This window comes from Microbacterium sp. Root1433D1 (assembly GCF_001426835.1).
GTDB lineage: Bacteria > Actinomycetota > Actinomycetes > Actinomycetales > Microbacteriaceae > Microbacterium > Microbacterium maritypicum.
The window spans coordinates 397600-454044 of the sequence record NZ_LMFN01000003.1 but is presented as its reverse complement, the minus strand read 5'-3'; the positions used below and the strand labels follow the sequence as shown (position 1 = coordinate 454044).

At 67.6% G+C, this 56445-nt stretch carries 55 protein-coding genes and 2 tRNA genes (2 of these 57 cut by a window edge); 23 read left to right on the top strand and 34 right to left on the bottom strand.

Annotation, left to right across the window (positions count from 1 at the left end; all coding sequences use genetic code 11):
* Nucleotides 1-76, top strand: the end of a protein-coding gene (locus tag ASD13_RS13135) for a hypothetical protein (RefSeq protein ID WP_235562588.1). Its footprint begins 203 nt before the window's first position; the window shows 76 of its 279 coding nt (coding positions 204-279); its start codon lies beyond the left edge, outside the window; it ends in the stop codon at nt 74-76.
* Nucleotides 76-903, top strand: coding sequence for an acyl-CoA thioester hydrolase/BAAT C-terminal domain-containing protein (locus tag ASD13_RS13130; RefSeq protein WP_082531511.1), 828 nt, complete (start codon nt 76-78; stop codon nt 901-903). The genes ASD13_RS13135 and ASD13_RS13130 overlap by 1 nt, the downstream gene beginning before the upstream one ends.
* A gap of 3 nt (nt 904-906) precedes the next feature.
* On the opposite strand, the gene ASD13_RS13125 is transcribed toward ASD13_RS13130, so the two are convergent.
* From ASD13_RS13125 to sigJ, 3 genes are read right to left on the bottom strand one after another with little or no spacing between them, the layout of a single operon-like run.
* On the bottom strand, nt 907-2367 hold the full coding sequence (locus ASD13_RS13125) for an MFS transporter (RefSeq protein WP_055869945.1): 1461 nt from the start codon (nt 2365-2367) through the stop codon (nt 907-909).
* Nucleotides 2368-2422: 55 nt separating this feature from the next.
* Nucleotides 2423-3772 (bottom strand): M20/M25/M40 family metallo-hydrolase, encoded by a 1350-nt coding sequence (locus ASD13_RS13120; protein WP_055869942.1) that lies wholly within the window; start codon nt 3770-3772, stop codon nt 2423-2425.
* Between the two features lie 15 nt (nt 3773-3787).
* Nucleotides 3788-4666 (bottom strand): RNA polymerase sigma factor SigJ, encoded by an 879-nt coding sequence (gene sigJ / locus ASD13_RS13115; protein WP_082524404.1) that lies wholly within the window; start codon nt 4664-4666, stop codon nt 3788-3790.
* Nucleotides 4667-4797: 131 nt separating this feature from the next.
* On the opposite strand from sigJ, the gene ASD13_RS13110 reads away from it, so the two are divergent.
* Both ASD13_RS13110 and ASD13_RS13105 read left to right on the top strand, forming a co-directional pair.
* On the top strand, nt 4798-5538 hold the full coding sequence (locus ASD13_RS13110) for an SDR family oxidoreductase (RefSeq protein WP_055869935.1): 741 nt from the start codon (nt 4798-4800) through the stop codon (nt 5536-5538).
* A gap of 93 nt (nt 5539-5631) precedes the next feature.
* Nucleotides 5632-5898: a thioredoxin family protein gene (locus ASD13_RS13105; RefSeq protein ID WP_055869933.1), complete on the top strand. Its 267-nt coding sequence runs from the start codon at nt 5632-5634 to the stop codon at nt 5896-5898.
* A gap of 188 nt (nt 5899-6086) precedes the next feature.
* Here ASD13_RS13105 and thrC read toward each other — a convergent pair whose 3' ends face one another.
* From thrC to ASD13_RS13080, 5 genes are all read right to left on the bottom strand, one after another.
* Nucleotides 6087-7490, bottom strand: a complete 1404-nt coding sequence (gene thrC, locus ASD13_RS13100; RefSeq protein WP_055869930.1) for a threonine synthase — start codon at nt 7488-7490, stop codon at nt 6087-6089.
* 88 nt (nt 7491-7578) lie between these two features.
* On the bottom strand, nt 7579-8085 hold the full coding sequence (locus ASD13_RS13095) for a methylated-DNA--[protein]-cysteine S-methyltransferase (protein WP_055869927.1): 507 nt from the start codon (nt 8083-8085) through the stop codon (nt 7579-7581).
* A 49-nt stretch (nt 8086-8134) separates the two neighbouring features.
* Nucleotides 8135-8899: a ribosomal RNA small subunit methyltransferase A gene (locus ASD13_RS13090; protein WP_055869925.1), complete on the bottom strand. Its 765-nt coding sequence runs from the start codon at nt 8897-8899 to the stop codon at nt 8135-8137.
* 223 nt (nt 8900-9122) lie between these two features.
* Entirely contained in the window at nt 9123-9725 is a 603-nt protein-coding gene (locus tag ASD13_RS13085) for a response regulator transcription factor (RefSeq protein ID WP_017828078.1), read from the bottom strand.
* Nucleotides 9722-10921, bottom strand: coding sequence for a sensor histidine kinase (locus ASD13_RS13080; RefSeq protein WP_055869922.1), 1200 nt, complete (start codon nt 10919-10921; stop codon nt 9722-9724). The genes ASD13_RS13085 and ASD13_RS13080 overlap by 4 nt, the downstream gene beginning before the upstream one ends.
* A gap of 155 nt (nt 10922-11076) precedes the next feature.
* Here ASD13_RS13080 and ASD13_RS13075 point away from each other — a divergent pair, with 155 nt between their 5' ends.
* From ASD13_RS13075 to ASD13_RS13060, 4 genes are all read left to right on the top strand, one after another.
* Nucleotides 11077-11625, top strand: coding sequence for a hypothetical protein (locus ASD13_RS13075; protein WP_055869919.1), 549 nt, complete (start codon nt 11077-11079; stop codon nt 11623-11625).
* Between the two features lie 63 nt (nt 11626-11688).
* Nucleotides 11689-12024 (top strand): ArsR/SmtB family transcription factor, encoded by a 336-nt coding sequence (locus ASD13_RS13070; protein WP_017828075.1) that lies wholly within the window; start codon nt 11689-11691, stop codon nt 12022-12024.
* Nucleotides 12024-12683 (top strand): cation diffusion facilitator family transporter, encoded by a 660-nt coding sequence (locus ASD13_RS13065; protein ID WP_055869913.1) that lies wholly within the window; start codon nt 12024-12026, stop codon nt 12681-12683. The genes ASD13_RS13070 and ASD13_RS13065 overlap by 1 nt, the downstream gene beginning before the upstream one ends.
* A 35-nt stretch (nt 12684-12718) precedes the next feature.
* Entirely contained in the window at nt 12719-13624 is a 906-nt protein-coding gene (locus ASD13_RS13060; protein WP_055869909.1) for an SDR family NAD(P)-dependent oxidoreductase, read from the top strand.
* Nucleotides 13625-13667: 43 nt separating this feature from the next.
* Here ASD13_RS13060 and ASD13_RS13055 read toward each other — a convergent pair whose 3' ends face one another.
* From ASD13_RS13055 to ASD13_RS13045, 3 genes are all read right to left on the bottom strand, one after another.
* Entirely contained in the window at nt 13668-14948 is a 1281-nt protein-coding gene (locus tag ASD13_RS13055; RefSeq protein ID WP_055869906.1) for a hemolysin family protein, read from the bottom strand.
* Nucleotides 14949-15042: 94 nt separating this feature from the next.
* Nucleotides 15043-16062 carry a TerC family protein gene (locus ASD13_RS13050; RefSeq protein ID WP_055869903.1) on the bottom strand — a complete coding sequence of 340 codons (1020 nt, stop codon included), beginning with the start codon at nt 16060-16062 and terminating at the stop codon, nt 15043-15045.
* Nucleotides 16063-16265: 203 nt separating this feature from the next.
* Entirely contained in the window at nt 16266-16919 is a 654-nt protein-coding gene (locus tag ASD13_RS13045; protein ID WP_055869898.1) for a GntR family transcriptional regulator, read from the bottom strand.
* Nucleotides 16920-17135: 216 nt separating this feature from the next.
* On the opposite strand from ASD13_RS13045, the gene ASD13_RS13040 reads away from it, so the two are divergent.
* Both ASD13_RS13040 and ASD13_RS13035 read left to right on the top strand, forming a co-directional pair.
* Complete coding sequence (locus tag ASD13_RS13040; protein ID WP_055869895.1) at nt 17136-17663, top strand: hypothetical protein; 528 nt, start codon at nt 17136-17138, stop codon at nt 17661-17663.
* Complete coding sequence (locus tag ASD13_RS13035) at nt 17660-18253, top strand: hypothetical protein (RefSeq protein WP_055869892.1); 594 nt, start codon at nt 17660-17662, stop codon at nt 18251-18253. The genes ASD13_RS13040 and ASD13_RS13035 overlap by 4 nt, the downstream gene beginning before the upstream one ends.
* Nucleotides 18254-18290: 37 nt before the next feature.
* Here ASD13_RS13035 and ASD13_RS13030 read toward each other — a convergent pair whose 3' ends face one another.
* Both ASD13_RS13030 and ASD13_RS13025 read right to left on the bottom strand, forming a co-directional pair.
* On the bottom strand, nt 18291-18836 hold the full coding sequence (locus ASD13_RS13030) for a DUF6611 family protein (RefSeq protein ID WP_327039545.1): 546 nt from the start codon (nt 18834-18836) through the stop codon (nt 18291-18293).
* 186 nt (nt 18837-19022) lie between these two features.
* Nucleotides 19023-24644: a DUF7927 domain-containing protein gene (locus ASD13_RS13025; protein WP_162246298.1), complete on the bottom strand. Its 5622-nt coding sequence runs from the start codon at nt 24642-24644 to the stop codon at nt 19023-19025.
* A gap of 209 nt (nt 24645-24853) precedes the next feature.
* Here ASD13_RS13025 and ASD13_RS17415 point away from each other — a divergent pair, with 209 nt between their 5' ends.
* Nucleotides 24854-25009 (top strand): hypothetical protein, encoded by a 156-nt coding sequence (locus ASD13_RS17415; protein ID WP_157535640.1) that lies wholly within the window; start codon nt 24854-24856, stop codon nt 25007-25009.
* Nucleotides 25006-25647, top strand: a complete 642-nt coding sequence (locus tag ASD13_RS13020) for a hypothetical protein (RefSeq protein ID WP_157535639.1) — start codon at nt 25006-25008, stop codon at nt 25645-25647. The genes ASD13_RS17415 and ASD13_RS13020 overlap by 4 nt, the downstream gene beginning before the upstream one ends.
* 202 nt (nt 25648-25849) lie before the next feature.
* Here the strand turns inward: ASD13_RS13020 and ASD13_RS13015 are convergent, their stop codons facing one another.
* The gene (locus ASD13_RS13015; protein WP_055869882.1) at nt 25850-26800 is read right to left on the bottom strand and encodes an alpha/beta fold hydrolase; all 951 of its coding nucleotides are present in this window, start codon (nt 26798-26800) and stop codon (nt 25850-25852) included.
* 109 nt (nt 26801-26909) lie between these two features.
* On the opposite strand from ASD13_RS13015, the gene ASD13_RS13010 reads away from it, so the two are divergent.
* From ASD13_RS13010 to hrpB, 4 genes are all read left to right on the top strand, one after another.
* A complete protein-coding gene (locus tag ASD13_RS13010) occupies nt 26910-27884 on the top strand; it encodes a helix-turn-helix transcriptional regulator (protein WP_055869879.1) in 975 nt (324 codons plus the stop codon).
* Nucleotides 27885-28139: 255 nt separating this feature from the next.
* Entirely contained in the window at nt 28140-28568 is a 429-nt protein-coding gene (locus ASD13_RS13005; RefSeq protein ID WP_055869877.1) for a MarR family winged helix-turn-helix transcriptional regulator, read from the top strand.
* A gap of 162 nt (nt 28569-28730) precedes the next feature.
* Nucleotides 28731-30335 (top strand): SPFH domain-containing protein, encoded by a 1605-nt coding sequence (locus tag ASD13_RS13000; RefSeq protein WP_055869874.1) that lies wholly within the window; start codon nt 28731-28733, stop codon nt 30333-30335.
* A gap of 201 nt (nt 30336-30536) precedes the next feature.
* Complete coding sequence (hrpB, locus tag ASD13_RS12995; protein ID WP_055869871.1) at nt 30537-33089, top strand: ATP-dependent helicase HrpB; 2553 nt, start codon at nt 30537-30539, stop codon at nt 33087-33089.
* 136 nt (nt 33090-33225) lie between these two features.
* Here hrpB and ASD13_RS12990 read toward each other — a convergent pair whose 3' ends face one another.
* On the bottom strand, nt 33226-33978 hold the full coding sequence (locus ASD13_RS12990; protein WP_055869868.1) for an AAA family ATPase: 753 nt from the start codon (nt 33976-33978) through the stop codon (nt 33226-33228).
* 66 nt (nt 33979-34044) lie between these two features.
* Nucleotides 34045-35547 (bottom strand): L-serine ammonia-lyase, iron-sulfur-dependent, subunit alpha, encoded by a 1503-nt coding sequence (locus ASD13_RS12985; protein WP_055869866.1) that lies wholly within the window; start codon nt 35545-35547, stop codon nt 34045-34047.
* Nucleotides 35548-35602: 55 nt separating this feature from the next.
* Here ASD13_RS12985 and ASD13_RS12980 point away from each other — a divergent pair, with 55 nt between their 5' ends.
* A complete protein-coding gene (locus ASD13_RS12980; RefSeq protein WP_055869863.1) occupies nt 35603-36235 on the top strand; it encodes a hypothetical protein in 633 nt (210 codons plus the stop codon).
* 75 nt (nt 36236-36310) lie between these two features.
* Nucleotides 36311-36619: a hypothetical protein gene (locus tag ASD13_RS12975; protein WP_055869859.1), complete on the top strand. Its 309-nt coding sequence runs from the start codon at nt 36311-36313 to the stop codon at nt 36617-36619.
* Between the two features lie 38 nt (nt 36620-36657).
* Here ASD13_RS12975 and ASD13_RS12970 read toward each other — a convergent pair whose 3' ends face one another.
* Nucleotides 36658-38388 carry an L-aspartate oxidase gene (locus ASD13_RS12970; RefSeq protein ID WP_055869857.1) on the bottom strand — a complete coding sequence of 577 codons (1731 nt, stop codon included), beginning with the start codon at nt 38386-38388 and terminating at the stop codon, nt 36658-36660.
* Nucleotides 38389-38459: 71 nt separating this feature from the next.
* On the opposite strand from ASD13_RS12970, the gene ASD13_RS12965 reads away from it, so the two are divergent.
* On the top strand, nt 38460-39395 hold the full coding sequence (locus ASD13_RS12965) for a LysR family transcriptional regulator (protein ID WP_017828050.1): 936 nt from the start codon (nt 38460-38462) through the stop codon (nt 39393-39395).
* Between the two features lie 57 nt (nt 39396-39452).
* Here the strand turns inward: ASD13_RS12965 and ASD13_RS12960 are convergent.
* A tRNA-Arg gene (locus ASD13_RS12960) sits at nt 39453-39525 on the bottom strand.
* A 64-nt stretch (nt 39526-39589) separates the two neighbouring features.
* Entirely contained in the window at nt 39590-40174 is a 585-nt protein-coding gene (locus tag ASD13_RS12955; RefSeq protein ID WP_017828049.1) for a hypothetical protein, read from the bottom strand.
* Between the two features lie 130 nt (nt 40175-40304).
* Between ASD13_RS12955 and ASD13_RS12950 the strand changes: the two genes are divergently transcribed.
* Nucleotides 40305-41144, top strand: coding sequence for an SDR family NAD(P)-dependent oxidoreductase (locus ASD13_RS12950; protein ID WP_055869854.1), 840 nt, complete (start codon nt 40305-40307; stop codon nt 41142-41144).
* 23 nt (nt 41145-41167) lie between these two features.
* Here ASD13_RS12950 and ASD13_RS12945 read toward each other — a convergent pair whose 3' ends face one another.
* The 8 genes from ASD13_RS12945 to ASD13_RS12910 all read right to left on the bottom strand — a co-directional run bounded on the left by ASD13_RS12945 (nt 41168) and on the right by ASD13_RS12910 (nt 46983).
* On the bottom strand, nt 41168-42031 hold the full coding sequence (locus ASD13_RS12945) for a hypothetical protein (RefSeq protein WP_055869851.1): 864 nt from the start codon (nt 42029-42031) through the stop codon (nt 41168-41170).
* On the bottom strand, nt 42028-42273 hold the full coding sequence (locus ASD13_RS12940; RefSeq protein ID WP_055869848.1) for a hypothetical protein: 246 nt from the start codon (nt 42271-42273) through the stop codon (nt 42028-42030). The genes ASD13_RS12945 and ASD13_RS12940 overlap by 4 nt, the downstream gene beginning before the upstream one ends.
* 110 nt (nt 42274-42383) lie before the next feature.
* Nucleotides 42384-43049: a GntR family transcriptional regulator gene (locus ASD13_RS12935; protein ID WP_127481790.1), complete on the bottom strand. Its 666-nt coding sequence runs from the start codon at nt 43047-43049 to the stop codon at nt 42384-42386.
* 112 nt (nt 43050-43161) lie between these two features.
* Nucleotides 43162-43803, bottom strand: coding sequence for an NADPH-dependent F420 reductase (locus ASD13_RS12930; RefSeq protein ID WP_055869845.1), 642 nt, complete (start codon nt 43801-43803; stop codon nt 43162-43164).
* A gap of 59 nt (nt 43804-43862) precedes the next feature.
* Nucleotides 43863-44804 carry a GNAT family N-acetyltransferase gene (locus ASD13_RS17665; RefSeq protein WP_082531509.1) on the bottom strand — a complete coding sequence of 314 codons (942 nt, stop codon included), beginning with the start codon at nt 44802-44804 and terminating at the stop codon, nt 43863-43865.
* A gap of 16 nt (nt 44805-44820) precedes the next feature.
* Nucleotides 44821-45255, bottom strand: coding sequence for a Fe-S cluster assembly sulfur transfer protein SufU (gene sufU / locus ASD13_RS12920; RefSeq protein WP_055869842.1), 435 nt, complete (start codon nt 45253-45255; stop codon nt 44821-44823).
* Nucleotides 45252-46559 carry an aminotransferase class V-fold PLP-dependent enzyme gene (locus ASD13_RS12915; RefSeq protein WP_055869838.1) on the bottom strand — a complete coding sequence of 436 codons (1308 nt, stop codon included), beginning with the start codon at nt 46557-46559 and terminating at the stop codon, nt 45252-45254. Before ASD13_RS12915 ends, sufU begins: the two co-directional genes overlap by 4 nt.
* Before the next feature lie 43 nt (nt 46560-46602).
* On the bottom strand, nt 46603-46983 hold the full coding sequence (locus ASD13_RS12910) for a winged helix-turn-helix transcriptional regulator (protein ID WP_055869835.1): 381 nt from the start codon (nt 46981-46983) through the stop codon (nt 46603-46605).
* A gap of 90 nt (nt 46984-47073) precedes the next feature.
* Between ASD13_RS12910 and ASD13_RS12905 the strand changes: the two genes are divergently transcribed.
* Together ASD13_RS12905 and ASD13_RS12900 are read left to right on the top strand one after the other, a co-directional pair.
* Entirely contained in the window at nt 47074-47466 is a 393-nt protein-coding gene (locus ASD13_RS12905) for a nuclear transport factor 2 family protein (RefSeq protein ID WP_055869832.1), read from the top strand.
* A 76-nt stretch (nt 47467-47542) separates the two neighbouring features.
* Entirely contained in the window at nt 47543-48190 is a 648-nt protein-coding gene (locus ASD13_RS12900; protein ID WP_017828038.1) for a LysE family translocator, read from the top strand.
* A gap of 19 nt (nt 48191-48209) precedes the next feature.
* On the opposite strand, the gene ASD13_RS12895 is transcribed toward ASD13_RS12900, so the two are convergent.
* From ASD13_RS12895 to ASD13_RS12870, 7 genes are all read right to left on the bottom strand, one after another.
* Nucleotides 48210-49010, bottom strand: a complete 801-nt coding sequence (locus ASD13_RS12895) for a DUF1206 domain-containing protein (RefSeq protein ID WP_055869829.1) — start codon at nt 49008-49010, stop codon at nt 48210-48212.
* A gap of 62 nt (nt 49011-49072) precedes the next feature.
* Nucleotides 49073-49708 (bottom strand): GyrI-like domain-containing protein, encoded by a 636-nt coding sequence (locus ASD13_RS12890; protein WP_055869826.1) that lies wholly within the window; start codon nt 49706-49708, stop codon nt 49073-49075.
* A gap of 90 nt (nt 49709-49798) precedes the next feature.
* Entirely contained in the window at nt 49799-49933 is a 135-nt protein-coding gene (locus ASD13_RS17240) for a methionine/alanine import family NSS transporter small subunit (protein WP_082524373.1), read from the bottom strand.
* Nucleotides 49930-51552, bottom strand: coding sequence for a sodium-dependent transporter (locus tag ASD13_RS12885; RefSeq protein ID WP_055869823.1), 1623 nt, complete (start codon nt 51550-51552; stop codon nt 49930-49932). Before ASD13_RS12885 ends, ASD13_RS17240 begins: the two co-directional genes overlap by 4 nt.
* A 307-nt stretch (nt 51553-51859) precedes the next feature.
* Nucleotides 51860-53902, bottom strand: a complete 2043-nt coding sequence (gene drt3b / locus ASD13_RS17410; RefSeq protein WP_157535638.1) for an antiviral reverse transcriptase Drt3b — start codon at nt 53900-53902, stop codon at nt 51860-51862.
* Nucleotides 53902-55401 (bottom strand): antiviral reverse transcriptase Drt3a, encoded by a 1500-nt coding sequence (gene drt3a / locus ASD13_RS17235; protein ID WP_162246296.1) that lies wholly within the window; start codon nt 55399-55401, stop codon nt 53902-53904. Before drt3a ends, drt3b begins: the two co-directional genes overlap by 1 nt.
* Before the next feature lie 349 nt (nt 55402-55750).
* Nucleotides 55751-55839 (bottom strand) — tRNA-Ser (locus tag ASD13_RS12870).
* Nucleotides 55840-56028: 189 nt separating this feature from the next.
* Here ASD13_RS12870 and ASD13_RS12865 point away from each other — a divergent pair.
* Nucleotides 56029-56445: the 5' portion of an ion channel gene (locus tag ASD13_RS12865; protein WP_055876881.1), read on the top strand. The gene runs 294 nt beyond the window's last position; only the first 417 of its 711 coding nucleotides appear in the window; its start codon is at nt 56029-56031; its stop codon lies off the right edge, out of view.

Genomic DNA, 56445 nt, shown 5'->3' with positions numbered 1-56445 from the left:
GAACACCCGCATCGACGGTCTCGACCGCGACGTGCAGGCCATCGTGAAGCGCACCTTCGGCCTCGACCGCGAGTGATGACGACGCCTCGCCGTCACGCCTCGGTACCGCATGCCGACCGGCACGATGCCTTTCCGGAAGTTCCCTGCGGCACGGCTGTGCTGCTCCTCGCCGGGTCCAGCGGTCGGGTCGAGTCCCAGCGGGCCGACCTGCTCGCACGGCACGGTGCACGGGTGCGCGCCATCCGCTGGTTCGGCGGCATGGGCCAGCGCCCCGCACCGCACGAGGTGCCGATCGAGCTGTTCATCGATCAGCTCGATCTCCTGCGCCGCGACGCCGATCGCGTCGCGATCTTCGGAACGTCGTTCGGAGCGGAGGCGGCCCTGGTGACCGCCTCCCTTCACCCGGTCGACGCGACGGTGGCCGTCGCTCCGTCATCCGTCGTCTGGGCCGGGCTCACCGACGGAGACTGGTCGTCGCACTGGACCAGCCGGGGCACGCCGCTGCCCGCCGTGTCGTTCGATCCGTCCTGGGTGTCGTCGACCGTGCCGCCCGAGTACCGATCCCTGTACGAGGCGAGCATCGATCGCGCTCCTGACGCGGCCGCGGCCGCAGCGATCCGCACGGAGTACATCACCGGTGTCGTCGTGCTGATCGCGGGAGGGGACGACCGCGTCTGGCCGAGTGACAGATTCGCCGCCGAGATCTCCGCGCGCCGGAGTGCGCACGGACGGGAGACGACGGTGGTCACTCACCCTGCTGCGGGGCACAGGATGGTCTTACCCGGTGAGACGGTCGCGGCCGGCGGAGTGACGATGGCGCGCGGCGGTTCTCCTTCCGCTGACGCGGAACTCGGCGCGCTCGCGTGGCCGCAGATCGTGCACGCCCTCGACCTGCGGGGCTGAGGATCAGAGCGCCGGAGCGACCTCTGCCTCCGCCGTCCGATCGGTGAACGCGGTCTTCGGGACGAAGACGAGGATCACGGCGGCGGCGAGCGCAGTCACTCCGCAGACGATCCACACCGTGAAGTAGCCGGCGAGCGAGCCGGCGGTCCCCTCGGTCGCCCCCGCGGTGCTCGCGACTCCGTGCAACAGCGCGATGCCGAACACACACGAGGCGATCGCACCACCCACGGTCTTGACCGAGTTGGTCAGCCCCGTCGCCACCCCCGTCTGCGTGGCCGGAGCCGCGGATGCCGCAGCGGCAGGGAGCGCCGCGACCAGCGCGCCGGAGCCCAGTCCCACGACGACCATGTTCGTGATCACCTGTGCGTAGGTGTCGTGGAACGGCAGGAACAACAGGAACCCGATACCCACCAGCACCGAGGCGCCCATCAGGGTCAGACGAGGCGTCGCCCACCGCGCGACCGTCGAGAACAGGAGAGCGCCCGTGATCATGGCGATCAGGTAGACGCCGATGATCAGCGAGGTCGCGAACCCGCTCGTACCCAGACCGTATCCGTAGACCGTCGGATCGGTGCGGGCGAACGTCGACAGCGGAGCCTGCGCGCCCAGCACACTGACCCCGAAGAGGCCTGCTGTGAGGAAGACGGGGCCGAGCGCAGGCGAGCGGAACATGCGCACGTCGATGAGCGGGTCGGCGCAGCGCAGCTCCCACAGCACGAACGGGATCACGAGCAGGACACCGAGGATCACGACTGCCCAGGACCAGGGGTTGGTCAGGCCGCCCTCGAGGCGGAGCAGGCTGAGACCGCCGGTGAAGCACAGGAGGGCGAGCGAGATGAGCACGAGACCGATCGTGTCGAAGATGCCGCCCGTGGGATCGGGAGACTCCTTGACCCCGAACAGGATCACGAAGAAGCACACCACGATCAGCACGGCCGGGATCAACAGCACGATGGTGAGGGGCAGCACGTCGATGAGCGCGCCACCGACGAGCGCACCGATGATCGCACCGCCTTCGAGCGCGGCGACGAGAAGGCCCGCCGCCTTGGCAGTGATGGAGGAGCGCCCCTCCATCCGGCGCGACCTCGACCAGATCAGGGCGATCTCGAGAGGAAGCCAGACGACGTAGAAGCCCATCAACGCCCACGCCGCGAGGAAGACAGGGAACGAATCGGTGAAGGGCAGGACGAGGGCCGCCGCCGCGGTGACCGCGGTCGAGATCAGCAGCATCCGTTTGTGCCCGACCATGTCGCCGAGCTTCGCGAAAGCCGGCACGACGAGCGCCGACAGCATGAGCTGCGCACCCTCGAGCCAGTTCACGTCGGCATCGTGGATGCCCAGATGACGGGCGATGTCGGTGAGCATCGGGGTGTAGTAGCCCTGCAGCACGCCACTGGTGAACTCGACGAAGGCGAGGAAGCCGACCACGACGGCGAGAGTGCCCAAGGTGCGGGTGCGCGTCATCGCGTCTCCTGCTTCTGCATCGGGTCCCCCGGCACGATCCGAGAGAAGGGTGAGATCACCTTAGCCGTTCGAGCAGCGCCCGATGGAATCGCTCTCCGCGCTCGAGAGAGGCGATCTCCACGCTCTCGTCGACGCCATGGATCGACGCACGTTGCGCGTTGGACATGTCCAGCGGCGCGAAGCGGTAGACGGCAGGTGAGAAGCGATGGAAATGCCGCGAATCGGTGGCCGCCATCATCACGTACGGCACGGCGGGGACGCCGGGGAACGCCGCGTCGAGGGCCCCGGCCAGCAGGGCGAACGGGGCGTTGTCGGTCGGCGACTCCGGCGAGGGCTCGCTCGCCTCGATCACCTCGACCTCGACCAGCGGATCGCGGATGCGCCTGCGCACCCGGAACACGGTCTGCTGCGTCGTCTCTCCGAGCGCGATGCGCAGATTCACGGTGGCAGAGGCTTGCGACGGCAGCACGTTCGCCGCCGTGCCACCGGACTGCATGGTCGGGGCGACGGTGGTGCGCACGAGGGCGGCCGGCTCGCCACCGAGCGCGGCGAAGACCTGCGCCGTCAGCAGCGGCGCCGAGCCGAGCAGTCGCAGCAGGTGACGGGCCGGGCCCGGAGTCTGCGCGGCCAGCTGCGACAGCATCCGCAGGATGGCCTTCGAGGCACGAGGGCGGAAGGCGGTGGGTCCGAGCCGGTCCACGGCCCTGGCGACGCGCCGGACCGCGGTGAGCGGCGGCGGTGCGGAGGCGTGTCCGCCGTCACCCCGCGCGGTCAGCCGGAGCGTCATCACGCCCTTCTCGCCGACACCGATCATCGCTGCGCGACCGGGGACGAAGGGCAGGGGCGCGTCGACGACGGCACCCCCCTCGTCGAGCACGAGCCAGGGGACGATGCCACGCCCGCGCAGCACGCGGGCGATCTCCTCGGCCGCGCGCCCATAGGTCTCCTCGTTGCCGCCGAAGGAGAGGTACACGTCCCGAGGAGGCACGAACCCGTCGGCGAGCAGATTCTCGACCGCCTCGAGCACCACGATCAGCGGGCCCTTGTCATCGAGGGCACCTCGTCCGTACACCGAGCCGTCGGCGATCACCCCCGCGAAGGGCGGGTGCGTCCACGCGTCGCTCTCATCCACCGGGACGACGTCGTAGTGCGCCATCAGCACGACCGGTCGATCCGGGGCCGCGCCGGTCCCCTGCCAGTGGAACAGCAGCCCGAAGTCGGTGTGCCGTTCGAGCGCCAGCTTCTCGTGCGTCAGCGGATAGAGCTCCGCGATGAGCGCGACGAACTCCTCGAACGGAGCCGAGCCGCGCTCGTCGAGCTCGGCCGAGACCGTCGGGATCCGGATCATCTGCGAAAGCCGCTCGGCGATGCCCGGGCGCACGGTCGGTGTGGTCACACCCGCCATCGTACTCAGCGGTTCTCAGGACCACTGCGTGAGCTTGTCGGGATTGCGCACGGCGAGCACCTCGGTGATCCGCTCGCCCTCGACGACGAAGGAGAACACCGCATCGGGGGAACCGTCGAGCGTGGCAAGCGCGGCCAGCCCGTCCGCGGTCGGGACGAGGATGACCTCCGCGCCGGGGTGGCGCCGAGCGATGCCCTGCAGGAAACGTGCCACGCGATCGGCCCCGAGGACCGGTCGCAGCGCCGCCGATTTCCTCCCGCCCGCGTCGGAGATGAGCACGACATCGGGATCGAGCACAGTGATCAGGCGATCGAGCCGTCCGGTCGCTGCGGCTTCGAGGAATGCGCGGGCGACGGCATCGTGCTGCTCCCGCGTCGCCAGGCGCGCACGCCGCTCTCGCACCCGTCGACGTCCCTGCGACGCGAGCTGTCTCACGGCGTCCGTGCTCCTTCCGACTGTCTCGGCGATCTCCGCGAACGGGACGCCGAACACGTCGTGCAGCACGAAGGCCACACGCTCGGGGGGAGTGAGCGATTCCAGGAGCACGAGCAGCGCCATCCCGACCGACTCGTCGAGGGACACGCTGTCGAGCGGGTCCGGAACTGGGGTGACGAACAGCGAGTCCTGCGGCACGGGCTCCGGAAGCCACTGACCGACATAGCTCTCCCTCCGCGCTCGCGCCGAGCCAAGGGCATCCAGACAGATGCGTCCGGCGACGCGCGTCAGCCACGCACCCGGATTGACGATCCGTGCGCGCTCCGCGTCGGTCAGCCGCACCCAGCGCACGTAGGTCTCCTGCACCGCGTCCTCGGCATCCGCGACCGTGCCGAGCAGGCGATACGCGAGAGCGAGCAGGGTACGGCGTTCGGCTTCGACCACAACGAGATCATCCATCGCCTCCATCTTGGTCCGTCTCGGCCTCCTGCCGACGCCATGTCGATGCCGCTCTCGACAGGCGCCTCACGTTTCGTTCGCCTGCGTCGTCGAACAAGGAGAAGGATGTACCGAGACGAAGGAGAACACATATGAGGATCGTCGTCGCAGGAGGAACCGGAACCGTCGGGCGGCACACCGTCGGGGCGGTGCGGGCCGCGGGGCACGACGCCGTCGTCCTGAGCCGGTCACGGGGAGTCGACCTGGTGACCGGAGAGGGCCTGGGCCACGCCCTGGCCGGCGTGGACGCGGTGATCGACGTCACGAGCATCGAGACGCGCAAAGCCAGCGAAGCGATCGAGTTCTTCACCGCGGCGACAGGGAACCTGGCCGCGGCAGCCGCCGACGCGGGGGTCGGACACTTCGTGCTGTTGTCGATCGTCGGGATCGACCGCATGCCCTACGACTATTACGCAGGCAAGATCGCCCAGGAGAAGGTCGTCGAGGCGTCGCGCGTTCCGTGGACGACCCTGCGAGCGACGCAGTTCCACGAGTTCGCGGCGCAGATGTTCAGACGGGCGAAGTTGGGCCCGCTCCACATCGCTCTCAAGGCCCGGACACAGCCCGTGGCCGCCCGCGAGGTGGGTTCACGCCTCGCCGCCCTCGCAGCAGCGCCACCCCAAGGCCGTGCACGGGACCTCGCCGGGCCTCGCGAGGAGCAGCTGGCGGACATGGTCCGCGCGTACGCCCGGCGCGAGGGATACCGTGGCTGGGTGCCGACGCTGAACGTGCCGGGGCCGCAGATGGCCGGCATGAGGGCAGGGCTCGGTCTCCCCGCTCCCGACGCCGAGCTCGGAAGTCAGAGCTTCGCGGAGTGGCTCGCTGCAGACTAGCGATCCCCCGCTCGGCTCTGTCCCTGGGGAACAGGGCGAGCAGGATGATGGTTGCATCTCTGCGTGGTGCGAGCCGCGTCCGAGGAGGTGTGCATGGAACTGACCCTGGTGTCGTCGTCGTTCTGCGGCGCCTGCGCACGCACGCGGACCGTGCTCGCCGAGGCCGCGCGGTTCCTCCCCGAAGCGACCGTCATCGAGATCGACGTGGCACAGAGCCCGGATGCGGCAGAGGAGCTCGACATCGCGTTCACGCCCACCGTGATCATCCGCGATGATGCCGGTGCGGAGGTGTTCCGCGCCACCGGTGTGCCGACGGTCCCGCAGGTGCTCACCGCCGCGGTCAAAGCCCTCCCGGCCTGACGCATCGAGATCCTGCTCGTCGACCGGTCGAGTGCATATCGCACGAGGATCGCCATCGGATGTGCAGGTCGCACATCCGCACCGCTTCCGCGATCGGGCGAGACCCACGTTCTACGACGAGACCCACTCGCGCCGACGCCGGCGGGAGTGGGTCTCGATTCGAAGCGTGGGTCTGGGCGACCGCGGAATCAGTGCAGCGCGTTCGCCTGGATGAAGGCGCGGAGCGCGTGCTCGTCATCGGCCATCTCGGTCACATGCTGCGGGGCATCGAGCATCTCCTGCAGCTCCGGCGCATAGCCGAGCTCGACGCCGATGGCCTCGTGGATGGTCTCGGCGAACTTCTCCGGCTTGGCGGTCTCGAGCACCAGCATCGGCACGCCGGGCTCGACGTACTCGCGCGCGACCTTGACGCCGTCGGCCGTGTGCGGGTCGATGACCTCACCGGTCGTCTCGTACACCGAGCGGATGGTCGCCAGTCGGTCCTCGTGGGTCGACGTGCCGCTGACGATGCCGAACTCCTCGAGGAAGCGCTCCTGCTCGGAGGAGAAGTCGAAGTGGCCCTGTGCCTCGAGGTCGTCCCAGGCGCCGACGACGCGGGCAGGATCACGGTCGACCAGCTCGAAGATGAAGCGCTCGAGGTTCGATGCCTTGGAGATGTCCATCGAGGGGCTGGAGGTCGCGAGCGTCTGGGCGGCGCTGCGCGGGCGGTAGACGCCGGTGCGGAAGAACTCGTCCAGCACGTTGTTCTCGTTCGCGGCGAGCACGAGGCGACGGATCGGCAGCCCCATCTGCTTGGCGAAGAACCCGGAGAGGATGTTGCCGAAGTTCCCGGAGGGCACGGTGAACGACAGTTCGGTCCAGCCGCCGGCATCCGTGGCGCGCAGCCAGGCCCAGAAGTAGTAGACGGTCTGCGCCGTGATGCGCGCCAGGTTGATGGAGTTCACCGCGCCGAGGTGCTGCGCCCGCTTGAAGTCGAGATCTCCCGCGAGCTTCTTGACCAGGTTCTGGCAGTCGTCGAAGACCCCCTCGACCGCGATGTTGTGCACGTTCGCGTCGTCGAGCGAGAACATCTGCGCACGCTGGAATGCGCTCATGCGCCCCTGCGGCGACAGCATGAACACGGCGACGCGCTCCTTGCCGCACAGGGCGTGCTCGGCCGCCGAGCCGGTGTCTCCCGAGGTGGCACCGAGGATGTTGAGCACGGAGTCGTTGCGCTCCAGCGTGTATTCGAGCACCTGGCCGAGGAACTGCATGGCCATGTCCTTGAACGCCAGGGTGGGGCCTTCGGAGAGCCCGACCAGAGTCAGGTCGTCATCGATCGCCCGCAGCGGCACCACGCCGTCGGGGAAGTCGGCGTAGGCCGCATCCGTCATCCGCGCCAGGTCCGCGCGCGGGATGTCGGTCGCGAACAGGCCGAGCACCTCGGTCGCGAGCTGCGGGTAGGTCAGCGCACGCCAGCGCTCGAGCGTCTCGCCGTCGACGGTCGGCATGACCTCGGGCACAGCCAGGCCGCCGTCGGGCGCGAGGCCCTCCAGCAGCGTCTCGCTGAACGACTGCGGCTGCATGCCGCCGCGGGTGGAGATGAACTGCACGTTGGCTCCTCGGCTCGGGACTCGGCCCGTCCATTCTCGCAGGGTGTTCGCTTCCGAGATGACGCGATGACGGATGCCCGGCGTCGGCTCAGAACAGAGAAGTCGGCAGAGCCCCTTCATGCTCGAGCAGCCAGCGCTTGGTCTCGAGTCCCCGCCCCTCGTCACCACCGGAGTATCCGCCGAGTCCGTCGCCCGCGACGACCCGATGGCAGGGCACGATCAGCGGAACGGGATTCGCGCCCATGATCGATCCGATGCCCCTGGCCGGCACCTCCGTGCCGCTGCGCGCCGCGAGTCCGCCGTAGGTGATCGTCTCCCCCTGCCCGACCGTCTCGTGGAGGGCCGTGAGCACCGCCCTCGTCGCCGCGGTCTGCTCGCCGAGGTCGATGGGAACGTCGAAGCGTCGCAGTGTGCCGTCGAAGTAGGCGGCGAGCTGAGCCAGCGCTTCGACGAGCAGGGGATCGGCGGCAGGGTCCGGCGGGACGACTACGCCCTCGGGCGGACTCGACCGCCACATGACGCGGGTGATCGCCGCACCGTCGCTGACCACGCCGATGACACCGACGGGAGTCGAGAGCGTTCCGAAGGCCGACATGCGTCGAGGCTACCTCCGACTCCCGACTCCCGACCCCCGGCCAGCTGTGTCACCCTCGAGCGACCTGATGCCAGAGCGCTGCCCAGTCCTGCGGACGCAGATCGCGAGGAAGGCGACGCTCCCCCGCGCCGGAGGCCGCCACCGCACGTCGCGCCCGCGGCATCGAGATGCGAGCGGCTGTCGCCACGATCGCGGGGAGACCGCCTCCGCGCCCTGTGAACATGGCCCGGACGAACGCGTCGTACGCCCGTCGGTCGACGTCCGGCACGAGGGGTGAACCACGACGGGTGATCGCGAGCAGACCGCCGTCCACGCTCGGCTGCGGCGAGAACCCCCACGCCGGCACCCGGCCCTCGAGGGAGAACTCGAACCACGGCGCCGATTGCGCGGTCATCATCGTGCCTCCGCCGACGCCTGCCCGCTTGCGCGCCACCTCCCATTGCGTCAGGAGTACCGCGTCATTCCAACGCCCGCTCGACAGCAGCCGCCGGAGGATCGGCGTCGTCAGGTGGAAGGGGATGTTGCCGACGACGACCTCGGCATCGAACGGGTGCCACGTGGCATCGGCGACCTCGACGCGCACTCCGGGCAGCGCCCTGCGCAGTCGGTGCACGCGGTGCTCGTCGATGTCGATCGCGGTGAGCGGCCTGCCCAGTTGCGCGAGTGCGCGGGTCAGCGCGCCGTCACCGCAGCCCAGTTCCAGGATCGAGCCGGAGGTGCAACCGACGAGGGTGGAGAGGTGGGCGAGGGTCGGACGGTGGGTGAGGAAGTTCTGGCCGAGTTCGTGACGGCCGCCATGGATTGAACGAGGCATGAGTGCGCTCCAGAAGAAGAATCGGAGCACCCCGAAGGAGGGAGGACGCGGAGAGCGTCAGTGAGGACTGCCCGTCCCGAGGTGCGATGACATCTCGGTGGACGGCGCGCAGATGCGTGCGAAGAGCGAGCGCGCCGTCAGGCGCGGCGGTCGCGTACGACGAAGGTGCGCCCCATCATGGGCGCAGCGCATATTGTTCCCATGTCCGTCAGCCTATCGGCAGTCAGATCCAGCCGCGTTCCTCGGCGATGAGCACGGCCTGCTGACGTGTGCCGACCGAGAGCTTCCCGAGGATGACGGAGATGTGGTTGCGCACGGTCCCGGGAGCGAGCGAGAGTGCCCGCGCGATCTGCCCGGTCGTCTCTCCACGACGGCCCGCCCGCAGCACGTCGAGCTCGCGATCCGTCAGCGGCGAGCGCTCATCGCTCAGAGCGTCCGCAGCGATCTCCGGATCGACGTAGCGGGCTCCGGCCGCGACGCGGCGGATGACCGCTGCGACCTCGTCCGCTCCGCGAGACTTCGGCAGGAAGCCTGCCACCCCGGAAGCCAGGGCACGGCGCAGCACCCCCGGACGCGCATGACGGGTGACGACCACGCAACGCGTCGCGATCGCCCTGTTCACCTTCTCGGCCACCTGCACGCCGTCGAGGCCCGGCATCTCCAGGTCGAGCAGACACACGTCGGGCCGTAGCCGCAGCGCCTCGGCGACCGCCTGCTCGCCGTCGGCGCACTCTGCGACGACGTCGATGTCGGGCTCCAGCCGCAGCAGGGCCGCGAGGGCCGAGCGGATCATCCCTTCGTCATCGGCGAGCAGCACCCGGATCATCGCGCCTCCTCCGAGGTCGAGGGCACGGTCACGGCCACGACGAACTCATCGGCATCGCGCCGCACGTCGAGGGAGCCGTGCGCCTCCTCGATCCGCCGCCGTACGCCCTCGAGACCCGAGCCGTCATGTTCGATCTCGGCACCGACCGCCACATCGTTCGCGATCTCGTAGCGCCATACATCGGCGGTCCGGGTCAGCACGAGGCGCGCATGCACCCCGCCGCCGTGCCGCAGGACGTTCGTGGTCGTCTCCCGGATGACGGGTCCGAGAGCCGACGCCGGCGCCGCATCGGCATCCGCATCGATCGCGGCATCCACCTGCAGTCCGGCCGCGGTCAGCAGATCACGGGCGTTGGCCAGTTCGTCTCCGAGCGGGACAGAGCGGAACCGCATCGCGAGGTCTCTGGTGCCCTGGCGCGCCTCGTCGACGCTGATCCGCGCCGCGTGCAGCTGCTGCATCCCCGCCTCCGGGTCGTCCGGCAGCAGACGCTCGGCGAGTTCCAGCTGCAACGCGACGACCTGGAGATGGTGCCCTTGCAGGTCGTGCACATCGGTCGCCACGCGCAGGCGCTCCTGGGTCGCGGCGAGCCGGGCCTCAGAGGCCCTGGCGCGGTCGAGGGTCACCAGCACATCCCACCACCACAGCGAGCTCACGCTCATTCCGGGCAGCATCGCCCCGTAGATGACCGGCATCCACCAGGGAAGCCCGACTCCCACACCGCTCGTCGCCGAATCGACCAGGGCGAGCGCGATCAGGACGAGGGTCGCCGCGGCGACGACCCGCACCCGCACGCCGCGAGGCCAGCTCAGCAAGACGAAGAACTGCACCACCGGCATGGCGGCGAGTTGCCAGCTGCCGACGAGGAGACCAGCCGTCACTCCGTAGCCCACCGCGACGACGAACGGCACGGCCAGCCGCCCCCAGGCGACGCCGGGTTCCGCATCGAGGCGGTGGCGATAGTCCAGGAGCAGCATCAGCGTCGACGCGCACCAGAGCAGACCACCGAGACCGATGAACAGCAGGATGCCTCCGCTCAGATCGACCGCGGCGGCGATGCCCGTCCAGGCTCCGACGAGCATCAGCTCGATGAACAGCACGGCCGTCACCGTGTACCACCAGGTCGCGGTGATGCCTCGCGCGAGCTGACGGGAGCCTGGCGCCGGTGCAGCGGCGAGGGCGGAGGGAACGCGGGTCACGCTCCCACGATAGAGCCGTGACAGTTGTCACGGTCTCGTCGTGCGATCCGCCCGGGAAGCGGTGACGGGTCGACACTGCCGCGGAAGGGCGTGCTCGGCTGGACTGGAGTCATCGCGGCGGAGACTCCGTTCGCACCGACGACCGGGAGCATCCCATGAACCTCATCGAGAACTTCCAGAACCTGGTGGCCCAGGTCCCCGACCTCGTGCAGCCGCTCATCGTCGCCCTCGCCGGCGCGGTCCCCTTCATCGAGGGCGAGGGCGCGGTGAGCATCGGCATCCTCGGCGGCATCTCCCCGGTGATCGCCGCGATCGCCGCGATCGTGGGCAACTTCCTCTGCGTCCTGGTGGTGGTGCTGGTGAGCTCGGGAGCGCGCCAGGCCGTCGTGAACCGTTCGCGCGCCAAGACCGCAGCGCTCGCGGGTGCCGGCGGGGGCACGGTCGAGGAGCCGGTCGCGGAGGTCTCGGACACGGGCCGCGGAAGCGCCCGACGTGAGAAGTTCCAGCGGGCGTTCGAACGCTACGGCGTGCCGGGGGTCAGCCTGCTCGGACCGCTCCTGCTGCCGACGCAGTTCACCGCGACGATGCTCGCCGCGTCCGGCATCGGCAGGGCGCGCATCCTGTTCTGGCAGGCGGTGGCGATCATCGGATGGACCACCGTCGTCGCCGTCATCGTCGGAAGCGCAGTGTACGCCATCCGCTGATCCGTCACGGAAGAGCTGAATTCAAGACTTCTTGAATTCAGCCTTTTCTGTACAATGGCGTGCGTGACCACCGCTCTCGCCTCGCTCACCCACACGGCCGCCGTCGCCCGACTCGGGCACGCGCTCTCGGATCCCACCCGCGCCGGAGTTCTGCTCGCACTGCGCGAAGCGCCCCGCTATCCCGCCGACCTCGCCGACGCCCTCGGCGTCTCACGCCAGGCGATGTCGAACCACCTCGCGTGCCTGCGCGGATGCGGACTCGTCGAGAGCGTCCCCGACGGTCGACGCAGCAGCTATCGGCTCGCGGACCGCCACCTCGCACCGGCCCTCGACATGCTCATGCGCGTCATGCTCATCGTCGAGCCGGACTGCTGCGCGGGCGACGGCTGCACCTGCTGATGACCACGTCCACCGCATCGCGACGCGACGTCCTGCACCGCCGCATCCGTCTGATCGTCGGCGTCACCATCGGCTACAACCTGATCGAGGCGGTCATCGCGATCGGTGCGGGATCCGTCGCGTCATCGGCAGCCCTCATCGGCTTCGGCCTCGACTCGACGATCGAGGTCCTCTCCGCGGCCGCCGTCGCCTGGCAGTTCACCCGCCGCGACCCCGAGCGCTGGGAGAAGCCGACGCTGCGTGTGATCGCCGTGGCATTCTTCGCCCTCGCGATCTACGTCACGACGACGTCCGTGACGGCTCTCGTCACCGCCGAACGCCCGGAGCACAGCACGATCGGCATCCTCCTGACTGCCGTCAGCGTCGTCGTCATGCCCTTCCTGTCGTTCGCCGAGCGCCGCGCGGGTCGCGAGCTCGGCTCGGCCACGGCGGTCGCCGACTCGAAGCAGACACTCCTCTGCGCGTATCTCTCCGCCGCGGCGCTGGTCGGCCTGGTCGCCAACTCCCTGCTCGGATGGTGGTGGGCCGATGCGGTCGCCGGGCTCGTGATCGCCGCGTTCGCGGTGCGCGAGGGCATCGAGGCGTGGAAGGGTGACGCCTGCGCGACCTCGGTCGGCATGCTCCTCGAAGACGACGACCAGCACGAGAGCGACCGCTGAGTCTGGGCAGCACAACCTGCGCCTAGGTTGGGGAGATGGATGCCACTCCCCCACCACCCGGAGATCTGCTCGGACGTACGGTGCTGGTCACCGGCGCGAACGCGGGCATCGGCTACTGGTGCGCGGAGCAGCTCGCCACCCGAGGGGCGCGCGTGCTGCTGGGGTGCCGCTCCCCCGAGCGCGCCCGGACCGCGGTCACCGCGATCCGGGGTCAGGTGCCCGGCGCCGACGTGCGCGTGCTGTCGCTCGACCTCGGCTCCCTCGACAGCGTGGCCAGGGCGGCCGCAGAGGTGGACGAGAAGCTCGACGCGGTCATCGGCAACGCCGGGGTGAAGGCTGCCGATCGGTCGGCGCGCACGAGCGACGGATTCGACCTCATGGTGGGCACCAACTTCCTCGGCCACTTCGCCCTCGTCGCACAGCTCGAGCCGCTCCTCTCACCGGATGCGCGTGTGGTCGCCGTCGGCTCGATCGCCCATCGCTTCGCGCACCTCGATCCCGACACCATCGACGACCCGTGGAGCGGCTCCTCACTCCGCCAGTACGGACGATCGAAGGCGTCCTTGATGGCCTTCGCGTTCGAGCTGGCGCGACGCTGGTCCGGTTCCTCGCGCTCGGCGGTGTGCGCGCACCCCGGCTACGCGGTCGATCCGCTCACCCCGCCGCGTGCGGGTCTCGCCCCGGTGTCCGGCTTCATCCGCGCCCTGGCCGCACCGACGCGCGTGCTCGTGCAGGGCAAGGACGGCGGCGCACTGCCGATCGTGCATGCAGCCACGGCGGCCGATGTGGCCGGCGGGGACTACTGGGGTCCTGGCGGACTGCTCGAGTTCCGCGGGGCGCCGGCACGGGTGGCAGCCTCCGACGAGGTGCGCTCCGCGGAAATCGGGTCGGCTCTGTGGTCGGCGGCGGAGAGCATCACCGGGGTGCGCTTCCCGGCCTGATCCCGGTCGGGACCGAGAGCGTCACCGCCGCCGACTTTCGAGCTCATGCCTCTAGTTCGACGACCGGTTCGGTCACGACTCGCACCCGGGCGATGCGTCGTCGATCGAGCTCCGCGACCTGGATCGTGGCGCCCGGCACCTCCACGACGTCGCCGACGACGGCGAGACGCCCCAGCTGCTCCGTCACGAATCCGGCGATCGTGTCGGACGAACCGCGCGGCATCGCCAACCCGGTGAGCTCCTCGAAGTCCTGCAGGTTGAGTCGTCCGTCGATACCGTCGTCAGCCGAGATGAACACCTCGGCGTCGTACTCGTCGAAGATCTCGCCGACGACCTCCTCCACGAGGTCTTCCAGAGTGACCAGGCCGTCAGTCCCGCCGTACTCGTCGACGACCACCGCGATGTGGTGCCCCTCTGCGCGCATGCGGGTCAGAGTCGGCAGCACACGTGCGGTCGAGGGGATGTAGGGGATGTCGCGCATGAGCGCGCTCAGCGGACGCGTCGGATCGTCGGACGCGGCCTCGAAGAGATCGCGCACGTGCACGAACCCGGTGATGTCGTCGATCGAGGTCTCCGAGACGGGGTAGCGCGAGAACGGAAGGTCGCGCACCTGCGCCATCACCTCGCCGACGCTCGCGGCCTCGTCGAGGGCGACGACCTCGGGCCGCGGTCGCATGACCTCGCTGACCTGGCGACCGCGGAGGGACAGCACGTCGTCGAGGATGCGCCGTTCGTCATCGGGCAGCCCCTGATGGCTGGCCACGATGTCGCGCACCTCCTCATCCGTCATCTCGTCGCTGGTCTTGTGCGGATCGCCGCCGAGCAGCCGGACGAGGGCGTTCGTGGACACCGACAGCAACCAGATCACCGGGCGCATGACCGTCGCGAACCCGTTGAGTGCGGGAGCGACCGCGTAGGCGAACTGCGCATTGCGCTGGATCGCGAGGCGCTTGGGCACGAGCTCGCCGAGCACCAGCGACAGATAGGCGATCACGAGGGTGAGCACGAGCGTGGCGACCGTGAGCGCGAGAGCAGGGGCGAGGCCCCAAGACTCCAGCACCGGTGCCAGCGACGGCGCGATCGATGTCGCACCGTACGCCGCCGAGGCGAACCCGGCGACGGTCACACCGATCTGCACCGCCGACAGGAAGGTGTTGGGATTGCGGGCGAGGGCGGCGACCTTCGCCCCGCGGCGCCCGCGCTGACCGATGGCGTTGATCTGACTCTCGCGCAGCGTGACCAGCGCCATCTCCGTCGCAGCGAAGACACCGCCGATCAGCACGAACGCGAAGACGAGGGCGATGTTCCAGAGCAGGTCGCCCATCAACGGGCCGCCTCGTCTGTGGTGGGGTGAGCGCCCGGGATGAACCGGGCGCTCGTACTGTCAGAGTCCGAAGAGTCAGAACAGCGCTGCGCGCTCAAGAGTGCTCCTTGTCGTTGCGGGTGGTGGTGTCGGCGCCGGCCGGAACGGAATCCGGTGCCCGACGCGTCTTGAGAAGGCTGGCCACGGTCGCGACCGTGATGGTGGCGGCGATGAACAGCAGCGAGAACCAGATCGGGATCTCGGGAGCCCACAGCATCGGCTCGCCGCCGTTGATGAACGGAAGCTCGTTGACGTGCATCGCGTGCAGCACGAGCTTGACGCCGATGAAGGCGAGGATGACAGCGAGCCCCTGAGCCAGGTAGACGAGGCGCTCGAGCAGTCCGCCGATGAGGAAGTACAGCTGGCGCAGACCCATCAGCGCGAAGGCGTTCGCCGTGAAGACGATGTAGGCCTGGTCGGTGAGACCGTAGATCGCAGGGATCGAGTCGACGGCGAACACCAGGTCGATGAACCCGATCGCGATGATCGTGAGGAGCATCGGCGTGACGAAGCGCTTGCCGTTCTTCACCACGGTGAGGCGGTCGCCGTTGTACTCGTCGCTGACGGGGAGGTGACGACGCACGAACGTCATGAATCGTCCGTTGGCCGGGTTGCTCTCGTGGTTGCTGAATGCCTGACGGTAGGCGAGCACGAGCAGGAGTGCACCGAACAGGTAGAAGATCCACGAGAAGTTCTCGATGAGCGTCGCGCCGACGGCGATGAAGATTCCGCGGAGGATCAGCGCGATGACGATGCCGATCATCAGCACCTTCTGCTGGTACTTCTTCGGCACGGCGAAGCCGGTCATGACGATGAGGAACACGAAGAGGTTGTCGATCGACAGCGCCTTCTCGGTCAGATACCCGGCGAAGTACTCCCCACCGAACGTCCATCCGGAGAAGACGCCGATGCCGACGCCGAACAACAGCGCGAGGCTGATGTAGAAGATCGACCAGCGCGCCGACTCCGCGATCGTCGGCTCATGCGGGGTGCGCACGTGGGCGAAGAACTCGTAGACGAAGAAGGCGATCGTGATCGCGATCGTGATGACCCAGATCAGCGGCGTGATATCCAAATGAGGACTCCAGACTCGGGGTACGACAGTACCGCCAAAGTCTTCTCCATTCCATGAGACATGGAACCGGTGGCCCGGGATGCGACATGCATCCGTAATGACGACCCCACCGTGTCGGAGTACTCCCCTTGGGATCTCTCAGATTAGAAGAAGTCCCTCTGCGATTCCTGTGGATCTGCCGAAAGCGCCATGAAGGCGGTCTGCTACTCCGGGGCGCCGGAGGGGGTGAGGTCCTGCTCCTCGGCGCGATCGATGATGGCGGGGAGCGCGTCGTCGAAGAAGGCGACCAGGACGGCACGGGTCTTGCTCGCATCGCGCTCGAGGATCGCCTCGCGGAGCGAGGCGACGAAGTCGCCGACGACATCCCAGTCGAACGCATCCTTCGCATGCTGGCTGAACCGACGGATCTGCGGCCCGAGGCGGTCGATGACGACGGCCCGCGAAGCGTTGCCCTCGATGCGCGCGAAACCCGTCGCGGTCGCACGAAGCGCGACCCCGAAACAGACGACGTCACGGTCCTTCACCGCTGTCGACATCTCCTCGGCGAGCTCGGCGAGGTAGGCGGTGTCGTCGTCCTGGATCCGAGGCATCACATGACGCACCGCGCCGATCCAGATGTCGCCGAAGAGGGCGACGGCATTGCGGACCTGATCCAGATCGATCGGCGCGACCCGGGTGTAGCGGTTGCGCTGCATCTCGACGAGGCCGTGGTCGGCCAGGCGGTCGAGGGCATGGCGGATCGGGGTCTTCGAGGTGCCGAGGCGTTCCGCGAGCTCGTAGTCGCGCAGCCGCTCTCCCGGACGCAGCTCGCCGCTGATGATCGCTTCCTGCAACCGGTTGTACGCTTCATCGCTCATCGACCTGCGTTCGAGGGGTCCACCTGAGAGTGCCACCGCTTAGTCCTCCACTCGAGCACGTCGACGCAGTAAAGCCTGAAATCTTACCTGCACTGCAATGTATCGCATCCGGCATGACGCGCGAGGGGTGCGGACTTCGTGAGCGAACGGGGCGGAGGCGCATGCGTTCCGTCAGGCTCCTTCATCGGCACGATCGCGGAAGCGTAGGACGGAGACATGACCCTCACCGAGATCCTTCCCACGCTGCGACGGAGCATCCCCACTCCCCTCGACCGCTGGAGGTGGCCGACCCATTCGGAGCCCACGACCACCGATGTCGTGGTGGGCGGCATCTCGCTGATGCGTCTGTTCGAGATCAGCGGCTCACCCGCCGTGCTCACCGGAGACCTGCCGATACCCGGCACGGGCACCGACGTGACCGTGCTGCTGTTCCGTATCACCCTGCGTGTCGACACCCAGGAGGACAAGCGCATCGCCCTGACGGACTGCTCCTTCGACGGCGTCGATGCGGCGTGGGAGGAATGCCGCCTCATCGGCAGGGCTTCTTCGGCGAAGACGACAAGTATCGAGCTGATCCCCGGAGAGGAGGGCGGCGTGGCATGGCCGCACCCGGTCGCCGTCCTTCCGTCCGACCTTCGAGAGGGCGATCTCTTGGTCGTCCCCTGCATCGGTGCCGTCACGCTGCGAAACGTGCGGCCGCGCGCTGTGGGCGCGGCGGCGCTCCGGGTGGAGGCGTCGCGATGACCGTGCTGCACACCGTCCTGCATTCGACGGCCTTCGTGTGGAACGACCCGCGACGCGACGTGCGGAAGCTGTGGCCGACCGATACGGAAGTCCGTGCACACGACATCGTGGTCGCCGGACGTTCACTGACCGATCTCGCACGAGAGCGGCGCACCCCCTGCGTGCTGATCGCACCGACGGGCCCGTCCGCCGTTCACCCCGAGGCCGATGCGCACGTGACGCTGGTGGTGGCACGGATCATCGCTCGCGAAGAGCCCCACGGCTGGCACCGCGAGGTCGTGGTGACGGTCGACTGCGCCCTGCATGCGCTCGCGCCTCTGGTCACCCACATCGACCTTCTGCACTCCCCACGTGCCCGAGATCTCGCGCCGACGACTCTGCAGACGGCGAGTGACGGCACCCGGCTGAAGGCACGACTTCCGCAGGCCTGTGCGCGCGGCGACCTCGTCGTCTTCACCTGCACGGGAACTCTCTCGCTCAGCCAGGTCGTCCCCCGCGAGAACCCTGGCGCAGAGAGAGACGACGCCGAGGAGACCGAGGCGACGGGCAGGGCGTGTCGCAAGTATCAGAGCGACGCAGGCGTCGACTGATCGGCCGCCGGCGGGCTCGTCCTCTGCCCGGTGAGCGTCACCGCGCGGAGGTGGCGGCGATGGCCGCGGCCTGCGCATATGCCGCCGCCCAGATGCGGTCGAAGCGGTCGCGGTCGATCACGCCCTGGCGGCACGCGAGTGCGGCATCGCCCAGCGCCTCGGCAAGGCTGTCCAGGCGAAGCTGCTGGGCGCGCTCTCCCTCGGTGTCTTCGCCGAGGCCCGCCCTGCACGCAGAGACGGTGACCGTGCGGAGGCGGATGTCGCGCGACCGCCGGGAGAGCACGATGCCGATCGGAAGCAGCGCGGCCAGCAGGAGCGCGGCCGCGAACAACGGAGAGATCCCCACCGCGCACAGCACCACCCACGCCACGACCCCGCCGCCGAGCGACAACGGCGTGTACCAGCGGTGGGCCTCCGCGAGGCGGAGTTCTTCGTCTGTGGAATCCGGCGGATAGACCGCGAGCACGCACGCGACGGTGCCGTAATGGCTCACAGACCTCGACAGGTATCCCCACCGCGGAGGGCGCGCTGCCCTCGACGCCGTTGAGTCTGAGGGGACGGGAGGACGGGAGATGACGGACATGCCTCCCACGTTGCTCCGGCCGCGCGCGCGAAGCACCCGTGCAGACGGAACCCATACGGCCGCGGCCGGCATCCATGCGGGATGACGACGGATGCCGGACGATGCCGGTCGGCATACCGGATCGACGCAGCCTGCGTGACGGGACGTGTGCTCGGGTAGTGGTGGGCCACTACCCGAGCACACGACTCACGCCTGGGTGGTTGTCTCCGCGTACTCACGTCGCCGACGGGCGACGAGCCAGAGGCCGAGGGTGAGCAGCACAGCGGCTCCGACGGTACCACCGACCCAAAGGGCGCCGCCGGTGATGGCGAGGGGCGGCACTACAGTGGTGAGCGTCTGACAGGCGGGGTCTTCCGACGCCGTCGGGCAGTTCGCACCGGAACCATCCGGGGTGACCACGACGTTCCGGATCTGTCCGACCTCCCGCACGGTGACCGAATACGTCACCGTGACGCTCGCGCCGACATCCACCGCTCCCTGCCAAGAGAGGACGGGAGCGTCATAGACCGCCCCGCTGCTCGCATCACCGTTGTAGGTGGCGATGCGCAAAGCCGACGTGAGGTCGTCGGTGAAGGACGCGGGCGCATCTTCGGTGTACGGCACCTGGCCCGTGTTCGTCACGGTGATCGTGTAGGTCAGTCGATCGCCGACCGTCGCGGTGGAGCTCGAGACGGTCTTCGCAACCTTGTACGTCGCGACCGGTGTCACCGTTTCGCAGCCGTTCTCGGTCTCACAACCGCCGCCGGGTCCGTCTGCGACGACCGCGTTGCGCAGCAACTTGTCACCGGTTGCCGGCTGGTTCACGGTCACGGAGTATGTGACTGTCGATGTGGCGCCGATCTCGAGAGGGCCCGCCCACGTCAACTCGGTTCCGGAGAGCGTCGCGCCCGCCGTCGCATCGTCGTTGTAAGTGGCGTCGTCGAGTACGCCGGACATGTCGTCCGCGAAGGTCGCGGGGAGCGCGTCGGTGTATGCGACGTTGCCCACGTTCGTGACGGTCACCGAGTACGTGACGACCCCACCGAGGACAATGCTCTCGGCATCGGAGGTCTTCCGGACCGTGTACCCAGCCACCGGGGTGACCGTGACGCACCCGTCTTCGACGCATTCCCCGCCGGGAGAGGTCGGGGTGACGACGTTCCGAAGCGAGAAGTCGCCCGTCACAGGGTCATCGACGGTGACCGAGTAGGTGACCTCCACGACCTCGCCGACCGCCAGCGAACCCGACCATGTCAGAGTCGTCCCCGCGACAGCACCGCCAGGAGACACGTCATCGTTGTACGACGAGTCGTCGAGCACGCGCGACAGGTCATCCGAGAACGAAGCAGGCTCGTCATCGGTGAACGCGATCTGCCCCGTGTTGGTCACCGTCACCGTGTAGGTGACGACATCACCCGGAAGCGCCGTTGCCGGGCTCACCGACTTCTCGATGCTGAAGGTCCCCGCAGGAACGTTCTCGACGCAGGCCGGGTCCGTGGACCCGGGTGCGCAGTTGCCGCCCGTGCCAGGTGGGGTGACGACGGCGTTGTCGAGCTGCCTGTCTCCCGTGGCGGGGTCGTTCACCGTCACCGAGTAGGTGACCGTGACCGTCTCACCGACGCCCAGTGCACCCGACCAAGCGAGGGTCGGGGCCGTGTACGTGACACCGCTTCCCGTGCTGCTCGCACCGTCCCCGTTGTATGTCGCGTCGTCGAGCACGGCCGAAAGGTCGTCCGTGAAGGAAGCCGGCGACACGTCGGTGTACGCGACCTGCCCTGTGTTGGTCACCGTGATCGAGTATTCGATCACGTCACCGGGGACGACGTCGGTCGTATCCGTCGACTTCACGACCCGGAACGACCCGATCGGCGTCTCCACCACGCAGGCCTCGATGCAGGTCCCGCCCGGGCCTGTCGGGGTGACGGCGTTCCGGAGAACGAAGTCTCCAGTCACGGGGTCATCCACGGTGACGGAGTAAGTGACCTCGATGCTCTGCCCTGCCGTGAGGGCTCCGGACCAGGTCAAGACGTTGCCCGTGACCGTTGCCCCGGACGAGGCGTCGTCGTTGTAGACGGCGTCATCGAGCACCCCCGCCAGGTTGTCCGTGAACGTTGCCGGTGCGGTGGCGGTGTAATCCACGTCGCTGTTGTTCGTGACCGTCACCGTGTAGGTGACGACGCCGCCGGGCAGTGCCGTCGCCTGGTCGGAGGTCTTGTTCACCGTGTACGACGCCACCGGGGTCGTCGTGGTGCATTCCTCGTCGGGGTCGCACTCGCCACCAGGAGCGGTGGGCGTGACCACGTTCAGGAGGCTCCGATCACCGGTGATCGGATCGTTGACCGTCACCGAGTACGTCACCTCGACGCTGGCACCCGCTGCAAGTGCGCCAGTCCAGGTCAGAGTGGAGCCGGTGATCGCACCGCCGGCGGAGACGTCGCCGTTGTAGGTGGCGTCATCCAACACCCCCGACAGGTCGTCCGAGAACGATGCCGGCGTGGCGTCCGTGTAATCGACTTCGCCGGTGTTCGTGACGGTGACGGTGTAGGAGACGACATCTCCAGGGATCGCCGTCGCGACGTCCGCGGTCTTGGAGACCGTGAACGACGAGATCGGCGTCTCTGTGACGCAGGCGCCCTCGGGGTCGCAGTCCCCGCCGGGAGCGGTGGGCACGACGGCGTTCGTCATCGTGCCGTCACCGGTTCGCGGATCATTCACAGTGACCGAGTACGTCACGGTCACCGTCGCCCCTACCGCGAGCGGACCAGCCCAGGAGAGATCGGATCCTGCGACGGTCCCGCCAGGAGACACATCGCCGTTGTAGGTGGCGTCATCGAGGACTTCGGAGAGGTCATCCGTGAACGTCGCCGGAGATCCGTCGGTGAACGCCACGGCACCTGTGTTCACCAGCGTGACAGTGTAGGTCACGACACCGCCGGGAGCGGCGGAGGTGACGTCGGACGTCTTGGTGACCGTGTAGCCCTGGATCGGCGTGCTGGTGCACTGCTCGGTCGCGGGGTCGCAGGCCTCCGGCGGAGTGGTCCCCGGGGGAACGAGGAAGTTGTTCGCCAGGCTGTTGCCTCGAGCATCCGACGCATTGACCGTCACCGTATAGGTCACGACAGCCGTGGCACCGGCCGCAAGAGTCCCCCGCAGCTCCAGCACGTCACCGATCGGACCCGCAACCGTCACCGACCCGGTGTCCGATTCCGGGGCGCCGGTGAGCGTGGCGTCGTCGAGAACGTCGCTGAGGTTGTCGTCACGGAGAATATCGACCGAAGTCGCACCGGTGTTCGTGATCGTGACGGAGTAGGTGAGCTCGGTGCCCTCACGAACCGGGGTCTCCGAGGTCACGACGGACTTCGCGTACGTGATGCCGGTGATCGGCGTCGACGTGCAGTCGGGGGCGTTCGGATCGGTCGGAACACATTCCCCATCCGTCGGCGGAGTGTCGCCCGGAGCGAGGAGGAAGTTGGTGGCGACGCTGTCCCCGCGCTCGTCGTCAGGAAGGACGGTCACCGTGTAGGTCACTGTGTACACCTGGCCGACGGGCACCGAACCGGTGATCGAGATCTGCGCACCGTTGCGTGCGACGGTGAGGCCGTTCGCAGAGGTCGGCTCGGTCGTCACCGTGGCGTCGTCGAGCACGAAGGTCAGGTCGTCGACGGCGTCGACCGTCGCAGCGGTCTGTCCGTCGTTGTCGAAGTACAGCGTGTAGGTGATCGTCGATCCGGCGACGACCGGGTTAGACGACGGCGTCGCGGCCTTCCACTGCTGCAGCGCAGCACCGGGAATGGTGACCGAATCGCACGCGAGAGCCCCGGGAGCAACCTGGCCCGAGGGGACGCAGGCGTTGTTCGTGAGTCGGTTGTCGCCCCCACCCGTGTAGGTGACTGTGTAGGTGATGGTCGCCGTCTGCCCCGCGGCCAGCGCGCCAGACCACGACAGCGTGTTCCCGTTGCGGGTCGCCGTTCCCACGTCGGCGCTCAGCGACGCGTCATCGAAGGTCGCCGCATCCAGAACCCCGGAGAGGTCATCGGTGGCGGTTGCAGGAGCTGCGGCAGTGTAGTCGCCGGGACCGGGGTTGGTCACGGTGACCGTGTAGGTCACGTCCCCTCCGACAGCAGGGAGATCCGTCTGATCCGCAGACTTGGAGATCGTCAGACGCGGAAGCTCATACTCGACCACTGCGCACGGCTCACCCGTCACTGGATCCTGCCCGTTCACAGGAGGATCGCATGCGGGCGTCACGGGGTTGCCCGGGTCATTCGGCTGCCACGCGACGTTGCGCACGACTCCGTTACCGGAGTTGTTCAGTGTCACCGTGTAGGTGATCTCGACCGTTGCTCCCACGGCGAGGGGGCCGGTCCAACTCAGCAACGGCGAGGAGTAGGAGGGGACGGACCCGAGAGAGGATGCGGCGTCGTCGTTGTAGGTGGCGTCGTCGAGGATGCCGGACAGGTCGTCGAACACGACGGCAGGGAGTTCGTTCGTGTAGTCGCTCTGGCCCGTGTTGGTCGCCGACACCGTGTAGGTGACCGTGTCTCCCGCACGCGTATCCGCAGTCGCGTCCGAGCTCTTCGTCACTTCCAGCGCTGGCGGTGCTGCCTCGTTGCTGAATGTGCACAGGACATCGGATCCCGCGAACCCGTTGTCCGGCATCGTGAACGATCCCGACGACGTCGTCCCAGACGCCAGGGTGGTCTGGCTCACGGAATCGAAACATGTCCAGACGGTGTCATAGGTGCTCAGCACCGTTCCGTTCGCCCCGACCTCGGAGATGTTGTAGGTCACGCCCGCCGTTCCGATGACCGGACCGGCGATCTCTGCAGGAGTGTCTTGCAGGCCGACGTCGGTCCCCGCCGTCGTGCCCACGTTTCCCTGAGAGATCTCGCCTCCGGTCACCGACACGGTGAACTGGTCTCCCGGCTGAACCCGCCCTGAAGGAAGGTCCTTGATCACGCGGATCACGTTCGGGGAGGCGCACGAAGCGAAGTCACCGACAGTGTTCGTGGTCGGTGTCATGGTGACGGTCGAGACCACCTGGCCCGATGACGGGTTCACCGCGTAGCGAACCCGTTCGGTGCCGCCGGCGGGGACCCCTGCCAGGTAGAGCAGGCCGTCGCTGCCGAAGGCCACTGAACCGAGCGATCCGCCGGGAGGACTTGCGATCGACGTCGTGGGGAGAAGCGGACCCGTCGCCGTCCCGGTAGTGGGAATCGGAGTGTCCACCGACAGCAGAAGACCGGCGCTCACGATGTAGAGGCGCCCGCTGGTGTCGAAGGCGAAGTCGCCGTTGTTACCTGCGCCGAGCGAGACTCGCGCGATGATCCCCGGGATCGCCGCGTTGGTGATGGTGTTCCACCCGTAGATGTAGAGCACGGACGACGAGACGACGCCGTAGTAGTAGATGTCTGCGGTGGGGCTGTAGGCACCCATCACGATGCCGCCGTTGGTTGCGGGAAGCCCGGTCAGAGTGAAGACGGAAGATGTGGTCGTCGCTCCCGTGCTCGCGTTCACCCGAGTGATCGAGGTCGTCGTCTGGTTGGTGGCCTGCTGGGCCATCCAGAAGAACCCCTTCTCCCCGTCGGCAGCCAAAGCGTTGAGGAGATTCGTGGTCGTGACCACGTTGTTCACCGTCAGGGCACCGCTGGCCGTGTTCAGCGAGTAGATGTTGTGCTGGTTGGCACCAGCACCGGCGGGACTCTGATCGAGCCCGTACACCGCTCCACAGGTAAGCGGGTCGAGCAGTGCGGCCTGGGCCGGCGCCGGATTGAGGGCTCCCGCACCGATAGAGAGCACCCCTCCGACCAGAGCAGCAGTGAGAGCCACCGCGATCGGTCGCGCCGGCGCGAGCAGGCGCCGCTCCTGGCGCGCGTCAGCATCGCGTGTTCGTCGATCCCGACGCTTCGAAATCCCTCGAAACAACCCTGCACCAAACATCGGTGATCCCTCTCCCCTTGTTTCCCACGCACTCCCCGTGGTCGACCCAGTAAAGACTGCGTCTCAACGCATAGTGTCGTGAAACCTGGGAAATCTCAATGAACTGTTTCGTCACGACGCTGGATCGTGACCTGACGGGGACAAGCCCGGTGCTCTCCCTCAGACTGGCTCTTGCCGAGGACATCAAGCGCTGCGCCGCCCAGGTGGAGCAAGAACCTCTTGGTTCAGATCTGATGACTAAAATGCGCGGATGACCCGCACACATGGCTCAGATGACGCCGATCCGACGGTCATCGACAACGCCCGCGATGCCGCCGTTGCACCGTCGGATCCCAGGGCATCAGCCCGTGCCCTTCTGATCGTGGCAGTCAGCGGGGGGCTATACGGGTGGTCTCTGGGATGGGATTATGGTGCGTTCGGTATCGAGATCGGCTACCGCCGCATGTTCGAGGTCGTCGTGATCTCCCTCATCGTCCTCGTGCTCTCGCTGACGCATCGGCGTGTCCTCCGCGCGCGTATCGGCACTCGGGTGCTGTTGCTTCTTCCGGTTCTCTATGTGGGAACGGCTCTGCTCCTCTCGGACACGAGTATCGCCGGGGAGATCGCGGTCTTGGCATCTTCTCTGCTGCTCTTGGTTTCGCTCCCGTTCATCCTGATCGTTCTCGCAAGAATGCTCGATCTCGATTTCTTTCGACTGTCCAAGCGTGACCAATGGCTCGCGGGTGCTCTCATCGTCGTCGTCACAGTTCTCGGTGCGGTCGCCGGAACGCACCACAACAGGCTCGTCACGTGCGATGAATTCGAGAGGGCCGGGGACTATGTCCCTCCGGGATGCCTTCAGATAGCCATAGAACAGCCCGTAGACCTATCAGTGAGCCTGATCGCTGAGTAGCGAACGCCGGTCGCCTGGCGCTGGCTGCTGGGCGCCCGACCGCCTGTGACGATGCCTCCGGGAGCCGATCGTGGCTTACTTCATCGAGGAGGAACCCGGGCACCGCAACGCTCGCCATCACGGGAGCCTCATCCATGACCGCCGGACATCTCGCGGCCTTGGGCGCGTTGCTGACGCGACCGTCAGAGGCTCCGCGGACGGATCACTGATCGCGCGTCGCGTCCTGTCGTCGCAGCCAACTCACGATCGCCTCGTTGAGTTCGGTGGGCTTTTCCTGCTGGATCCAGTGCCCGCAGTCGAGACTGACGACGTCGACGTTCGGCACGAAGTCCGCAAGCGTTTCGGATTTCTGCACCATGTCTCTGTCGCCGTAGATCATAAGTGCGGGGTGGAGGATGATCGGGTCCACATCGGCGAGCAGGTGCCAATTGCGGTCGAGGTTCCTGTACCAGTTCACGCCGCCCGTGAATCCTGAGGTTTCGAAAGCCGAGACGAGAACGTCGAGTTCCTCGTCGCTCATGACGGGCTCACCGAGTGGTGCCTCCGCTCGGGCGAGATCGATGAAGGCCATCCCCGGCTGAGGCTGCCGAGGGGGTTCGTTCTTCCGGTACAGGTTGCGAAGGAACGAGAACGTGTTCTCCTCGAAGACGGCGTCCGCGACGCCGGGCTGTCGATTGAAGTGGACGAAGTAGAAGTCACCACCGAGCACGGCTTCCATGAGTTCGATCCACGGAACCTCTCCACGCTCCTGATAGGGCAGGCTCAGATTGATCACCTTGTCCACACGGTCGGGATGCAGCAGCGCCAGCCCCCAGACGACGCTTGCGCCCCAGTCGTGACCGACGAAGATCGCCTTGTCGTATCCGAAGTGATCGAGAAGTGCGACGAGGTCGCCCGAGAGGTGTCCGATGTCGTAGGCCGTCACGTCAGCCGGCCGCGAGGAGTTGCCGTAGCCGCGCTGGTTCGGGACGATGACGTGGTACCCCGCAGCGACGAGCGCTGGCACCTGATGCCGCCAGACGGAGGCTTGCCCGGGCCATCCGTGGCAGAGCACGACGGGGTTCCCGGCATTCTCTCGCCCGGCCTCGAAGACTTCGAGTTCAACGCCGTTGACCGGGATAAGGGTGGGGTCGGGGAAGTCGGACAGCTTCATGGATGCTCCTCTGAGTTCGGCACCGATCGCGGGTCTGGATCGGCGGCTACTCGGACCGTACGGAGCATTCTGGACACCGGATGTCCTAGATCCTCGGCAGGCTGAGATCATGAGAACCAATCCCACGGGCAGAGCCCTGCAGTTGTTGTCGCTTCTGCAGACCAACCGCTTCTGGCCCTGTGCGGAACTGGCGGCTCGGCTCGGGGTGACCGAACGAACGGTGCGGCGAGACCTCGACCGCCTTCGCGAGCTCGGCTACCCGGTCGATTCCACCTCGGGGAGGTACGGCGGCTACCGGCTCGCGACGGGAGCGCATGTGCCGCCGCTGATCCTCGACGACGAGGAGGCCGTCGCGGTGGCGATCGGCTTGCGCTATGCCGCGGAAGCCGCCATCAGCGGGATCGAGGAGACATCACTGCGCGCTCTGGCGAAGATCGAAGCGCTTCTGCCTCACCGGCTTCGTCGACGGGTGTCGGCGCTGCACTCGAGCGTCGCCTCCCTGAGGCGGGCGGTAGACGACGACGTCATCCATCCGGAGTCGCTGAGCGTATTCGCCGCAGCATGTCGCGACCACGAGCATGTGCGGTTCGACTATCGGCGAACCCGGGAAGAGCGCAGCAGACGGCACGTCGAGCCGCATCAGCTCGTCACAGCCGGGCGTCGCTGGTATCTCGTCGCGTGGGACCGAGATCGTGGCGACTGGAGAACGTTCCGACTCGACCGCATCCAGGCGCCGCGACCCGTCGGCACTCGTTTCCCGCCCCGAACGGTTCCCGGAGGAGACGCCGCCGAGTTCGTCGCGAGATCGATCGGCCGCACGGCCCGCGATCACGCTGCGACCCTCGTCATCCACATGCCGTACGCCGAGATCGAGGGCGTCCTCCGGTGGGCCGACCACACTCTGCGGGAGGATCACGCAGAGCACTGCGTCATCGGAATCCGCAGCGAAGATCTCGGAAGGCTCGCGATGACGATCGCCGAGATAGCGCTCACTGCTCCGGTATCTGTCATCGAGCCGGCCGAGCTCGCGAGCGCCGTCGAGCGGCTCGCCACCCACCTCGTCGACCGCGAGCGACTCACGTGACGGCTTCGTAAGCCGCCGCGTCGTCTCGGAGCGCCTGCGAAGCGGAACTCCGGGTTGGTGCCGTGCGATCACCCACCCGAACTTTCCGTGACCAAACCGTTGCATTCGTTATCTCGCCGTTATACAGTGATCACACGGTGAATGTTTGCTGTGGCACTCACCGCATGTGATTGCAGGACACTCTTGGTGCAAGGGACAAGGGCCGGTCGGGAGCCTCTCCGACCGGCCCTTTACTGTTCGCACTATCCTGTGATGATGACCGATCGCAAGCTCGCCCTGGAGGCCTGGGAGAGCCTGTTCCGTGCGCAGCACCAGTTGTTCACCGAGATGTTGAGCGACTTCGAGCACAGCGATATCGCACAGGCCGAGTACGACGTGCTGCTCACGGTGACCCGCTCCCCCGACATGACCGCGCGGCTGCGCGACATCACCTCGAACATGCTGATCAGTCAGCCCAGCGTCTCGCGCCTGGTCGACCGCATGGTCACGCGAGGACTCGTGGCGAAATGCGCGGACCCCGACGACGGACGCGGTGCCCTGATCCGCGCGACCGACGAGGGTGCGAAGGCCTTCCGTGCGCTCGCCACCGTGCACGGACGCTCGATCGCCGACCGCATGTCGCGCCTGGACGACGACGAGCTGCGCGCGCTGCGCGACCTCGCGGAGAAGCTCCGCGCCCGCTGACCTCCCCTGCACAGCGCAGAGCGCGGTGCGAGGTTCTCCTGTTCCGCTCACAACTGTCGTCCCCTCAACGCGGGCGGGCACTATCTGGCAGGGTGGGGGACGAAGGCGCGCACCACGGCGCGCTCGAGACCGCCCCCTCGGGGGGAACCAGGGAGGTCATCCATGGAGATCGCCGGAATCGTCGGCATCCTCGTCATCGTCGGAATCGCCGTCGTCGTCGTCGTCGTCCTACTGCTCATCCTGCTGCTGTTCGCACGCAGCTGGATCAAGGTCGCTCGCGCCGACGAGGCACTCGTGATCTCCGGTCGCAAGCAGAAGGTGCAGACCGCAGTCCTCGCGGCAGACGGCTCGAGCCGGTCCGAGATGTCGGAGTCGCCGGTCACGGTCATCGTGAACGGCAAGTCGCTCGTCAACCCGATCACGCAGCGCCATGAGATCATCTCGCTGCGCTCACGCCAGGTCTCCCTCAACGCCGAGGCCCAGTCGCTCGACAGCGTGACTCTGAACGTCGACGGCGTCGCGATCGTGAAGATCGGCTCCGACCCGATCCTGGTGCGCCGTGCCGCCGAGCGCTTCGCCTCGCAGGACAAGGCGATCGAGCAGTTCACCACAGAGCAGCTCGAAGGTGCCCTCCGCGGCATCGTGGCCACCCTCTCGGTCGTCGAGCTGATGCGCGAGCGCAAGAAGTTCTCCGACCAGATCGCCGCCGACGTCTCTCAGGAGCTCGCCGAGCAGGGTCTGATCCTCGACTCGTTCCAGATCAAGGGCATCACCGACAAGGTCGGCTACATCCAGTCCCTCGGCGCCCCCGAGATCCAGGCGAAGCGCCAGTCCGCGGAGATCTCGCAGACCAACGCCGACCGCGCGATCAACCAGAAGAACATCGCGAACCAGGAAGCCAACCTGGTCGAGCAGACCGCACTCGACACCAACACGGCCAACGCCAACGCCGGCATCGGCCGCGCGCGGGCCGAGGCGGAGCAGGCCGAGAACCTCGCACGCGAGCAGGCGCAGCAGGCCGTTCTGCAGCAGCAGGCCGAGAACAAGCAGGCTCAGCTCGACGCCGACGTCAAGCGCGTCGCCGACGCGCAGCGGTATGAGGCGGAGACCCGCGCACAGGCCGAGCTGTACACCCGCGAGCGCGCAGCCGAGGCTGCCGCGATCGAGCAGGTCAAGCAGGCCGAGGCCCGTACTCGCATCGCCGAGCAGCAGGCCCAAGCTGACAGGGCACGCGCCGACGGTGAAGCAGCTGCCGCTGTCGCGAAGGCGCAGGGTGAGGCAGACGCGCTGCGGTCCCAGGCAGAGGCCGAGTCCGAAGCCCGCCGCCTGCGCGCCAGCGCCGAGGCCGACGCGATCCGTGCCGAGGGTGACGCGCGAGCGGCCGCCCTCGAGGCGGAGGCGAAGGCGATCGCGTCGAACCAGGACGCGTTCCTCTCGCAGCGGGTGCTCGAAGTGCTGCCGTCGATCATGGCGGAGTTCTCGAAGGGCTACGCCGCGATCGGCAACGTGTCGATCATCGGAGGCTCGGGCGAAGACGGCGCCTCGAACGTCGTCGGAGCCGACAGCGCAATCGCGATGCGGTCGGTGTTCGACAGCGTCCACTCGGCCACGGGGCTCGACCTCGCCGGCATCATCCAGGGTCAGGCCGTCGGTCGCGGCATCGGCGAGGGTGTGGCTGCGGCCGCCGCTCCTGCGCCTGCGCAGACGCGGGTTCCGAACCCGACCACTCCGCCGCCGCCTGCAGCGCCGGCGACAGACACGGAGTAGTCCCCGCCACACGAAGACAGCGGATGCCGCGGCCCTTCCAGTCGCGGCATCCGCTGTCTTCGTGCGGGCTCCCCTTTCCCATCGCTGACTCAGGAGATTCGTCGCCGGCGGCCGGCCAGAATGCCGGATCTGACCGCATCGGACGCAACCGTCCTGAGTTGTGGACGACGCCGGACGACGCCGACCGGGCAGACTGAGACGATGACGTCAGTTGCCTTCGACCTCGCCACCATCGGCGCAGGACTCTCGTTCGCGGCTGCCCTCGACGAGCTCGCCCAGACGCTCGACACGAACACGTCAGCGGTGGTGAGCGCGCCGCCAGGCACCGGCAAGACCACGCTCGTGCCGCCGCTGCTCGCCTCTCGTTCGACCGGCCGCGTCATCGTCACACAGCCGCGTCGCGTCGCCGCCAGGGCCGCCGCGCGCCGGCTCGCACAGCTCGACGGTTCCCCGCTCGGCACTCGTGTGGGGTTCACCGTCCGAGGCGAGCGCGCGGTCGCAAAGGAGACGCGGGTCGAATTCGTCACGGCCGGCGTCCTGCTGCGGCGGCTGCTGAACGATCCCGGCCTCCAGGGCGTCGATGCGGTGATCATCGACGAGGTGCACGAGCGCGCGCTCGAGACCGACCTCCTGATCGGCCTGCTCTCGGAGGTACGCGAGCTGCGGGACGACCTCGTCCTCATCGCCATGTCGGCCACCCTCGACGCCGCGCGCATCGCCTCCGTCCTCGGCGTCGACGAGCAACCAGCCCCGATCGTCGACCACGATGTTCCCGCCTTCCCCCTCACCGAGCGCTGGGCTCCGAGCCCTGCACCGCGCCTCGACGAGCGCGGTGTCACCTGGGCGTTCCTGGATCACGTCTCGCGGACCACCGCATCCGCCGCTCGGGAGCTGCGCCACGACGACCCCACGGCCGATGTGCTGGTCTTCGCGCCGGGCGCCCGCGAGGTGTCGGAGATCGCCCGCCGCGTCCGCGACACGACCGAATCCTTCGACGTGCGGGAGCTGCATGGTCGCATGCCCGCGTCCGAGCAGGATGCCGTGATCCGCGGGCGCCGCCCGGACGAGCAGACCCGCATCATCGTCACGACCTCGCTCGCAGAGTCCTCGCTCACCGTGCCCGGTGTGCGGCTGGTGGTCGACACCTGCCTGGCGCGCACCCCTCAGCGCGACGCGGCGCGTGGGATGACGGGGCTCGTGACCGCCGCGGCTTCCCGTTCGTCGAGCGTGCAGCGCGCCGGCCGCGGCACTCGCCAGGGACCGGGGACCGTCGTCCGCTGCATTGACGAACGCACCTACGCCGCCGCCCCCGCCCGCCCGACACCGGAGATCGCGTCGAGCGACCTGGCTGATGCGGCCCTGCTACTCGCGTGCTGGGGTGCGCCGGGCGGTGCCGGTCTGCGGCTGATCGACCCCCTGCCCGCTGACAGCCTGGCCGACGCCATCACGGTGCTGCACGGACTCGGCGCGATCGACGATGAGGGCCGCGCCACCGACGAGGGCCGCGCCCTGGCCCGCATCCCCACCGATCCGCGGCTCGCACGCGCGCTGCGTGATGGCGGTCCAGCGGTGGGCGCTCGACTCGCCGCCGAGGTCGTCGCGCTGGTGGGCGGCGACCTGCGCTCCGCGGACTCCGATGTCGCGCAGGCACTCATCGCACTGCGAGGCGGACGCACGGCGGATGCCCGCCGCTGGCGCACCGACGCGGATCGTCTCGAGCGTCTGAGCACGGCGACACCGGGGTTGCGCTCCGACCTCGACGGCGTCGGCCTCGTGATCGCGCTGGCTTTCCCTGAGCGCGTCGCGCGTCGCGTGGACCGCTCGGCCGACGGGGCGACTTTCCTGCTGGCATCCGGCACCCGCGCGGGAGTGACCGGCCCGCTCGCGGCGGTCGAGTGGCTGGCCATCGCCGACGTCGCGCGCGCGTCCGGGCGCGGGTCCGCCGGATCCGGGGCGATCGTCCGGTCGGCGGCGATGCTCACCGAGGAGCAGATGGAGCACGCGGCCAGCCACCTGCTCACCGACCGCGTCGAGGCAGAGTTCGTCGCAGGTCGCCTGCAGGCACGACGCGAGCGGCGCGTGGGAGCGATCCTGCGTTCCTCGGCACCGGTGCGCGCATCGGTCGAAGAGGGCCGCGACGCCGTACGCCGCACGCTACAGCGCGAGGGGCTGGGCATGTTCACGTGGTCCACCCCGGCCGCCGAGCTGCGGCGTCGTCTGGCGCTGCTGCATCGTGAACTGGGGTCGCCGTGGCCGGATGTCTCGGACGCCGGGCTGCTCGCCGCCCTCGACGCCTGGCTTGCGCCGGAGCTCGACGCACTGGCATCCGGCACTCCTGCCGCGCGACTGGAGCTGACGTCGGCGCTGCGCCGACTGCTGCCGTGGCCCGAGGCCGCGCGTTTCGACGAGCTCGTGCCCGAGCGTCTGGAAGTTCCCACCGGCTCCCGCATCCGCATCGCCTACCCGGCGCCCGACGACCCCGACGCCCGGCCCGTGGTCGCGGTGAAGCTGCAGGAGTGCTTCGGGTGGGCCGAGACTCCCCGGCTGGTCGACGGGCGTGTGCCGGTGCTCTTCCATCTGCTGTCCCCCGCCAGACACCCGCTCGCGGTCACCGATGACCTGAACTCGTTCTGGTCGGGCCCGTATGCCCAGGTGCGCGCCGAGATGCGCGGCCGGTATCCGAAGCACCCGTGGCCCGAGGATCCCTGGGCCACCGCACCGACCAGGCACACCAAGAACCGCTCCGCCCGCTGACGCTCCACTCACTGAGAGGGGCCTCGGCCGGCGTCTCAATGCGTGCGCGGCCGCAGCGGGAGTGCTGCCGCGCGGTGCCGCAGCTGGCGTGAAACGACTCGCCAGCCTGCGACGTGCGCCGCGGATCGAGCCGAGGTCAGTCGAGCAGATGACGCAGGTAGCGCGGAGGCGAGTCGAGGAACGACCGCCAGTGATTCACGAGTTCGAGGTCGTTCCACTCGGCGGAGCGGATGCCCCAGTCACCGACCTCGAGGATGCGCGCCCCGGGCAACGCGGCGAGCACGGGAGAGTGCGTGGCGCACAGCACCTGGCCGCCCTCGTCGACGATGCGCTGCAGCACGGCGATGAGCGCGAGCGTCGAGGAGAACGACAGTGCGGCCTCGGGCTCATCGAGGCAGTAGAACCCCGGCTCATCGAACCGGCTCTCCAGCAGCGCGAGGAACGACTCGCCATGGCTCATCTCGTGAAAGGCGACGTCGCCGCGGGGCGAGGGGTTCTCTTCCAGGTACGTGTAGAACGAGTGCATCGTCTCGGCGCGCAGGAAGAAACCCCACCGGTTCGCACCCACGCCACGCTGGAGCCGCAACCACTCCGACAACGGCGACTCCGTCGGGCGCGTGCTGTGCTTCGCCTGGCGCGACCCGCCCTCGGGCGACAATCCGTAGGCGATCGCGACCCCTTCGACGATGGTCGACTTGCCGCTGCCGTTCTCGCCGACGAGGAATGTCACTCCGGGGTCGAGATCGATACCCTCCCGCAGCACCTGGGCGACGGCCGGGATGCTCGTGGGCCACTGCGCGCCGGGCGTGGGCGCGTCATCGGTCGGATGCACGGCGACGACCGGCTGCTGGCGCCGGCGCTTGCTGCGCGGGTCCCAGAACGGATCCATCACACTCTCCTCGGTCGGTCTCCGAGGAGGCTATCCGCGACTACCGACACGGCGCGCCAGTGGCGCTCAGCACTCGATGACGTTGACCGCGAGTCCGCCCTCGCTGGTCTCCTTGTACTTGGTCGACATGTCGGCGCCGGTCTGGCGCATCGTCTCGACCACGGCATCCAGCGACACGTAGTGGCTGCCGTCTCCGCGCAGCGCGAGACGCGCGGCGGTCACGGCGGTCGAAGCGGCGATCGCGTTGCGCTCGATGCACGGGATCTGCACGAGCCCGCCGATCGGGTCGCAGGTGAGACCGAGGTGGTGCTCCATCGCGATCTCGGCCGCGTTCTCGATCTGACGGTTCGTGCCGCCCATCACCGCGGTGAGGCCGCCCGCGGCCATCGCGCAGGCGGATCCCACTTCGGCCTGACACCCGCCCTCCGCCCCCGAGATCGAGGCGTTCGCTTTGAACAGCGAGCCGAGAGCGGTCGCCGTCAGCAGGAAACGACGGATGCCACGGCGGCCGTTGGCCTCGGCCGTCTGCTCGGGATCGAGGTCGGCATCCACCTGCGCGGCGAGGCTGCGACCGTCAGGGCCGAAGCCCAGCAGCGCACTTCCGACCAGCTCGCCGTAGGGCGTCACGGCATTGCCGGCACCGAGCCCGGAGTCGGCAAGGAACCGCCACCAGTACATCGCTACGGCGGGCAGAATGCCGGCCGCACCGTTCGTGGGTGCAGTGACGACGCGCCCGCCCGCCGCGTTCTCCTCGTTGACCGCGAGCGCGAAAGCCCCGAGCCATTCGCCGGGGAGTTCACGGTGCCCGTCGGCCTCGACCTCATCGAGCTGCGCACGGATCGTGCTCGCCCGCCGCTTCACCTTGAGCATGCCGGGCAGCACACCGTCGGAGTGCAGGCCGGCATCGACGCACGCCGACATGGCATTCCAGATCGCGTCCAGCCCGGCAGCGACCTCTTCCTCGCTGCGCACCGCAGTCTCGTTCAGTCGCGCGACCTCGGCGATCGACAGTCCGTTCTCGTCACAGAGGGCGAGCAGCGACGCGGCATCCGCGTAGGAATAGGGGAAGCCGGCAGAGGTGATCGACGTTTCTTCCCCCTCACGCCGGATGAAGCCTCCGCCGATCGAGTAGTAGGTCTCCTCGGCGATCGTCGCGCCGGCGGCGTCCCACGCGGTGATCGTCATGGCGTTCGGATGACCGGGCAGCCTGGTGCGTGGCGCGAAGACGATGTCGGTCTTCGCGAACGGGATCTGCTGCTGGCCATCGAGAGTGAGCGGCTCACCCGCCGGGTACTCGGTCCAGGCCGAACGCACCTCCGCAGGGTCGCAGCTCTCCGGCGACAATCCCCGCAGCCCCGCCACGACGGCATCCGGCGTTCCGTGTCCGATACCGGTCGCTCCCAGCGAACCGAACAGCGTGCACTCGATCCGCGACACCGCGCTGAGCGTCTGGCTCGCGCCGAGCCGGTGGACGAAGTCCAGGGCCGCGCGCATCGGGCCCACCGTATGGGAGCTCGAGGGCCCCACTCCGATGGAGAACAGGTCGAAGGCCGAGACGTACGCAGTCACTCGTCCAGGGTACGCCGCCTTCCCCTCTTCAGTTCACCCCCATTAACCTGATCGCATGAGTGATGACACCGGGATCCTGCTGTTCCTCGCGGCGGGCGCGCTCGTGCTCGTGCTGATCGTCGTGTTCGGCGTTCTCAGCTCGCGCAAGAAGAGCAAGGCGACGACCCGCACCTGGAGCGTGCGCACCGGGTGGATCGGCGAGCAGCCGTTCCTGGAGAGCAGCGACCTGGCACCGGATGACAAGCGCCAGGAGGAGCTGTTCCGGCAGACCTACCCGATCGGCGGGACCGTCACGGTCGCGATCACCGATGATCAGGGAGAACGCGCCGAGCATGAGGTGCACGTCTCGCGGATCGGACGCAGCCTGCGTGCCGGTTTCCCGCAGGCGAAGATCGGCCTGAGCGCCTACTTCCGCGAATGGGAGGGAAGCGAGTTCCCCGCCGTCTTCCCGGTGAAGGGGTCCGACAAGATCGTCGAGATCGCGCTGGATGCCGACGGCGTCTCAACCAGGGATGCCGCAGGGGCGACCGTGTTCACCTCGCCCTGGTCGACGCTGCTGTTCTCGAACGGACCCGACATCGTGCTCGCGGGCGGCACCGGCAAGACCGTGCGCGTGGAGTACAAAGACGGCGACGCTCTCGAGGAGTTGCTGATCAAGTACGGCACGCTGAAGCAGATGCACTTCTGAGGCCGCGTCAAGCCCCTTCATCCGGTGCGGTTCCGACGGCATCCTGATGGCGACGACATCGCGAAAGGGACGATCATGACGAACAGCACACCCGAGCAGGAACCGGCTCCCGAGACGCAGGCTCCCACACCCACCCCCTCATCGGGCGCCGATGCGGGAGAAGTGACGGCGGAGTCGCCCGCGCCGGATGCCTCCCCCGCACAGGCCGAGTCCGCTGAGCAGGCAGACCCCGATGAGGTGCCGAGCACCGAGCAGTTGCAGGAGCCGAGCACCGAGAAGGCTCCGGGCGAGGAACCCAAAGCACCCCAGCGCGACGAGGCCGAGCCCGATCATGAGGCCGTCGGCATCGGCGTGATCGACACCGAGGAGCCGCAGGCCGACTGAGCGTCGCCCCGGCGACCCGGAGCGAGTCGGGTCCGCGACTACTCGACGAGCTTGCCCGTGGTGTCGACCTCGCGCATGAGCTCGGCGATCTCGGGCGAGATCTCAGGGATCGCCTCCCGGGTCACGCCGTCCTTCGGCGACCACACCAGGTTCACCTGCAGCGTGGGATCACTGTCGGGGAAGTCGCTGCGGTTGTGGCATCCGCGCGTCTCGCGACGCTCCAGTGCGGCCTCGAGCGTGGCGCGGGCGGCGAGCGCTGAGGCCTTGAGGTCGAACGCGTGCGCGAGGTCCTGGAAGCCCGCGATGTCGGGGTGGATGCCGATGTCCTCCATGCGTCCCTCGATCATGTCGAGGTCGGCGAGGCCTGCCAGCAGCCCCTCCTCCGAGCGCACCACACCGGCGTACCGGGTCATGAGGTTGCGGATCGCACGCTGCAGGGCGCGCACGTTCTCGCGTCCTTCCGCGGCGAGCAGGTCATCGATCTCGGCGCGGGCCTCGGCGACCGCCGACGCCGAGCGACGCTGGGCGTCGAGACCGGCCGCATGCTCCATGGCCGCCTGTCCGACGATGCGCCCGTAGACGAGAAGCTCGATGAGCGAGTTCCCGCCCAGGCGGTTCGCGCCGTGCAATCCGCTGGAGGCCTCACCGATCGCGTAGAGCCCGTCGACGTCGGTCTGGTGGTCCTCCGATCGCACCCAGACGCCGCCCATCGAATAGTGCGCGGTCGGGGCGATCTCGATCGGATCTGTCGTGATGTCGAGCATCTGCAGCTCCATCATCGTCTGGTAGACGCGGGGCAGACGGGTCATGATCGTCTCTCGGGGCAGGTGCGACACGTCGAGCCAGACGCCGCCGTTCTCGGTTCCGCGTCCTTCCTGGATCTCGGTGTACGCGGCGAGTGCGACGCGGTCCCTGGTCGACAGCTCCATCCGCTCGGGGTCGTACTTCGCCATGAACCGCTCGCCGAGAGCGTTGCGCAGGATGCCGCCTTCCCCGCGAGCCGCTTCGGAGATCAGGGTGCCCGCTGCACTCTCCGGCTCGATGATGCCGGACGGGTGGAACTGCACGAGCTCGGGGTCGCGGAGCCTGGCGCCCGCGTCGACGGCGAGACGGAAGGAGTCACCCGTGTTCTCGTCGCGGCGGGAGGAGGTGCGCCGCCAGATGCGATTGTGTCCGCCGGCGGCGAGGATGACGGCGTCGGCGTGGATGAGGTAGCGGGTGCCGTCGGCCTGGTCGAAGCCGTAGGCCCCGAAAACCACGTTGTCGCGCACGAGCAGGCGCGTGATGTAGACGTGGTCGAGGATCGGGACCTCGAGCTGCTCGGCCTTGCGCACCAGAGTGCGCTGGATCTCCAGTCCCGTGTAATCGCCGGCGAAGGCCGTGCGGCGGAAGGTGTGCGCACCGAAGAAGCGCTGGGAGATGCGACCGTCGTCTTCGCGGGCGAAGTCCATGCCCCAGCGCTCGAGGTCGCGGATGCCGCGTTCGGCGCCCTGCGTGACGATCTCGACCGTGTGCGGGTTGGCGAGCAGGTAGCTCTCCTTGATGGTGTCGGCAGCGTGCTGCTGCCAGCTGTCACCCGCGTCCATGGTGCCGAGCGCCGCGTTGATGCCGCCGGCGGCGAGCGAGGTGTGCGCATCCTGCCTCGGGCGTTTGCCGACGGCGAGCACGTCGACACCGTGTTCGGCGATCTCGATCGCCGCCCGCAGCCCGGAGCCGCCGGTGCCGATGACGAGGACCGTGGTGGATATCTGTCGTTCGCGCGTAGCCATGCGATCCACGCTAGTTAGGCGATCCTAATAACTCCAATGCATAGTTCGACTGGAAACGATGCGGGTAGGCTATGGCCATGAACCTCGAGCAGCTCCGCGGGTTCGTCGAGGTCGCGCGTCTCGGACACTTCACCCGCGCCTCCGAGCACCTGCACCTGGCACAGCCGTCGCTGAGCCGGCAGATCTCGACGCTCGAACGCGAGCTCGGCGCCGAGCTGTTCCACCGCGCACGCGGCCACATCGCCCTCACGGCTGCGGGCGAGACGCTGCTCCCCCGCGCACAGCGCATGCTCGCCGAGGCCGATGCCATCCGCGACGAGATGGGCGAGCTGGCAGGACTCCGCCGCGGACGCGTACGCCTGGGTGCGCCGCCCACGCTCTGCATCAGCCTGGTCGCCGAGGCGATCCGCTCCTTCCACGCGAGTCATCCGGGCGTCGATCTGCATCTGACCGAGAGCGGTTCCCGCCGGCTCGTCGAACAGCTCGCCGTAGGCGCCGTCGACATCGCCCTCATCACCGAATCCGACGGCCCACCGCCCTCGGGCTTCAGCCTCACGCGCACCCCGCTGCTCGCCGAAGAGCTCGTCGTGATCTCCGCCGCCGCCGAGCCGCCGGTCTCGACCATGCCCGCGATGAGCCTCGCCCACCTCGCCACGCTCCCGCTGATCGCTCTCGACGAGACCTACGAGCTCCGCGCGACGACCGATGCCGCTTTCCGCTCGGAGGGGCTCCGGCCCACCCACGTGCTCGAGGGCGCCGAGATGGATGCGGTGCTGCGCTTCGTCGAGCGCGGTGTCGGTGTCGCGGTGGTCCCGGCGATGGTGCTGCTCGATCGGCCCGCCCTGCGGTCGGTTCGACTGACGCATCCGATGATGACCCGCACCGTGAGCCTCGCCCACCGTGCGGATGTGACCCCTGCCGTCGCCGTCGCCGCGATCCGCGAGGTCATCGTCGCCACGGCCGCTGAGGTCGCGCACCGCGACCCGGCCATCACGAGCCTGCTCTGAACGCAGAAACGGCCCCCACCGAAGTGGAAGCCGTTCCTTTACTGTCTCAACACAGTGTGCGCCCGAAGGGACTCGAACCCCTAACCTTCTGATCCGTAGTCAGATGCTCTATCCATTGAGCTACGGGCGCCCAGCCCGCTCAGCGGGCCGTAGAACAGCCTACAACAGTCGCGACGGGAAAGCGAAACGAGGCCTCACTCGTCGGCCGAGGCCGCCTTCTGCTGCTTCTTCCGCCGCTTGGCCTTGGCTCTCTGCTCCGACGAGAGCGCCTGCAGATCGACGAGCCGAAGCGCCTGCATACGCGCTTCGCGCATGCGGTTGTAGTCGGGATCCTGATCGGGACGCATGCCTTCGACGCGCAGGCGACGATCGAGGTTGTGGCGCACATCGGCCCAGGCGGCGTCTCTCGCCTCCTCGACGATCTCGGCGAGCCGCTCGCGGTCCTGCATGATCTCGCGCAGACGCACGGCCACACCGGTGGACTGCTTGGCCCGACGGCGGAGGTTGCGCACATCGCGGTCGCGATAGTCGTGGGTTCCCACCGGATCGGAGTGCCGACCTCTCGCGCGTTTGCGGAGGGCGGTGACGGTGGCCGCAGCCTCTTCCGATTCCTCGGCCATGGCGCGAAGCGCCTCACGCGCATCGTCGATGTACTTGTCCATGTCGAAGACACCGTCTTCGGCGATGGTGCCGATGAGGATGTGATTCTTCACCGCGAGGCGCGCAGCAGCGGTCGCGATCGCAACGCCTTCGGCGATGGCATCCGCTGTCCGTCCCACCGGTACCTCCTCTCCTTGAGCGTACCGGTATCACTGCGGCCCGGTGTCGGCCAGAATGGTTCGGAATCAGCTTGCCCCACCCATCCGACATCCGCGGGTTCGCACCCGGATCGCGCGCCGCAGGAGCCACATGAAGCACCTCGACCTCACCGGCAGCACCACCGTGATCACCGGAGCCGCCAACGGGATGGGCGCCGACATCGCGCGTCTGCTCGCCGGTCGAGGAACGCACCTCGCGCTCATCGATCACGACGCTGTGGCGCTCGCGACCATCGCCGCGGAACTCACCGACGCCCACGTGACGACGCACGTCGTCGACCTGCGCGATGACGACGCCGTGTTCGCCGCCGCCGCAAGCATCGCCGAGGGGCACCCACGCATCAACGCCCTGATCACGTGCGCCGGATCATCGATGCTCGGCGACATCGACCAGCTCACGATGGAGGAGATGCGCTGGCTCACCGATGTGAACCTGTGGGGCACGGTCTCGATCACCAAGGCACTCCTCCCCGCGCTCCGCGCGGCTCCGGCCGCGCATATCACGCACCTGGCCAGCGTCTACGCACTCGCCGCCCCCGCCGGACGCATCCCCTACGCCGTGAGCAAGTTCGCGGTGCGCGCCTTCTCCGAGGCACTGCGGCATGAGCTGGAGGGCACCTCGGTCAGCGTCGGCGCCGTCTACCCCGCGGGCGTGCGCACCGGCATCATCCTGCACGGGCGGTACGCCGCCGCGATCGATCCGGCCGTGGCCGCCCGCGCCGCCGCCGCGCAGGCCCGGATGTACCACACCGAGCCCGCGGACGCGGCGGCGCGCATCGTCCGGGCGACCGAACGACGCTCCGCGCGCACCATGGTCGGACGCGAGGCCCGCCTGATCGATGTGCTCACCCGCGTCGCGCCGTCGTCGTACTGGCGGGTGATGCGGCGGCCGCTGCGTGCCGCCATCGACACGACGACACCGGCGGACTGATCCGGGCCTGTGAGCGACTCCGCTCAGCGGACGGCGCCCACCCAGATGCCCGAGGCCCAGGCCTGCTGCTCGCCGTCGCAGCTGACCGATCCGGGGTACCCCCGCACCACGGCCATGCAGTTGGCGAGGAACTCGGGGTCGCTGCCGAACAGCGCCCCGTAGGCTCCGGACGACGTGAGCGAGCCCCACACGCGGAACTGGTAGATGTGCGCGAGCTCGTGCGCCATGGCCCAGTTCAGCCGACCATCGCTCCAGTTCACGATGTCGGCGCGGTACTTGATGTATCCGTTGCTGTTGGCGCACGCCGGGGCGTTGCCGCCCGCACACGACGAGGACTCGTAGAGTCCGACGCCCCCGCCCCCGACGAGGTCGAGGGCTGCCCGCACCCGCGCATACCCGTCCGGGCCGCTCGACGACCATGCCGGCCCACCGGGGCCCGAGCTCTGAGCCGCTTGCCACGAGGCGACCTCGGTGCCCACCTTCTCGGCGAGCGCGTGGACGGTGGCCGTGGCCGCGGCGACCGTGTCGGGGTTCTCCTTCTCTGCGACGACAGTCTGCTGCGCCGAGAGTGCGGCGGCGCGATGCGTGGCCGTGTCCACCCGCCCCTCCGCCCCCTGGAGCGCGGTGGTCAGCGCCTGCAGTTCGGCGAGGAAGGCCGGGCGCAGGGCGAGGACCGCGGCACGTTCTGCGGTGTCCTGCTCCGCGCGGCCGACGGCGGCGTCGAGGTAGTCGGTGCGCTGACTGGCGTCGTGATATCGGTCGTTCAGGGCCTCGAGCTGCGCGATGGCTGCCGATCTCTCGTTCTCGAGAGCGTCGGCTCTGCCGACCATCCCCCCGACGAGCAGCACGGAGGCCGCGACCGTGACAGCCAGCACGCGCCGGATCACGGCAGGAATCCCGTCGTGTCGGCGATGTCCGCGTCCTGATCGGCGAGCTGCGAGCGAAGGGCTGTGAGCTTCTCTGCGAGCTCCAGGTTCTCGCCGCGAGATTCATCCAGCGCGCGCTCGATCCTCACGATCTCCGCTTTGACCGCGGCGATCGACTCCAGACGCTCCTGGTCGGCGATCACGACGAGCGAGATCCCACCGACCAGCAGGAGGCATCCGACAGCGACAGCAAGATTCCGCATCTCGCTCCCCAGGACAGCGCAACAGTTCCGGACCGACTCCGATCGCCCCAATATACAACCGGAGCCGTCTCTGCAGTCCCCCGACCGCGAGAGACGGTGGGCCCGACGGGTCAGGCGCTCAGATCGCCGCGCTCGGCGAGACGTCGCTCGGCTGCGGACTGTCCGCTGGCCAAGTGCGCCGGCACGATCCGACGCAGCGCTTCGGTGTCGCGCGCCGTCATCGCCTCGAGGATGATGCGGTGCTCGTCCGCCATCGCGAGCAGGTCGTCGTGCTGTCCGAACAACCAGCGCAGACGCGTGAGGAAGACGGCGATGAGCTCGCCGAGCATCTCGTTCGCCGCGAGCTCGACGGCGATCTCGTGGAACTCCGCCGCGGCGACCCTGGCCGCCTCGGAGTCCTCGGCGCGGGCGGCCTCGAGTTCGCGTTCGTAGGCTCCACGGATGCGGGCGATCCCGGCCTCATCGTGCCGCTCGGCCGCGAAGACGAAGATCAGCGTCTCGATGGCCTCGCGCACCTCGGCGAAGTCCTGGATGTCGCGGTGGGTGAACTCCCGCACGACCGCCCAGGTACGGGGGCGTGCGACGACGATCCCCTCGGCCACGAGCGTGCGGATGGCTTCGCGAACCGGGAGCCGGGAGACGTTCAGCTCCGCCGCGATATCGCGCTCGACGAGCCGTGCTCCCGGTCTGCGCCGCCCGAGGATGATGTCGTCGCGAAGGACGCGCGTGACTCTCACCGACTCGAGTTCGCCGCCTGCTGCCATAGCCCCCGCCATCTGGGCATTCTCGCACTCCGGGCGGTGTTCCTCAACTTTTGGTATCCCAAGGGTCGCGTGGGTGCGGGCCCTGCGGCGAGGGAGCTCTCCGCCTCCCCCGCCGCACCGGTGCTCAGGGCAGGCGGTTCGCGATCGCGAGGTTCGCGGTGAGCTCCTCGGCGTTCTGCCGGACCACGTAGGCGGGACGGTCTCGCTCGACTCGCCAGGACTCGCTCAGCGGCCCCACATTGACCGTGTCGAATCCGGCCTCGTCGTAGAAGCGGGTCACGAAGGCGACGGCCTCCGCGTCATCACCGGCCGTGGCCAGTGCGCGACGATCGGGGGTGCCGGCAGGTGTGCCGTCGGACGTGATCTCCGAAGCGAAGATGTGGTTGAACGCCTTCGCGATCTTCGAGTCGGGGAGGGCGCGCTGCACCAGCTCCGACGTCGTCGTCTCGCCCTTGTCGAGGGCCTCGATGCGGCCGTCCCGCTCGAAGTAGTAGTTGTTCGTGTCGAGGACGATCTTGCCGGCGAGCTGCTCGGCGGGGAGGTCGTCGATGGCGCGGAGCGGCACCGTGACGACCGCGACGTCGGCAGCGGCAGCGGCCTCCTGCGCGGTGGCCGCCCGAGCCTTGGGGCCGAGTTCGGCGACCAGATCGGCGAGCGTCTCCGGCCCGCGGGAGTTGGCGATCACCACGTCGTAGCCGTTCGCGATCGCCACGCGCGCGACCTGGCTGCCGATGTGTCCTGCACCGATGATTCCGAGAGTTGTCATGTGGGGACCAACGTCAGGCGCGCGCGGCTATTCCCGTCGAGTCGTCTCGTGACCGCGGATCAGAGGTCGCGCAGCAGGCTCTCCTCGGTGCGCCGGTAGCCGAGCTGTTCGTAGAGCTCGACCGCTCCCTCGTTGAAGCCGAAGACGTGCAGCCCGATCGACTCCGCGCCGAGCCGGCGGGCCTCGCGCTCGGCGGCGTGCATCAGCTCGCGCCCGTACCCCTTGCGGCGCTGATCCGCCGCCACCTCGATGTCGAGGATGAACGCCTGCGGTCGGCCGTCGCGCCGACGCATGGCGAACCAGAGGATGCCGACCTCGGTGCCGGCGACGGTGGCGGTGAAGAGCTCCTGCCCCTCGGTGTCGAGTCCGTCCGGAAGCTCCGCCCGCATCTGACGATGCGACTCGGCGGCGGCCTCCTCCGGCGTGTACCGGCCGGACTCGACGAGGTCGTGCGCGAAACCCTCCTCAGACGCGGCGACGAAACGGGGGAAGCGCTCCGCGGTCATCGGCCGCACATCGACGTGCCCGGCGACCTCGCGCACCGGAAGCGGCTCCAGCACCATCTGGATCGAGGCGACCTCGAACCCGCGTCCCTCGACGAATGCCCGTGCGGCCGCGTCCTGCGGGAAGAGCGGCATGGCGATCTGCGTCGCGCCCCTGTCGCGGGCGATCTGCAGGATGCTGTGGAGAAGATCGTCGCGCCGGGCATCCGTCGACGTCGTCTCGAAGACGAGGTCGAGGAGGAGCAGCTTCTGACCGTTCAGGGCCAGCAGGAGCGTTCCGAGCTCGCCATCCGCGTCGTCCACGATGCTCGCGACCCACGCCGTCGATGTCGCGACGCCTTCGGGGAACAGCTCGTCGAAGGTGTGCTCGACATGGCCGACCGCATCCGCGCCGGGGCGTCGTCCCGAGCGCCTGTTGCCGTCGATGAGGCGCTGCCGTGACGCCGCCCTCCACTCGTCGAAGCGCGCGGCGGGCAGAGGCGTCAGATGCAGGGACATGCCTCCATCCTGCACCTCAGCTGCGGGTCAGCGCGTCCTCTGCGGCGACCCAGGCGAGCATGGCGCACTTGACCCTGGCGACGTACTTCGACACTCCGCCGAGGGCCGCCGCGTCGCCGAGCAGCTCCTCGTCGGGTTCGATCTTGCCGCGGGATCGCATCGCCTCACGGAATGCCGCGATGCGCACCTCGAGGTCTTCGACGCTGAGTCCTTCCGCGAGCTCCGCCAGCAGGGACGCCGACGCCTGGGAGATCGCGCACCCTTGGCCTTCCCAGGCGATCGCCTCGACGCTGCCGTCGGCGTCGCGATGCACCTGGAGGGTGATCTCGTCACCGCAGGTCGGGTTCAGCTGGTGGGACTGCGCCGGGATCTCCTCGCGGAGTCCGTAGCCGTGCGGCGTGCGCGAGTGGTCCAGGATCAGCTCCTGGTACAGGTTCTGCAGGTCGCTCATGCGCCCCTCCGGAAGAAGTCGATCGCTCCGGCGACGCCCTCGATCACGGCGTCCACCTCGGCATCGGTCGTGTACAGGTAGGTGCTCGCCCTGGTGGACGAGGTCACGCCCAGGCGCCGGTGCAACGGCTGCGCGCAGTGGTGGCCGACGCGCACGGCGATGCCGAGGTCGTCGAGGAACTGCCCCACATCGTGCGAGTGGATGCCCTCGACGTCGAAGCTCGCCAGGCCCACACGGGGAAGATCGATTCCGGCGCCGAGCACGCGCACCCCGTCGATCGCGCTCAGCCCGTCGACGAGTCGGCGCCCGAAGGCCGCCTCGTGCGCGGCGATGCGCGGCATCCCCACCTCGGTCAGGTAGCCGACGGCCGCGGCGAGCGCGATCGCCTGCGAGACGCGCTGTGTGCCGGCTTCGAAGCGCTGCGGCGGCGGAAGGTACTCGGCCTCGGTCGTGGTGACCGTCGTGATCATCGACCCGCCCGTCAGGAATGGCGGCAGGGCTGCCAGCACCTCGCGGCGACCGTAGAGGGCGCCGATACCGGTGGGGCCGAGCATCTTGTGGCCCGACAGCACGGCGAAGTCGACATCGAGGGCGCGGACGTCGAGGGGCAGATGCGGCGCGGACTGGCACGCGTCGAGCAGGGTCAGGGCACCGACCTCCCGCGCGAGGGCCACCAGCTGATCGGTGGGGTTGATCACTCCGAGCACGTTCGAGACATGCGTGAATGCGACGAGCTTCGTGCGCGGGGTGATCAGCTCGGCCGCGGCGTCGAGCCGCAGAGCGCCGTCGTCGTCGAGGGGGATGACCTTCAGCGTCGCACCGGTGCGTGCAGCGAGCTCCTGCCACGGGATGAGATTCGCGTGGTGCTCCATCTCGGTGGTCACGATCTCATCGCCCTCGCGGAGCCGGAATCGCTCGGCGGCGGCTCCCCCGCGCCCGAGCGACGCGTTCGACATCGAGTACGCGACGAGGTTGATCGCCTCGGTCGCATTCGAGGTCCAGACGATCTCGTCGTCGGCGGCTCCCACGAACCGGGCGACGGCGGCGCGCGCGTCTTCGAACAGCTCTGTGGCCTCGGCCGCGAGCGTGTGCGCACCGCGGTGCACCGCGGAGTTCAAGGAGGTGGCGAAGTCACGCTCGGCGTCGAGGACCGCGGTCGGTCGCTGCGACGTCGCTCCCGAATCCAGGTACACGAGCGGATGCCCCTGCACCCGCGCACCCAGGATGGGGAAGTCCCCGCGGATGCGCCGCACCTCGGCCTCGTTCAAGGGGGCGATCACGTCGACACCGGGAGAAACGCTCATCGTTCCAGTTTCCCACCTGTGGGCGACGGGTGGGCGCAGGCGGTCAGTGCCCGTCGAGCATCTTCGCGTCGGCGACCTCGTCGTAGCGGTCCTGCGCTTCGCGCACATCCTCCACATGCGACTCGGCCCAGACCTGCAGAGCCTGGAGCGGCTCGTACAGGGTGCGTCCGAGCGGGGTGAGCAGGTAGCGCGAATGGCCGTCTTCGCCGACCGCGCGGTCCAGCATCCCGTCGCGTTCGAGAGCACGAAGCGTGTCGACGAGCACCTTTTTCGCGATCCCGTCCATCCGGGTGTGCAGTTCGCCGAAGCGCAGCGGCTGCTCGTGCAGGAGCACGACGATCATCGCCGTCCATTTGTTCGCGATGCGCGCGAGCGAGGCGCGCGAGGGGCAGCTGGCGGAGAACACCGTCCACGTGCTCGACATTCGCCGCTCCTTCCGGGTGACGTTGAAGTAACCGCGCCGCTGTCGAGACGCTGGATGCTCCACAGTACCGACCCATCGAGAAGGAGCATCATGTCGGCTATCGACGTCGTAGGACAGTACGGTGCGGCCATGGCCGCCGGAGACATGGAAGCGCTGGCCGCGACCTTCCATGCGGATGCCGTCTGGCACCAGCCGGGGGCGAACCAGGTGTCCGGGGACCATGTCGGACCGGACGCGATCCTCGCGCACCTGGGCCGCTTCATGCAGCTGAGCGGCGGCACGTTCGCACTCGAGACCGAATCGGCGACCGAGAGCGGCAGCCTCGTCTCGGCCACGGTGCGCTTCCGCGCCCAGCGCGAGGGGCACGAGGATCTCGACCAGCACGGGGTCGACGTCTTCCGGGTCGCCGACGGCCGAATCGCCGAGGTCTGGCTGATGAGCGAGGACCAGGAGGCCGAGGACCGCTTCTGGGGAACGGCCTGATCGAGCGGCCGCTGGTCGCGGGCACCGGACGATCGGGAGCTCGACCGTCCGGTGCCTCCGCGTCTAGGCTCATCCCATGATCGCCCAGGACACGCTGCTCGCCTTCGTCGTCGCAGCCTTCGTCATGGTCGTGATCCCCGGGCCCACCGTGCTGTTCACCATCGGGCGGGCGATGGCGCTCGGGCGGATGGGCGGCTTCCTCAGCATCCTGGGCACGGCGGTCGGGTCCATCCTCCTCGTCGTGGCCGTGGCGCTCGGCGTCGGGACGGTGATCGCGCAGTCGGTCGTGCTGTTCACGATCGTCAAGGTGCTCGGCGCCGGGTACCTGATCTTCCTCGGCATCCAGGCCATCCGTCACCGCAAGGACGCGGCGAGAGCGATGGCATCGGCACCCACGCGACGCTCGGGCTGGCGGCTGTTCGCCGAAGGCTTCGTCGTCGGGGTGACCAACCCGAAGTCCATCGCGTTCTTCCTCGCGATCCTGCCGCAGTTCGTCGACCTGGATGCCGGGTCCGTTCCCGCGCAGCTCTTCCTGCTCGGGGCGATCGTCGTGACGATCGGTGTGACGTGCGATGCGGTGTGGGTGCTCCTCGCGAGCGCCGCCCGCGACTGGTTCGGCCGCTCGCCTGGACGCATCGAGGCGATGGGCGCGTCGGGCGGAGGACTCATGATCGCGCTCGGAGCCTTCCTGCTGGTGTGGAGCGAGAAGCCCGCGACCGCCTGAGCGCTCTAGGAGGTCGCGGTCACATGCGCGCGAAGCGGGCCCGAGCGATGCAGAAGACGCCGTACACCGCGAAACCCGCTCCCACCGCTCCGAGGACGAGTCCACCGAGGGGCAGCTCGAGCAGGCTGTGCAGGGCGGCATCGAGCCCTGCGCCCTTCTCCGGGTCCTGGGTGACGGCGGCCACGACGAAGAGCACCCCGGTCACGGCCACCGCGACACCCTTGCCGAAGTAGCCGATCACGCCCAGCGTCACGATGCCGCCGCGCGCGGCCCCCGACGGCAGATCGAGCAGCTTCTCGAAGCCGCGGGTGAATCCGCCCACGACGAATCCGACCCCGACTCCGACCACGGAGAGCCCGACCACGACGAGCAGTGCGACCCCTCCCGGTGCCGAGAGGAGGATCGCACTCAGGGTCTTCGAGGCGGTCTCCGAATCGGCGTTGCCGCCCACGGCGTAGATGAGCGCCATGCCGGCGACCACGAGGTAGGCGAGGGCGATGCCGAAGAGCTTGACGCGCTGGCCCCACTTCTTGGTCTCGGCCGGGTCGGCGGCGAGGAACGCGCTCGCGATCTGCCATACGGCCAGGGCGATCAGACCGGCCGCGACGAAGACGAGCAGCAGTCCTCCGACCGGGTTCTGGCGGATCTGCTCCATCGCACCGTCCTGGTCGGCGTCGCCCGAGGCGCCGGCGGCGATGGAGATCGCGATCGACCCGATGATGACATGGATCAGGCCGAGGACGACGAATCCGGCACGGGCGATCCGCCGGAATGCGGAGGACCCTTTGGCGACGCGCGCCACGTGTTTGACCGTGCTCATCGTTGAAGCGTATCCGTCGTGCGGGAGGCCGCGGAGGGGCTTGCGTTCCCGGCTCCCACCGCTCAGACGCCCCGCGTCACCGGCTGCCGGAGGATCGTGCGCAGCTTCGCAGGGTCGGTGCGACGCAGATCGCTCAGGTAGATCTCGTGGTGGCGTCCTCGCATCTGCAGACCGTTCTCGGGAATGAAGCGGTAGTGGAGGTCGTCGAGCACCGGCCCCTCGTCGTCGAACGGACCCACATGCAGCGTCTGCACACAGGTCCCCTCCTCGAGCGTCTCGAGCCGCACCGCATCCAGCGCCGGGATCGGCTCCTTCTTCTTCGCCGCCTTCTGCGCCACGGATTCCACGGCGTGCGCGAACATCGACGCGGTGATGTGGTCGCCGACCATGATCATCGACGTCCACATCCATGCCGACTTGTCGCGCCGGGAGGTGAACGACTCCATGTCGGGTGCATGCCAGAGCCCTTCGAGGGGCATCACCACGGTGTCGACGCCGAGCTCGCTCCGACTCGCGAACTTCAACGCGTACGCCACGGGGAACAGGGCAGAGACGGCGTCCCGGTAGGCGGGCGAGGTGTTCGGATCCCCCGCACCGTCGATCATCAGGTACTGCAGGGGCGGCACCTCGACGATGCGGAACTCCCCCCGCTTCGCCCGATACGCGTCGAGCGTCTTCTTGGGGTCGATGGCCACCATGATGTGCCTCCCTGGTCCGTGGGCCCAGTGTCGCACGGGGGCGGACGCCGGTCCCTCGAGCGGCGCCGTCAGTGCACCGTCAGCGCACCGTCAGAGTTCGACGGGCGGCGCGGGCTCGGTCTCCGACTCCTCGGGATGGCGCGCGAGGTTCACGATCCCGGCGACCAGGCCGCCCCAGACCGTGACCATCGCGATGATCATCATGACGATCGCTGTCGTGGTCATGCGCCGGCTCCCTTCGTGGTCGTGTCGATCAGCGGGATCGCCGAGGTCTCCGCATCCGGTTCGTATTCTTCCTTCGAGAGGAACTCGTCGTACTCGGGATCGTCCTTCGCGTGCGAGCGCCCGCTCCACGGCAGTGCCGACAGGATCAGAGCCAGCACGACCAGCGCGATGACCATCCCCCAGCCGAAGATCGCGAGGAACCAGCCGGGGTAGCCGCTGTACGGCTCGGAGGTCTTGGCGATCAGTTCGCTGATGAAGAGGTATCCGAGCACCACCGGCGCGAGAACGCCGACGAGCACCTTCCAGATCGTCCCCACACGGAAGCTGGAGCGCCGGTTCAGGTGCTCCACCAGCACCGGCAGCTTGTGCAGCAGCCAGGCCACGATGATCACGGCCACCAGCGCGACCGCCATGATGCCGAAGGAGTTGACGAAGGCGTCCGCAGTGTCGAGCACCGACAAGGCCGTGGTCGTGGAGAAGAGCGCCATCGAGATGATCGCCAGCGGGATCGCGACCGTGAGCGTGGTGCGCACCCGAGCCCAGCCGAGCTTGTCCTGCAGCGCAGCCACGATCACCTCGAGGATCGAGATCAGAGAGGTGACACCGGCGAACACCAGTGCCCCGAAGAACAGCACGCCGATGATCGACCCGCCCGTTGCCTGCGACACGATCGTCGGGAAGGCGATGAAGGCGAGTCCGATGCCGGAGGATGCGACGCCGGCGACCTCCGTGCCCTGCGCCTGCGCCATGAAGCCGAGAGCCGCGAAGACACCGATCCCGGCGAGGATCTCGAAGCCCGAGTTCGCGAACGCGACGACGAGTCCGGAGCCGGTGAGATCCGTCTTGCGCTTCAGGTAGGAGGAATAGGTCACCATGATGCCGAAGGCGACGGACAGCGAGAAGAAGATGTGGCCGTAGGCGGATGCCCAGACCCCGGGATCGGCCAGAGCTTCCCAGTTCGGGGTGAAGAACGCGTTCAGGCCGTCCATCGCACCCGGGAGGAACAGGGACTGCACCACGAGGATCGCGAACATGATGGTGAGCAACGGCATCAGGATCATGTTCGCCCGGCCGATGCCACGCTTCACGCCCAGCGCCATGATGACGATCACGATCAGCCAGACCACGACGAGCGGGATGCCGACCTGCGGCACGAACTCGGTGGACACGCCTACCTCGGCGACGTCGGCCGAGCGCAGGAAGTCGATGAAGAAGAAGTCGTTCTCGTTGCCCGCACCCCAGGTGAGCTGGGCCGAGAACCAGGTGTACATGGCCGCCCAGGCGATGATCACCGCGTAGTAGACGGCGATGACGACGCAGATGAGCACCTGCCACCAGCCGAGGGGCTCGGCCGCACGGTGCATGCGGCGGAACGCCAGCGGTGCCGATCCGCGGAAACGGTGGCCGATCGCGTAGTCGAAGAACAGCAGCGGGATGCCGGCCGTGAGCAGGGCGCACAGGTACGGGATCAGGAACGCACCGCCGCCGCCCTCGTAGGCGACGTAGGGGAACCGCCAGATGTTGCCGAGGCCGACCGCGGAGCCGATCGCCGAGAGGATGAACACGTTCCGCGAGCTGAACGCCTCGCGTTTGTGGGTCTGCGTCGTTGCGGTTGCCATGCGGGCGAGACTACCCGAGGGCAGACCCGAACGTCAGCGCGGACACAGACACGGGACGATCTCGCCGCTCCAGTCCAGCGCCTCCGCCAGCTCGGCCAGGCATACAAGCGACCGTCGAAGGCGTCGATCTTTGAGGATCGAAGGCGTGGATCTTTCAGGAAGGATCGCCCGCGAGACGGGGCACCGACGTGGTCGTCAACCCTCCAGCGCCGGCACCGCCGCAAAAAATGGGGGTTCGATGACGCTCGCCCCCAAGCGCCCGTGTGTGGTGGAAGTCGAAACTCCCGGTTGCGTCATGGCCGCATGCTTAGTATACCGATTGAGACGACTTGAGTAGCAACCGCTCGTAATAGTTCTCGCTTGCGTTCCAGGTGAACATCGACGGATGCGAACCTGCCTCCCTCATCGCCTGCACTGCTTTCCGCGAGTGCCCGTCCCCCATGGCCTTTGCGATCTCTTGAACAGAGGCCCCGGGGAAAGTCGGAAGGCTAAGTAGCAGAATTGTGCGCTCCGTCTCACCCTCACGATTGGACTTTCCATAATCGATAAGCTCACGGGCACGCTCAAGCAGTTCGGTCTTCATGCTACTCGCGCCAGGTGCATTGGTGAATCTTCGAAGCAGGGTTAGCACCGCGAACGCATCGAGGGCACTTACCCCCTTACCCCGGCGCTCGAGCAACCCGACTAGCTCTTCTTCCGGGATCTCCGGATCGACGAAAAGCAGGCAATCCATGAGCAACAGGGTGTGCGCTCCGAACGTCTCTTCCTCCTGCACGGCAGTCAACTGAGCGATCAACTCTCGCCGAACGCGGTGACGGAAGTAGTAACCGTTCAAGGCGCTGAGTTGCCCGAGCTCTAGTTCACCTATGGACGCAGCCACCATTCGCGTCAGCTTGACGCTATGAGACACAGACGGTGCCCCAGAGTAAATAAACAGGCCGACGTCGAGAACGGCCGCAAGGTATTCTACAAGTTGGGTTTGTGCACGATCGACGGACGCAGGATCACCCGCTTCCACCAGCGATGCTAAGTGCGCGCGAAACCTACGGACCGTGCGATCCCGTCTCCGGCCAAGCTCGTAGAGGTACGAATTTGCAAGTTCTCCGTGCTCTAGACCCGTGTCGATCAATAGTGCTTTATAATCAAGGATCGCTTTCCTGGGCAGGAAGTGCAGCGCCCCTTGAACTACCGAGTCCTCCTCAGACAACTTGATCTTTGTTCGCCTTTTGATATCCTCTCGAATTCGCATCTTTGCAACTGACATGTGCGACTGAAGAGGCGTATCAAAGTGCCGCTGCTTCTGCTCGTTTAGGTGCAACTTGAACCAAGCTAGCTCCGAGGAGAGGTACTCCTCTACGCGGTTCGCCTTGTTCGGGTCCGCAAGGAAAATAAAGTAGTCGTCAACGTAGCGCATCATCTCGTAGTGCACCCCGCGCTCCAACCCGTCCGACTCCATGACTCGTTGAACCCGGACGTCAACTTCCTGCAGAATTATCTCCGCGAATACGCGGGATAACTCGGGACCAATGATAATACCGCTCGTCTCCGCATAATTCAAGTACTGCATCAATCGGTCAAACTTTGCCCCGAAAGTCCCCTCGGCATCAGGCCGATTGTGTTTACTTGCGTACATACCATTGGTAACCCATGACAATGTGTGCGTGTAGACGCTATCGAAACACTTGGAAACATCCGCCCTCATCAGGTGCGGAAACTTGCGTTCACAAGCCTGAAACTCAGGGGATGAGTAGAAGCGGTTTATGTTGTTGTACCGCCTGTAGCTGAAATACGACGAAACGTACGAGTACTCGAGGTCTGACTGTTCAACACCAAAAGACTCCGAGTCTCGTGCTCCATCGAATACGGACTCGGGTCGGGCTTGAACACGTGCGACTCTGTGCGGATGACGGATAGAAAACTCGCTTCGATTGGTGAAGTACAGAATCGAGTCACGGTGATCGTGAATAAACGAAGCCATCTGCAGCATTGAATGCGGATGTGGAACCGACAACACCCGAGACTTCCCATTGTTGCGACGCGACCGGAACTTGTAGGGGTAGCGAAGATCACATTTACTAGCGCTGTCAGAAAGACGGAATTCTCGTCTGCCTTCGAGAACCGTGCCTGGACCCAGTGTGAGCGGATCGAAGATCAAACCAAGCCATCTTCGCTCAGACTCACCCAGCCGCGAGTCTTGAACCGAGAACACATGCTCGTCGTCCCAACGGAACTTCAGCCGTCGAAGAAACTTGTACATGCGCGTCACGTCAAAAGGAATCGGAACCTCATACGGAAGTATTTCCGACGTGAGCGCTCTCAGCGGATCTCGAACCGCCCTACTATGCACCATCAAACTTGCCCCCAGATAGAAACGATCCTCTCGACCCTCTTCTGATTGAAGCGCAAGAAGGATCGACTATGAAACATATCGACAAACGAGATGGACTCGATACGCGACCGAAGCTTGTCGGGCATCTTTGAGCCGTGCAATAGACAAAATTCTTGAATCATCACATCGAGCTCTCGCAACTCCCCCGCATTTTCATCCAGCGCACTATTCGAAAAATAGAGACCGATGGCCACATTGCTCTTGGAGTTGAGGAGCTTGGTGTTCCCCGCGAGGTACCGAATCCGATCCAGCAGCATCCCATTGTGCCCGTGATTCGGCCAACTTGCGTTCGGCAACGTTGATAACCAGGCTTGAAGCGCGGCCTCAAGCCTCTTAACCCTTCGCCCCTTGCGCTGATTCGTGAGCCCCACTGCAAGTCGACCGCCGGCGCGGGTAAACTTATACCCGAGGTACTCGAGATGCTCACCCGACGGATAGTCACCCTTTTTGTCGGCCACCAGTTCGTACGTTTTCCCAGAATTTGTTATGAGCTTGAGTTGATTCAAAGTGTCGACAGCCACGGCCTTGATCTTTGCCAGAGCAGTGGCGTTTTCGCTTACAATGACGATATCGTCGACGTAGCGCGCGTAGAACAGAACTCCGGGCTGGGTTCGTACTCGCGTATCAAACTCTCGCATATACAGCTCAGCGAGATGCGAGCTAAGCCCCACTCCGCGTGGAAGCCCCAATTGAGATTTCGCGAGTACTGCGTACTCCCATAGCAGCCGCTCCGTGAGTGCGGCGCTGACCCGGTCCAGACTCGAGTACCGTGAGACTCTTGCCCTGAGCTCGAAGTGGTCAATGGACTCGAAGAAGCGCTCGATATCGATCTTGAGTATCGCGTGGTGGTAAGGCCTGTCTAGAGCAGATCGGAGTGCGCGAACGACGCTGTTTCGACTGGGCGCCTCAACCGCCAGCGCACTTCGCACCGAAGCAGCGGCCTGCTTCGCGGGGTAAGTGATTGGGAGAGTTGAGCCGATCTGATATGTGGGTTTCCCACCAGCTAATGGACCGGCGACTAGCTCAAAGCTGAACCGATCGTCGCTGAATTTGTCTTCGAATACGCGAAGGGCGTCGCGAAGAGCGGATTCGATGGCCGCATCGCGTCGCTTACGCAGATCGCTGCGCTGCACACGGTAGGCCGCTCTCAGCGCTAGGCGTTCTGGGGAGTCACGTGCATACCTCTTCGCCCGCCGTAGGTAGCGTTGTCGCGCCGCCCGTAGCGCGCGAGTCACCCGCCCCACTTCCGGATCAAGACGACTAATGTCCTTGCCCCGACGATTCTCGAGGTTTGCGAGATCAACAAAACTTCGAACCGTGTACGGCGCTGGACCCACGCTCATGTGCACTCCCCATTTACGACTCCGCTTGGCCTCATCGAAGACGGTTGCGCCCTCGCGACCGTTCACCCACAGGCGAATCCAGATGCTCGACCCAAAGACACTATCGTGACCGCCCATCTCCCGCGCTCGTCGTGGCATCGGTTGGCTTTCTGGCGATCGGGAATCTGTCGGTTAGGTGTCTCCCCTCCTCGGCGAACTGAACGCGCTTCCAACTCACGGCCCGCTGGGGTTGATTCCGCGGCAGGCTGAAGCTGTACAGCCCATCACCGACCGCCCCGTGAGCATTCAAGGACAGTCCGCGTCGGTAAACAAGCACCCGACTTGTGAAGTCAGGACTCCGTTAGCCACTCGCGGCACGTCGGACTCCCGAAGCTGCAGACCAGCCATTCGTCGAGGCCTCACCTCAAACACCCCGAAGACGCAGGCCGGGAACGAGAAAACCCCCGCCTGAGCGGGGGTTCTTGTGCGGAGACGAGGGGATTTGAACCCCTGGTCCCCGTGAGGGGACTCCACCTTAGCAGGGTGGTGCACTCGGCCGGACTATGCGACGTCTCCAGGCATCCGACCCGAAAGCACGGATGCACCTAGCCATCATAACGGGTCAGACGAGCGGTGACGAACCAGCCCTCGGGACTCTCCTTCTGGCCGACGCGCAACCGGCCTCAGCGGGGAGGCGCACTCGCGCTGGGATACTGGCCGCACATCGTGGGCGCTCCGCGTCCACCGCGCGGAAGAGGACCGATCATGCCCCGGACAGACACCGTGAAGCCGGAGCACTCCGACACGCCCCCGCGTCGCCGGCGAGACGGCCAGGCCCGCGGATACGCCATCATCCTCGTCCTGCTCGTCGTCTCCTACGGCCTGTGCGCCGCGCAGCCGAGCACGGATCCGAGCCCCTGGGCCTTCCTCGCGATGCTGGCGACGATCGCGATGGTGTTCTACGTGACCAGGGCCCGGAACCTCGTCCAACGCGTGTCGTGGGTGGTGCTCTCGGTGGCCGGGGCCTCCGCCGTCGCCGCCGTCCTCTTCGGTGTCGAGGGTCCTCTGCTCGCGATCCCGCTGTCGACGGCGTCGATGATCGCCCTGCTGGTCGCTCCCTGGGCGATCATCGCGCACCAGGTCAACCGACGCGGCCTCGACCTGGAAGCCCTTCTGGCGGCG

Coding starts and splice junctions, on each gene's coding strand:
- ASD13_RS13015 (WP_055869882.1), bottom strand. CDS start 26,800: ATGAAGCTGTCCGACTTCCCCGACCCCACCCTTATCCCGGTCAACGGC.
- ASD13_RS13090 (WP_055869925.1), bottom strand. CDS start 8,899: ATGCCTCGTTCAATCCATGGCGGCCGTCACGAACTCGGCCAGAACTTC.
- ASD13_RS13055 (WP_055869906.1), bottom strand. CDS start 14,948: ATGGGCGACCTGCTCTGGAACATCGCCCTCGTCTTCGCGTTCGTGCTG.
- ASD13_RS12890 (WP_055869826.1), bottom strand. CDS start 49,708: ATGGTGGCCATCGACCCCAAGAAGACGCTCGACGCGTATCGGGCGAAG.
- ASD13_RS13040 (WP_055869895.1), top strand. CDS start 17,136: ATGACCCTCACCGAGATCCTTCCCACGCTGCGACGGAGCATCCCCACT.
- ASD13_RS17240 (WP_082524373.1), bottom strand. CDS start 49,933: ATGACCACGACAGCGATCGTCATGATGATCATCGCGATGGTCACGGTC.
- ASD13_RS13010 (WP_055869879.1), top strand. CDS start 26,910: ATGAGAACCAATCCCACGGGCAGAGCCCTGCAGTTGTTGTCGCTTCTG.
- hrpB (WP_055869871.1), top strand. CDS start 30,537: ATGACGTCAGTTGCCTTCGACCTCGCCACCATCGGCGCAGGACTCTCG.
- ASD13_RS12900 (WP_017828038.1), top strand. CDS start 47,543: ATGATCGCCCAGGACACGCTGCTCGCCTTCGTCGTCGCAGCCTTCGTC.
- ASD13_RS13035 (WP_055869892.1), top strand. CDS start 17,660: ATGACCGTGCTGCACACCGTCCTGCATTCGACGGCCTTCGTGTGGAAC.
- sigJ (WP_082524404.1), bottom strand. CDS start 4,666: ATGGATGATCTCGTTGTGGTCGAAGCCGAACGCCGTACCCTGCTCGCT.
- ASD13_RS12885 (WP_055869823.1), bottom strand. CDS start 51,552: ATGGCAACCGCAACGACGCAGACCCACAAACGCGAGGCGTTCAGCTCG.
- ASD13_RS12930 (WP_055869845.1), bottom strand. CDS start 43,803: ATGACAACTCTCGGAATCATCGGTGCAGGACACATCGGCAGCCAGGTC.
- ASD13_RS13030 (WP_327039545.1), bottom strand. CDS start 18,836: ATGTCCGTCATCTCCCGTCCTCCCGTCCCCTCAGACTCAACGGCGTCG.
- ASD13_RS13000 (WP_055869874.1), top strand. CDS start 28,731: ATGGAGATCGCCGGAATCGTCGGCATCCTCGTCATCGTCGGAATCGCC.
- ASD13_RS13045 (WP_055869898.1), bottom strand. CDS start 16,919: ATGAGCGATGAAGCGTACAACCGGTTGCAGGAAGCGATCATCAGCGGC.
- ASD13_RS17665 (WP_082531509.1), bottom strand. CDS start 44,804: ATGTCCCTGCATCTGACGCCTCTGCCCGCCGCGCGCTTCGACGAGTGG.
- drt3a (WP_162246296.1), bottom strand. CDS start 55,401: ATGGGCGGTCACGATAGTGTCTTTGGGTCGAGCATCTGGATTCGCCTG.
- ASD13_RS13075 (WP_055869919.1), top strand. CDS start 11,077: ATGAACCTCATCGAGAACTTCCAGAACCTGGTGGCCCAGGTCCCCGAC.
- ASD13_RS13110 (WP_055869935.1), top strand. CDS start 4,798: ATGAGGATCGTCGTCGCAGGAGGAACCGGAACCGTCGGGCGGCACACC.
- ASD13_RS13005 (WP_055869877.1), top strand. CDS start 28,140: ATGACCGATCGCAAGCTCGCCCTGGAGGCCTGGGAGAGCCTGTTCCGT.
- ASD13_RS12980 (WP_055869863.1), top strand. CDS start 35,603: ATGAGTGATGACACCGGGATCCTGCTGTTCCTCGCGGCGGGCGCGCTC.
- ASD13_RS12905 (WP_055869832.1), top strand. CDS start 47,074: ATGTCGGCTATCGACGTCGTAGGACAGTACGGTGCGGCCATGGCCGCC.
- ASD13_RS13120 (WP_055869942.1), bottom strand. CDS start 3,772: ATGGCGGGTGTGACCACACCGACCGTGCGCCCGGGCATCGCCGAGCGG.
- ASD13_RS12940 (WP_055869848.1), bottom strand. CDS start 42,273: ATGCGGAATCTTGCTGTCGCTGTCGGATGCCTCCTGCTGGTCGGTGGG.
- ASD13_RS13085 (WP_017828078.1), bottom strand. CDS start 9,725: ATGATCCGGGTGCTGCTCGCCGATGACGAAGGGATGATCCGCTCGGCC.
- ASD13_RS13060 (WP_055869909.1), top strand. CDS start 12,719: ATGGATGCCACTCCCCCACCACCCGGAGATCTGCTCGGACGTACGGTG.
- ASD13_RS13130 (WP_082531511.1), top strand. CDS start 76: ATGACGACGCCTCGCCGTCACGCCTCGGTACCGCATGCCGACCGGCAC.
- ASD13_RS17415 (WP_157535640.1), top strand. CDS start 24,854: ATGAACTGTTTCGTCACGACGCTGGATCGTGACCTGACGGGGACAAGC.
- ASD13_RS12970 (WP_055869857.1), bottom strand. CDS start 38,388: ATGGCTACGCGCGAACGACAGATATCCACCACGGTCCTCGTCATCGGC.
- ASD13_RS12910 (WP_055869835.1), bottom strand. CDS start 46,983: ATGTCGAGCACGTGGACGGTGTTCTCCGCCAGCTGCCCCTCGCGCGCC.
- ASD13_RS12935 (WP_127481790.1), bottom strand. CDS start 43,049: ATGGCGGGGGCTATGGCAGCAGGCGGCGAACTCGAGTCGGTGAGAGTC.
- ASD13_RS12950 (WP_055869854.1), top strand. CDS start 40,305: ATGAAGCACCTCGACCTCACCGGCAGCACCACCGTGATCACCGGAGCC.
- ASD13_RS12915 (WP_055869838.1), bottom strand. CDS start 46,559: ATGAGCGTTTCTCCCGGTGTCGACGTGATCGCCCCCTTGAACGAGGCC.
- ASD13_RS12965 (WP_017828050.1), top strand. CDS start 38,460: ATGGCCATGAACCTCGAGCAGCTCCGCGGGTTCGTCGAGGTCGCGCGT.
- ASD13_RS12975 (WP_055869859.1), top strand. CDS start 36,311: ATGACGAACAGCACACCCGAGCAGGAACCGGCTCCCGAGACGCAGGCT.
- ASD13_RS13095 (WP_055869927.1), bottom strand. CDS start 8,085: ATGTCGGCCTTCGGAACGCTCTCGACTCCCGTCGGTGTCATCGGCGTG.
- drt3b (WP_157535638.1), bottom strand. CDS start 53,902: ATGGTGCATAGTAGGGCGGTTCGAGATCCGCTGAGAGCGCTCACGTCG.
- ASD13_RS13105 (WP_055869933.1), top strand. CDS start 5,632: ATGGAACTGACCCTGGTGTCGTCGTCGTTCTGCGGCGCCTGCGCACGC.
- ASD13_RS12895 (WP_055869829.1), bottom strand. CDS start 49,010: ATGAGCACGGTCAAACACGTGGCGCGCGTCGCCAAAGGGTCCTCCGCA.
- sufU (WP_055869842.1), bottom strand. CDS start 45,255: ATGAGCGACCTGCAGAACCTGTACCAGGAGCTGATCCTGGACCACTCG.
- ASD13_RS13020 (WP_157535639.1), top strand. CDS start 25,006: ATGACCCGCACACATGGCTCAGATGACGCCGATCCGACGGTCATCGAC.
- ASD13_RS13065 (WP_055869913.1), top strand. CDS start 12,024: ATGACCACGTCCACCGCATCGCGACGCGACGTCCTGCACCGCCGCATC.
- ASD13_RS13125 (WP_055869945.1), bottom strand. CDS start 2,367: ATGACGCGCACCCGCACCTTGGGCACTCTCGCCGTCGTGGTCGGCTTC.
- ASD13_RS12990 (WP_055869868.1), bottom strand. CDS start 33,978: ATGGATCCGTTCTGGGACCCGCGCAGCAAGCGCCGGCGCCAGCAGCCG.